The 41,185-nt window shown below is 63.1% G+C and carries 38 protein-coding genes; 22 read left to right on the top strand and 16 right to left on the bottom strand.

Annotated features, from left to right (window positions below):
* Positions 1–50: 50 nt before the first annotated feature.
* Positions 51–263 carry a hypothetical protein gene (locus CDA63_RS16490; RefSeq protein ID WP_088465559.1) on the bottom strand — a complete coding sequence of 71 codons (213 nt, stop codon included), beginning with the start codon at positions 261–263 and terminating at the stop codon, positions 51–53.
* A 144-nt stretch (positions 264–407) separates the two neighbouring features.
* Between CDA63_RS16490 and CDA63_RS16485 the strand changes: the two genes are divergently transcribed.
* The 3 genes from CDA63_RS16485 (at position 408) to CDA63_RS16470 (ending at position 4,400) form a co-directional block, all read left to right on the top strand.
* Entirely contained in the window at positions 408–860 is a 453-nt protein-coding gene (locus tag CDA63_RS16485; RefSeq protein WP_088465558.1) for a hypothetical protein, read from the top strand.
* 88 nt (positions 861–948) lie between these two features.
* The gene (locus tag CDA63_RS16480) at positions 949–2,082 is read left to right on the top strand and encodes an AMP-binding protein (protein ID WP_088465557.1); all 1,134 of its coding nucleotides are present in this window, start codon (positions 949–951) and stop codon (positions 2,080–2,082) included.
* A gap of 152 nt (positions 2,083–2,234) precedes the next feature.
* Positions 2,235–4,400 carry a dipeptidyl peptidase 3 gene (locus CDA63_RS16470; RefSeq protein ID WP_242434713.1) on the top strand — a complete coding sequence of 722 codons (2,166 nt, stop codon included), beginning with the start codon at positions 2,235–2,237 and terminating at the stop codon, positions 4,398–4,400.
* A 160-nt stretch (positions 4,401–4,560) separates the two neighbouring features.
* Here the strand turns inward: CDA63_RS16470 and CDA63_RS16465 are convergent, their stop codons facing one another.
* Positions 4,561–5,250, bottom strand: coding sequence for a hypothetical protein (locus tag CDA63_RS16465; protein WP_088465555.1), 690 nt, complete (start codon positions 5,248–5,250; stop codon positions 4,561–4,563).
* Between the two features lie 154 nt (positions 5,251–5,404).
* Here CDA63_RS16465 and CDA63_RS16460 point away from each other — a divergent pair, with 154 nt between their 5' ends.
* From CDA63_RS16460 to CDA63_RS16435, 6 genes are all read left to right on the top strand, one after another.
* The gene (locus CDA63_RS16460) at positions 5,405–5,947 is read left to right on the top strand and encodes an ABA4-like family protein (RefSeq protein WP_088465554.1); all 543 of its coding nucleotides are present in this window, start codon (positions 5,405–5,407) and stop codon (positions 5,945–5,947) included.
* Positions 5,917–6,678: a hypothetical protein gene (locus tag CDA63_RS16455; RefSeq protein WP_165768349.1), complete on the top strand. Its 762-nt coding sequence runs from the start codon at positions 5,917–5,919 to the stop codon at positions 6,676–6,678. The genes CDA63_RS16460 and CDA63_RS16455 overlap by 31 nt, the downstream gene beginning before the upstream one ends.
* A 237-nt stretch (positions 6,679–6,915) precedes the next feature.
* Positions 6,916–7,878 (top strand): alpha/beta fold hydrolase, encoded by a 963-nt coding sequence (locus tag CDA63_RS16450; RefSeq protein ID WP_088465552.1) that lies wholly within the window; start codon positions 6,916–6,918, stop codon positions 7,876–7,878.
* A gap of 39 nt (positions 7,879–7,917) precedes the next feature.
* Positions 7,918–8,940 (top strand): sensor histidine kinase, encoded by a 1,023-nt coding sequence (locus CDA63_RS16445; RefSeq protein WP_088465551.1) that lies wholly within the window; start codon positions 7,918–7,920, stop codon positions 8,938–8,940.
* Positions 8,941–8,991: 51 nt separating this feature from the next.
* The gene (locus tag CDA63_RS16440) at positions 8,992–9,783 is read left to right on the top strand and encodes a LytR/AlgR family response regulator transcription factor (RefSeq protein WP_088465550.1); all 792 of its coding nucleotides are present in this window, start codon (positions 8,992–8,994) and stop codon (positions 9,781–9,783) included.
* 12 nt (positions 9,784–9,795) lie between these two features.
* Positions 9,796–10,236: a hypothetical protein gene (locus tag CDA63_RS16435; protein ID WP_088465549.1), complete on the top strand. Its 441-nt coding sequence runs from the start codon at positions 9,796–9,798 to the stop codon at positions 10,234–10,236.
* Between the two features lie 16 nt (positions 10,237–10,252).
* Here the strand turns inward: CDA63_RS16435 and CDA63_RS16430 are convergent, their stop codons facing one another.
* The 6 genes from CDA63_RS16430 to CDA63_RS16405 all read right to left on the bottom strand — a co-directional run bounded on the left by CDA63_RS16430 (position 10,253) and on the right by CDA63_RS16405 (position 17,970).
* Positions 10,253–11,050 carry a LytR/AlgR family response regulator transcription factor gene (locus tag CDA63_RS16430; RefSeq protein WP_088465548.1) on the bottom strand — a complete coding sequence of 266 codons (798 nt, stop codon included), beginning with the start codon at positions 11,048–11,050 and terminating at the stop codon, positions 10,253–10,255.
* Between the two features lie 98 nt (positions 11,051–11,148).
* Entirely contained in the window at positions 11,149–12,267 is a 1,119-nt protein-coding gene (locus tag CDA63_RS16425; RefSeq protein WP_088465547.1) for a sensor histidine kinase, read from the bottom strand.
* 89 nt (positions 12,268–12,356) lie between these two features.
* Positions 12,357–13,064, bottom strand: coding sequence for a hypothetical protein (locus CDA63_RS16420; protein ID WP_088465546.1), 708 nt, complete (start codon positions 13,062–13,064; stop codon positions 12,357–12,359).
* Between the two features lie 155 nt (positions 13,065–13,219).
* The gene (locus tag CDA63_RS16415) at positions 13,220–15,421 is read right to left on the bottom strand and encodes a TonB-dependent receptor (protein WP_088465545.1); all 2,202 of its coding nucleotides are present in this window, start codon (positions 15,419–15,421) and stop codon (positions 13,220–13,222) included.
* 134 nt (positions 15,422–15,555) lie between these two features.
* Complete coding sequence (locus CDA63_RS16410; RefSeq protein ID WP_088465544.1) at positions 15,556–15,888, bottom strand: DUF5713 family protein; 333 nt, start codon at positions 15,886–15,888, stop codon at positions 15,556–15,558.
* A gap of 144 nt (positions 15,889–16,032) precedes the next feature.
* Entirely contained in the window at positions 16,033–17,970 is a 1,938-nt protein-coding gene (locus CDA63_RS16405) for a tetratricopeptide repeat-containing sensor histidine kinase (protein ID WP_206780466.1), read from the bottom strand.
* Positions 17,971–18,183: 213 nt separating this feature from the next.
* Between CDA63_RS16405 and CDA63_RS16400 the strand changes: the two genes are divergently transcribed.
* From CDA63_RS16400 to CDA63_RS16395, 3 genes are all read left to right on the top strand, one after another.
* Positions 18,184–18,636 (top strand): GNAT family N-acetyltransferase, encoded by a 453-nt coding sequence (locus CDA63_RS16400; RefSeq protein ID WP_088465542.1) that lies wholly within the window; start codon positions 18,184–18,186, stop codon positions 18,634–18,636.
* Between the two features lie 126 nt (positions 18,637–18,762).
* Positions 18,763–18,927 carry a hypothetical protein gene (locus CDA63_RS20580; protein ID WP_206780465.1) on the top strand — a complete coding sequence of 55 codons (165 nt, stop codon included), beginning with the start codon at positions 18,763–18,765 and terminating at the stop codon, positions 18,925–18,927.
* Between the two features lie 47 nt (positions 18,928–18,974).
* On the top strand, positions 18,975–20,639 hold the full coding sequence (locus CDA63_RS16395; protein WP_088465541.1) for a M28 family peptidase: 1,665 nt from the start codon (positions 18,975–18,977) through the stop codon (positions 20,637–20,639).
* Positions 20,640–20,728: 89 nt separating this feature from the next.
* Here CDA63_RS16395 and CDA63_RS16390 read toward each other — a convergent pair whose 3' ends face one another.
* Positions 20,729–23,182 carry a S9 family peptidase gene (locus tag CDA63_RS16390; RefSeq protein WP_088465540.1) on the bottom strand — a complete coding sequence of 818 codons (2,454 nt, stop codon included), beginning with the start codon at positions 23,180–23,182 and terminating at the stop codon, positions 20,729–20,731.
* A 489-nt stretch (positions 23,183–23,671) separates the two neighbouring features.
* Here CDA63_RS16390 and CDA63_RS16385 point away from each other — a divergent pair, with 489 nt between their 5' ends.
* Complete coding sequence (locus tag CDA63_RS16385) at positions 23,672–24,274, top strand: hypothetical protein (RefSeq protein WP_088465539.1); 603 nt, start codon at positions 23,672–23,674, stop codon at positions 24,272–24,274.
* Positions 24,275–24,352: 78 nt separating this feature from the next.
* Here CDA63_RS16385 and CDA63_RS16380 read toward each other — a convergent pair whose 3' ends face one another.
* Both CDA63_RS16380 and CDA63_RS20940 read right to left on the bottom strand, forming a co-directional pair.
* Positions 24,353–25,894: a glycosyltransferase family 39 protein gene (locus CDA63_RS16380; RefSeq protein ID WP_165768348.1), complete on the bottom strand. Its 1,542-nt coding sequence runs from the start codon at positions 25,892–25,894 to the stop codon at positions 24,353–24,355.
* Positions 25,895–25,926: 32 nt separating this feature from the next.
* Positions 25,927–26,172 (bottom strand): hypothetical protein, encoded by a 246-nt coding sequence (locus tag CDA63_RS20940; RefSeq protein WP_165768347.1) that lies wholly within the window; start codon positions 26,170–26,172, stop codon positions 25,927–25,929.
* Between the two features lie 218 nt (positions 26,173–26,390).
* Here CDA63_RS20940 and CDA63_RS16375 point away from each other — a divergent pair, with 218 nt between their 5' ends.
* Positions 26,391–27,740, top strand: coding sequence for a YfcC family protein (locus CDA63_RS16375; protein ID WP_088465537.1), 1,350 nt, complete (start codon positions 26,391–26,393; stop codon positions 27,738–27,740).
* A gap of 5 nt (positions 27,741–27,745) precedes the next feature.
* On the opposite strand, the gene CDA63_RS16370 is transcribed toward CDA63_RS16375, so the two are convergent.
* From CDA63_RS16370 to CDA63_RS16360, 3 genes are read right to left on the bottom strand one after another with little or no spacing between them, the layout of a single operon-like run.
* On the bottom strand, positions 27,746–28,411 hold the full coding sequence (locus CDA63_RS16370; RefSeq protein WP_088465536.1) for a WD40 repeat domain-containing protein: 666 nt from the start codon (positions 28,409–28,411) through the stop codon (positions 27,746–27,748).
* On the bottom strand, positions 28,296–29,237 hold the full coding sequence (locus tag CDA63_RS16365; protein WP_165768346.1) for a 2OG-Fe(II) oxygenase: 942 nt from the start codon (positions 29,235–29,237) through the stop codon (positions 28,296–28,298). The genes CDA63_RS16370 and CDA63_RS16365 overlap by 116 nt, the downstream gene beginning before the upstream one ends.
* A 42-nt stretch (positions 29,238–29,279) precedes the next feature.
* Positions 29,280–29,669 (bottom strand): DUF6960 family protein, encoded by a 390-nt coding sequence (locus CDA63_RS16360; RefSeq protein WP_126546904.1) that lies wholly within the window; start codon positions 29,667–29,669, stop codon positions 29,280–29,282.
* Positions 29,670–29,909: 240 nt separating this feature from the next.
* Between CDA63_RS16360 and CDA63_RS16355 the strand changes: the two genes are divergently transcribed.
* The 8 genes from CDA63_RS16355 to trpS all read left to right on the top strand — a co-directional run bounded on the left by CDA63_RS16355 (position 29,910) and on the right by trpS (position 38,805).
* Complete coding sequence (locus CDA63_RS16355; protein ID WP_242434712.1) at positions 29,910–31,730, top strand: alpha-amylase family glycosyl hydrolase; 1,821 nt, start codon at positions 29,910–29,912, stop codon at positions 31,728–31,730.
* A 168-nt stretch (positions 31,731–31,898) separates the two neighbouring features.
* Positions 31,899–33,743: a glycosyltransferase gene (locus CDA63_RS16350; protein WP_088465533.1), complete on the top strand. Its 1,845-nt coding sequence runs from the start codon at positions 31,899–31,901 to the stop codon at positions 33,741–33,743.
* Positions 33,744–33,895: 152 nt separating this feature from the next.
* Positions 33,896–34,726 (top strand): DUF4198 domain-containing protein, encoded by an 831-nt coding sequence (locus tag CDA63_RS16345; protein ID WP_088465532.1) that lies wholly within the window; start codon positions 33,896–33,898, stop codon positions 34,724–34,726.
* 102 nt (positions 34,727–34,828) lie between these two features.
* Positions 34,829–35,203: an STAS domain-containing protein gene (locus CDA63_RS16340; protein WP_019947928.1), complete on the top strand. Its 375-nt coding sequence runs from the start codon at positions 34,829–34,831 to the stop codon at positions 35,201–35,203.
* Positions 35,204–35,299: 96 nt separating this feature from the next.
* A complete protein-coding gene (locus CDA63_RS16335) occupies positions 35,300–36,217 on the top strand; it encodes a ribonuclease Z (RefSeq protein WP_088465531.1) in 918 nt (305 codons plus the stop codon).
* Between the two features lie 171 nt (positions 36,218–36,388).
* The gene (locus CDA63_RS16330) at positions 36,389–37,141 is read left to right on the top strand and encodes a queuosine precursor transporter (protein ID WP_088465530.1); all 753 of its coding nucleotides are present in this window, start codon (positions 36,389–36,391) and stop codon (positions 37,139–37,141) included.
* Positions 37,142–37,169: 28 nt separating this feature from the next.
* The gene (locus CDA63_RS16325; RefSeq protein WP_088465529.1) at positions 37,170–37,817 is read left to right on the top strand and encodes a hypothetical protein; all 648 of its coding nucleotides are present in this window, start codon (positions 37,170–37,172) and stop codon (positions 37,815–37,817) included.
* A gap of 10 nt (positions 37,818–37,827) precedes the next feature.
* On the top strand, positions 37,828–38,805 hold the full coding sequence (gene trpS / locus CDA63_RS16320; protein WP_088465528.1) for a tryptophan--tRNA ligase: 978 nt from the start codon (positions 37,828–37,830) through the stop codon (positions 38,803–38,805).
* A gap of 65 nt (positions 38,806–38,870) precedes the next feature.
* Here trpS and CDA63_RS16315 read toward each other — a convergent pair whose 3' ends face one another.
* The gene (locus CDA63_RS16315) at positions 38,871–39,722 is read right to left on the bottom strand and encodes a hypothetical protein (protein ID WP_242434711.1); all 852 of its coding nucleotides are present in this window, start codon (positions 39,720–39,722) and stop codon (positions 38,871–38,873) included.
* A gap of 146 nt (positions 39,723–39,868) precedes the next feature.
* Complete coding sequence (locus CDA63_RS16310) at positions 39,869–40,993, bottom strand: CaiB/BaiF CoA transferase family protein (protein WP_242434710.1); 1,125 nt, start codon at positions 40,991–40,993, stop codon at positions 39,869–39,871.
* Positions 40,994–41,185: the final 192 nt, after the last annotated feature.

Here is a 41,185-nt window from a genome sequence, read left to right as displayed (position 1 = left end):
CACACGCGTTTAAAGGGCAAGGCGCGCCGGCAGGCACGCTTCAGCAGTTCTTAAAAGATGGACCCCAGGCCCCGGCAGGCTTCGCACCAGCCGTAGAAGTCGCGCATCCGTTGGTCGTGGCGCGCTTGCTTACGGCGCTGGCGGGCGGCACGGATGGCCTCAGCCGTCAGGTGCAGGCCCGCCAAGTGGTGGCGGACGGTGAGGTAGCGGCGGAACACGAAGGTGCGGGCCAGTACGAACGGACTAACGGTGGGAGCAGACATGGTGCGGTGGGGTTGGTGAGCAACATAAGATACGGATTAAGCCACTGAATATCAAGCAAAAATGGTTTTATCTGGTCTGCGAATGACTATTAGCGGCTGGAGTGGTTAACTAAAAAAGTCGCTCCTACCCTGCCCCACCGGCCCATGAACAACCCCGATTTTCATCGTGCTATTGGCCGTATCCGGCGGCGGCACTGGCTGCACTACGTCGTGCAAACCCTGTTGATGGCCGGGCTGGTGCTGGCCACTACCCAGGCACTGGTGGCATTGCGGCCGGCTCGTGGGGCAGCCCTGCAATCGGGGCCGCTAATGGGGCTGCTGGCCGGACTGGCCTTGCTGGTGGGGCTGGGGCTGCTCGTGTTGGCCCGGCGCATGGTACCCAACCTGCGCCGGCTGGCCGCGGAAAACCTGCGTATCTACCAAGGCCGGGTGCTACTGCACGACAGCATGCTACTACTTTCCGGGCTACCGCTGCTGCTGGCCTACGGCGTGGCGGGTAGCGGGCTGGCACTGGTGGCTTATGCGGGGCTGATTCCGCTGCTGGGCTGGCTGACGGCACCTTCGGCCCCGGCCTACCAGCGCTGGCTGCTGAGTTGAATCTGCTGCTGAGCTATTGGCTGATAGCCATTAGCTGGCAGCTTTCGTTCGGAGAGACTTCCCGTACCCACTTTCCCAATTTGTGTTTATGAGTTCTGCTTCTTCTACCAATTTACTGCCCGATTCGCTACTGCTCAACGGCCGCGAATTCCGCTACGCCGACATTCAGCAGTATCCCGCCACCGCGCCCGCCGACCTCAACGGCTACGAGGCGCGGGTGCTCGATTTTGTGCGCCAGTGGCTGAACGGGGCGCAGGAGTTCATGCTGCCCACATCCGGCTCCACGGGGCCGCCCCAGCTGGTCGAGTTCCGGCGGGCTCAGCTCGAAGCCTCGGCCCGCCGCACCGGCAACTACTTCGATCTGGGGCCCGGCGAGCGGCTGCTCGTGTGCCTGAACTGCGAGTACATCGGCGGGCTGATGATGCTCGTGCGCGGGCTGGAGCGCCGCATGCACCTGACCATCGTGGAGCCCCAGGCCAACCCGCTGGCGCTGGTGCCCCCCACCGCCCTGTTCGACTTTGCGGCCTTCGTGCCCTTGCAGATGCAGGCCATGCTGGCCGCCGGACACGCCCCACGCCTCAACCAGTTGCGGGCCATGTTGGTGGGTGGCGCCCCGGTAGACTACCGCTTGGCCGAGCAGATCGGGGCCCTGACGGTCCCTGTGTACCTGACCTACGGCATGACTGAAACCGCTTCCCACATTGCCCTGCGCCGCCTCAATGGTCCCGATGCCGGACCGGCCTACCGGGTATTGCCCGGCATTGCGGTGGGCCAGGATGCGCGCGGCTGCCTCACGGTGCGCGCCGATGTTACCAATGAGGAGCTTATCACGACCAACGACCACATTAGCCTGGCACCCGACGGCCAGACGTTCGAGTGGCTGGGACGGGTCGATTTCATCATCAATAGCGGGGGCGTGAAAGTGCCGGCCGAAAAAGTGGAGCAGGTGTTGGAAGTGGCCCTAGTGGAGCTCGACCTGAACCGCCGCGCCTTCGTGGCTGGCCTCCCCGATGAGCGCCTGGGCCAGCGCGTAACGGCCCTGCTGGAAGGCCCGCCCCTGCCCGCTACGCAGTTGCAGCAACTGCGCAAACTCCTGACCCAGCGCCTCGGCCAGTACGAGGTGCCCCGCGAGTTCGTCTTCGTGCCCGAGTTCCAAACCACCGCCTCTGGCAAGCTCGACCGGGGCGCCACGTTGCGCATGAGTGAGGCGGTGGATGAGTGACTCGGTGAATGAGTGCAAAACGGGTCATGCTGAGCATGTGGCGCATCAAGCCAGGGTGCGTAGCATTACTTGCTCTGCTATCCGTTCACTCATTCGCCGCCTTCCCTAAATTATCCGTTGTTTTGTACAAATAGCCTTTTTGACTTTTGTACATGACTTCTACCCGTTTTTCGACGGCGGTGCTGGTGTTGCTTGCGCAACTCGGCAGCGGCTGCGCCAGCACTTCTTCTAATACCACCCCACCCACGGCTGCCGTCAGCACGGCTACGGCCGAGGCCGTGAGCCAGTTGGGCACGGCCAGCATGACTGCCCCAGTCACGGCCAAAAACGACCCAACTTTTAAGGTGGTGATGGAGCAGTTTGCCGATATCCGGATGCTGCGCTACCAGGTGCCGGGCTTCGAGGAGCTGGAGCCGCGCCAGAAGGAACTGCTGTACTATTTGTACGAGGCTGCTTTGAGCGGGCGCGACATCATCTACGACCAGAACTACAAGCACAACCTGCGCGTGCGCCGCACCCTGGAAGCCGTGTGGGCCGCCAACGAGGCCCGCCGCACCGCCACCACCAACAGCGACGAAATCGACCAGGCCGAAAAGCTCGTGACGTACGCCAAGCGGGTGTGGTTCAGCAACGGCATCCACCACCACTACAGCACCCGCAAGTTCTTGCCCGAGTTTACACCGGCCTACTTCAAGGAGCTGATATTCGCCACCGACTCGAAGCTGCTACCCCTGGAAAAGGGCGAGTCGGTAACCAAGTTTCTGGCCACGATGACGCCCATTATCTTCGACCCGAACGTGGCCCCGAAGCGGGTGAACCAAGAGGCTGGCCAGGATTTGGTAAAAACCTCGGCCACCAACTTCTACGAGGGTGTTTCGCAGGCGGAAGTAGAGGCGTTCTACAAGAAGAAAATTGATACTAAGGACCAAACGCCCATTTCCTATGGCCTGAACTCGAAGCTGGTGAAAGACCGCCAGAACCGGGTAACGGAGCAGGTCTGGCGCGTGGGCGGCATGTACGGCGCGGCCCTGAGCAAGGTGGTTTTCTGGCTGCAAAAAGCTGCCGCCGTCGCCGATACGCCCGAGCAGAAAGCCGCCCTCGACCAACTGGTGGCCTACTACCAGACCGGCGACCTGAAGAAGTGGGATGACTACAACATTGCCTGGGTGCACGACACGAAGTCGCGCACCGACGTGGTGAACGGCTTTATTGAGGTCTACGGCGACCCGCTGGGCTACCGGGCCAGCTACGAGTCGGTGGTGTCGTTCAAGGACCTAGAGGCTACCAAGCGCATCAAGGCCATCGGCGACGAGGCCCAGTGGTTCGAGGACAATTCGCCCATCAAGCCTGAGCACCGCAAGAAAAACGTGGTGGGCATTACGGCCAAAGTGATTACGGTGGTGGTGGAAAGCGGCGACGCGGCCCCGAGCACGCCCATCGGCATCAACCTGCCCAATGCCACCTGGATCAGGAAGGAGCACGGCTCGAAATCGGTGAACCTGGGCAACATCGTGGATGCCTACGGGGCCGCCGACGCGGGCGGGATGCTCGATGAGTTTGCCTTCGACGCGGCCGAGCGCCAGCGCTCGGCCCGCTACTCGGGTCTGGCCGGCAAGCTCCATACCGACATGCACGAGGTAATCGGGCACGCTTCGGGCCAGATCAATAAAGGCGTAGGTACGCCCAAGGAGACGTTGAAAAGCTACGCCTCGGCCCTCGAAGAAGCCCGCGCCGACCTCGTGGCCCTGTACTACCTGCCCGACGCCAAGCTGGCCCAACTGGGCGTGGCGCCCTCGCCCGACGTAGCCAAGGCCGAGTACGACAGCTATATCCGCAACGGCCTTATGACCCAACTCGTGCGCCTTTCGCTGGGCGAGTCGGTGGAGGAAGCCCACATGCGCAACCGCCAGATGGTGGCCCGGTGGGTGTTCGAAAAAGGCAAACAGGATAACGTGGTGGAGCGCGTCACCCGCGACGGCAAAACCTACTTCCACATCACCGACTACGACAAGCTGCGGGGCCTGTTCGGGCAGTTGCTCCGCGAACTACAGCGCATCACGAGTGAGGGCGACTACGCGGCCGGCAAGGCCCTGATTGAAACCTACGGCGTAAAAGTAGACCCCGTGCTGCACAAGGAGGTGCTGGCCCGCTACCAGAAGCTGGGCATCGCGCCCTATGCCGGCTTCATTCAGCCCCGCCTGGTGCCGGTAATGGTGGAAGGCAAAATCACGGACGTGAAGCTGGAGCACCCCTCCGATTTCACCCAACAGATGCTCGACTACGGCCGCCAGTACAACCTGCTACCGAACAGCAATTAGGGGCTGAGAGAACGTCATTCAGCGCATGTGGCGCATGGAGCCAGGAACGAAGAATCTCGCGTGCCACAGTAGCTCCCGATAACAGGATTACTGTGCACGCGAGATTCTTCGTCCCTGGGCTGAATGACGGTTGGCTAAAGCTCTAGTTGTTGCCTCATCCCTACTTCAGCCCATCCTGCGAGAACAGGCGCTGCCGGCCGCGTACTACTTTGTATAGGTCGCCCAGAAAAAGCTTGACCCGGGCGAAAAAAATGTAGCCGCTGATCTGGTCTTCGGGCTGCTCGCCGGAGGCGAACACCTGCCGGTAGCCGGTGCCGGCTCCCAGCCCCACCCAGCGGAAAATCCGGTAGTGCGCGGCCACCGAGGGCTCAACCAGGTAGAGAATCCGGGAGTTGGTGCGTGCTACGCCCCCATCGGGAAACAAATATTTGGTGTAGTAGCCGCCAATACCCAGTTGCAGGGGCGTGCTGAGCTCCCAGCGCGGGTTGCCGATGAAAACGTACTCGCCATAAATCACCCCGTAGCGGAACCGCACCTCGTCGCGGGTGCCGGGCGGGGTGCCGGGCGGCTGGGTTGTGCGGGTGGGCACGCCCCCCGAGAGCCGGTAGAACCCCAAGCCCGCGCGCCAGCGTCCGCGCCATTCGATGCCGCCTTTGAAGCCGTTGGTACCTACTACTTTACCGTTGAGGATGGAGAAGCGCTGATCGAGCTGAAATACGGGCCGACGGTGAGAATGGCGCACGAACGATGTATCGAACGGCACCACGGGCGCGGCAGCGGCGGCCGGGCCGGCGGCCAGTCCGCCAACGACTAACAAAGGCACTATAAGCACGGAGCGGGAAGTTTCCACTGGTTAAAGGTACGGGCGAGGCGGAAAGTAGTTGATGCCTCGCCCTAGCGGTTGGGCCGGTTTACCCACCGAATTCGACGGTTCGACCGGAATAGGAGCAGTTGGGAAGACTTTTAGCGGCAAATTGCTGCCTTTCAACCAAGCTCGGCGGTATATGTTCTTTTCTCCCGATAGTCTGTTTACGGTGGCCAACTCGGTGGCGCTGCTGGGCTGGGCGCTGCTGGTGCTGGCCCCCCGCTGGCGCGGCACCCGGTTGGTGGTACTGAACGGGGCGCTGCCGCTGGTGCTGGCCACTGCCTACGTGCTGCTTATTGGCAGCCACTACCTCGGGGCCCATGCCTCGGAAGGTGGCTTCGGCTCGCTGGCGGCGGTAGCGGCCATCTTCAGCAACCCGTGGGCTTTGCTAACCGGTTGGGTGCATTACCTGTGCTTCGATTTGTGCCTGGGCATTTGGGAGAGCCGCGATGCGCGGCGGCGTGGGGTGCCGCACTGGCTGCTGGTACCCTGTTTGGTGCTCACGTTCCTGCTGGGGCCCACGGGCCTGCTGCTTTATGCGGTAGTTCGTCGGCTGGCCGGGCATAGCGCGCCGTTGCCCCCCCACCAGTCCGGCATAAGGCTCTTCCCGAAACCGCACCCCGCTGCCTCCCCTTCTAACCCACTACCGCCATGTTATCATCGGCCATTTCTTCTTCGTTGAACACTACGGCCACCTCGTCGCGCTCCGGCACCGTGGTGGACTGGCTGCGCGAACTGCACCGCCGCAACCCGGTACTGAGCCTGACGGGCTGGGGGCACGTAGCCCTGCTGCTGGTAGCGCTGGTGCTGCTGCCGCTAGATACCCGCCTGGTAACTGGAGCTCCCGTCTGGCTCAAACCCCTCAAATTTGCGGTTTCTGGCACGTTTTACCTCTGGACGCTGGGCTGGCTGCTGGCCAGTTTGCCCGTCGGGGCCCAGCGGGCAGTGCGCCTGATAAGCTGGGGCGTGGCCCTAAGCATGGCAGTCGAAATTGGGTGCATCTTCGTGCAGGCCGCCCGGGGCACTACCTCACACTACAACCAAACCAGCCTCTTCGACGGCGTCATATTCGGGCTGATGGGCTTTTTCATCCTGCTGAACACGCTGCTTACGGCGGGGGCCCTGTACCTGGTGTGGCGGCACCGCCCCCAGGGCCCGGCCGGCTACGTGTGGGGCGTGCGGCTGGGGCTGCTGTTGTTTCTGGTGGGCTCGGTGCTGGGCGGCGTCATGATTCGGCTGGGCCAGCACACCGTGGGCGCCCCGACGGCGGGGCGGGCCTGCCGGGCCTGGGCTGGAGCACCCGGGCCGGCGACCTGCGGGTTGCCCACTTTCTGGGCCTGCACTCGTTGCAGGCGCTGCCCTTGCTGGGCTGGTGGTTTAGCCGCTGGCAGCCCCGCCGCGCCGTGCTCCTGACGTGGCTGAGCGCGCTGCTCTACGCAGGGTTGGTGGCGGGCTTGTTTGGGCTGGCCCTGGGTGGCATAGCGCTGTGGCGGGCCTGAGCAGCCGGCCCGCGTTTCGGTCTGCCCCCGGCCGACGCCGGTTCACCCCGCAGTCCGAACGGTTCACCCGGTTTTGGCTGGTTGGCGAAGCAGGTTTTGCGGAAGTTTGAGTCGTTAGTAACCGCTTTCCACTCCCCTTCTTCCTGTCATTATGAGCTCCTCCCGCTACCTTTTCTTTGCCGGCCCGGTGCGCGGCCTACTGGTATTGCTGCTCCTGCTGAGCTTTTCTCTGGCAGCCCGCGCCAGCCAGCTAGCCGGCGGCCAGCACGATTTCACTACATCCGACAGCGTGCGGCTTTACGTGCGGGTAGCGGGCCAGGGCCAGCCCTGCCTGTTCGTGCACGGCGGCCCCGGCACGGGCAGCCAGGCGGTGGAAGTGCTGGCCGGCGCGGCCCTGGAGCAGGACTTGCAGCTGTTGTACCTCGACCAGCGCGGCAGCGGCCGCTCGGGCAGTGCTGCCAACCATAACTACTCGCTGGAGCGCCAGGTGCAGGATATGGAGGAGCTGCGCCAGCACCTGCAACTGGACCAATGGACGCTGATGAGCCACTCCTTCGGGGGCATTCTGGCCACGGCCTACGCCCAGAAGTACCCCACCCGCGTACGGGCGCTTATTCTGGTCAACAGCATCCTGAACCTGCCCGCTGCCATGGAGGCCACCACCGCCCACGGCTACACCCTGCTGCCCACCGCCACCCGCCCGCCCCTCGATGCCGCCGCGCCCCTGCCCCAGCGCTACTTTATGGTCACGGGAATGCTTCAGCAGCAGCGCCTCTATAATCAGCTCCAGTACGCCTCCGACACGTCGGCGGCGCGGGTGAGCCGGGCGTTGCGGGGCCAGCTCCAGAACCATGATTTCGCGGCTACCATGTTCCAGAATCCCGGTACTTACCTGTTCGACTACACGCCCGCCACGGCCGCCCTCACGATGCCCGTGTTAGTGCTCACCGGCCAGCAGGATTACCTCACCGGCCCCGATCATTACCGCGCCTTCCGTTTCCCTCACCAAACGACGGTAGTATTGCCCGGCCGCCACACCCCATTCGTGGACAACCTGCCCGAAATGAGCACCGCCATCCACGGCTTCGTGCGCCGGCTACCCCGCGTGCGCTAACGATGTGGGCAGCCCACTACAAATGCTACTTTTAGCTGTATGAACGACCGTCGGTTTTTGTTGGTGGGCATCCCGGTGCTAGCCTTGCTGGCCCTGCTGCCCCGGGGGCTGCTGGCCATCCGTTCGGCGCCGGTCTTTTTCCTGAATTGGGGGATTTCGCTCGTGTTTACCACCGCGTTCTGGCTTTCGGGCCGGGCGTTGTGGTTCGCGTTGTTTCGGCGGTTTCCGGGCGTTGGGCAGACCCGGCGGCGGCTCTGGTGGCTGGCCGTTATCAACACTGCTACCACCGCGCTGGTTACGCTGGTTATTCTCGAACTGTCGGCCCGGGCGCAGCAAATGCATTTTTCGGGCACCGACTACCTGCGCGAGTTTGGCCTGAACATGGTGCCCACGGTGGTCGTGCAACTGATTTATGAGAGCTGGAATTTCTTTCGGCAGTGGGAAGCCAACGTGCGCCGGGCCGAGCAGCTACAAAGCGCCGGGGTCCAGAGCCAGCTTGAAGCCCTGCAAAGCCAGCTCGACCCGCACTTCCTGTTCAACTCGCTCAACACCCTCTCGGCCCTCATCGAGCCCGAGAACGAAGCCGCCCAGGACTTCGTGGAGCAACTGGCCGACGTGTACCGCTACGTGCTGCTGGCCCGCGACCAACCCACGGTGCCCCTGCACGAGGAGCTGGCCTTCGTCGATACCTACCTGGCTCTGCACAAGGCCCGTTTCCGCGACAACCTGCACGTTAGCATAGAAGTCCCGACGGCCCTGCGCCAGCACCGGGTGGCCCCGCTGAGCGTGCAACTGTTGGTCGAAAATGCCCTCAAGCACAACGTAGCCTCCCGCGACCAACCCCTGCAACTCCATCTCACCGCTCACCCGGCCACCGGCTATCTCACCGTCGAGAACACGCTCCGCCCCCGCCCTGCCGGCCTCGCCCCAGCAGGCACCGGTACCGGCCTGCGCAACGTGCGCCACCGCTACGAGCTCCTGCGTGCCCCCCAACCCGTTATCGTAACTGCTGATAATGGTTGGTTTCGGGTGCAGCTGCCGTTGCTGGAAAGTGAGAAGTGAGAATGACGTTCTTTCTCACCTCTTACCATCTCACCATCTCACCTCTCCAAAATGACCGTACTGTTGCTCGAAGACGAGTACCCGGCCGCTGAGCGGCTGCAACGCATCCTGCGCCAGGCCGCGCCTGAGGCCCGGGTGCTGGCCGTGCTCGACACCGTGGCCGGGGCCCTGAACTGGCTCGATACCAACCCCGCCCCCGACCTGATTCTGTCCGATATTCAGTTGGCCGACGGGCTGAGCCTGGACGTGTTCGAGCAAACGGTGGTGCGCAGCCCGGTCATCTTCACTACTGCCTACGATGCCTACGCCATCCGCGCCTTTAAGGCCAACAGCGTCGATTACCTGCTCAAACCCGTGAAGCTAACCGAGCTCACGGCCGCCCTCACCAAGCTGCGCGAATGGCGCACGCCGGCTGCCGCCACCCCAACTATTGCCGCCGCCACCGACGACCCCGCCCGCCGTCTGGAGCGCCTGCTCGATGCGCTGCCCCGCCCCGACCGCCAGCATAAAACCCGGTTTTTAGTGCGCCACGGCGAGCAGCTGCTACCCCTGCCCGCTGCCCAGGCCGCCTGGTTTCAGAGCCGCCACGAAACCACCACCCTCACCACTCTCGACGGCCGCCGTTTCGTGGTCGACTACACGTTGGAGCAACTCGAAACCCTCCTCGACCCCACCCAGTTTTTTCGCCTCAACCGTCAGCTCATCGCCCAACTGCCCGCTGTGCAACGCCTCCACCCCCACTTCAACGGCAAGCTGCTGGTGGATTTGCAGCCCGCCCCCAGCGAAGAAGTATTGGTCAGTCGGGAGAAGGCAGGGGCAGTGAAAGGTTGGCTGGAAGGGTAATATCTTAGCTGGATGAAACGCCATATTTTCTCGTCTCAGTTAGTAGCTTTTGCGCTGTTGACTGCCTGTCAGTCCAGCCCTAACCAACCAGCCGTTTTAAAGGCTACCACGCCTGGTTTAACGTCGTTGTCTGGTACTTGGGTAGAGAATCGTGAAAGCGGTTTTATCTTAATCAAAATCAATCAGGACTCCACGGGCACCTATACAAGGTTCACCGACCGAGGGAAGGAGATGAGCCATAAAACACTGGTTGACAGATACTTTTTCTACGAGTCGCCCATCAGGGTTAAGTACAAACCAGATCAGGGATATGGCGCACGAGTGGCCATCCACACGCATCGTTTCCGCTTCGATTATGAATTGATTGGCGACACGCTCCGCGAGTATGACAAGATGGGGTATCAAGGGTCGCTGATAAAAATGAAACCCGAAGAAAAGCAGCCGTTCAACTAACTGCTCCTCCCCCGTCTTACCGATCCAGCCAAGCCTTGAACACCGACACTTTTTCCCGGCTCACGAGCACGGTATCGTTGTCGGGCGGGGCGGGTTTGAGGATGGTTTGCAGGCGGGAGTTGGTGTAGTGGATGATGTCGTGGATGGCGGTGGCGTGGGCCAGGTAGGCGCGGTTGAGGCGGAAGAATTCCAGCGGGTCGAGCAGGCCTTCGAGCTGTTCCAGGGTGTAGTCGACCACGAAGCGGCGGCCTTCGCGGGTGTGCAGGAGCGTGACTTTTTCGAGGCTGGCGAAGTAGGCAATTTGCTCCACCGGAATAGCCTTGAGGTGCTCGCCCACCCGCACCACAAACCGCGACTTGTACTCGCGGGCCGCGGGCTGGGCCTGTTGCAGCACCTGGGCCAACAGGGCCGCGTCGAACTGGGGCGCGGCGGCTTCGCGCTGTTTGGCCAGCTTTTGCAGGGCCGCCGTCAGCTCCTCGGGGTCGATGGGCTTGAGCAGGTAATCGATGCTGTTGACCTTGAAAGCGCGTAGCGCATACTTGTCGTAGGCCGTGGTGAAAATGACCGGCATCCGGATATCCAGGCGCTCAAACAGCTCGAAGCTCAGCCCATCGGCCAGGTGAATATCCAGAAACAGCACGTCGGGCGCGGGCTGGGTGGCGCGCAGCAGCGTCTCGGCCTCCGCTACCGATTCGGCCGTGCCCACGACCTCCACCGGCTGGTCCTGTTTCTTCAGCAGCCCCGCCAAACGCGTGGCAGCCAACGGCTCATCTTCCACAATCAGGGCACGAAGCGGGGTAACAGGTAACGGCATTTCTGAACAATAAAGTGGAAGATCAATAGCTGAGAGAAAGAGGAACGGTGTCATGCCTCGGCTGGCGTCCGTTTCCCGCCCACACTTTCATCGCGCACTTACTCCAGTTCCAGTACGGGCAGGGTTACGCTGAATTCGGTTGCCGTATCGGTGATGGTGAGGGGTTGGGTGGTGAGGAAGGCGTAGCGGGCGGTGAGGTTGCGCAGGCCCAGGCCCATGGACTCGCCCTCGGCCAGGCGGCGTGGGCGGCGCGAGTTGCGCACCGTGAGGCGGCGGGCCGGCACATCGAGGCTCACGCTGATACGCAGGGCATCGTGGCGGGAGGTGGCGTTGTGCTTGAGGGCATTTTCCACTAGCAGCTGCACGGCTAGGGGCGGCACCAGCAGAGTTTCCAGCGCGGCTGCGGGCGGCAGGTCCAGCGTTACCTGCACGCCTTCGCCGAGGCGGGTGCGCTGCAAGGCTACGTAGGCTTCCACGAAGCGCATTTCCTCAGCCAGCGTGACCACCTCCTGCTCTCGGCTGTCGAGCACGTAGCGGTACACCTGGCTGAGCTGGCGGATGAAGCCCACGGCCCGGACGGGGTCGTGCTCCTCGACTAGCGAGGTGAGGGCGTTGAGGGAATTGAACAGGAAGTGCGGGTCGAGCTGGCGGCGCAAGGAGTCGGCCTGAGCCAGAGCATTTTCCTTCTGGAGGCGCTCCGTTTTGATGGCCGCCTCGCGCCAGCCCGTCAGAAACGCCCGGCTGTGCAAAAACAACGACACCACCACCGTAATCAGCAGCGGTAGCACAAAGGGTTGCCAGGTAAGCGAGCTGAGCGGGCGGTGGTGGTAAAATACCCGGAAGCTGCCCGCCACGACCAGAATCACGAGCAGCGACATCACCAGCGAAAAGCTAAGCGTGATTAGAAACCGGCGGATGGGCTGGCGGGTCCAGTCGGCGCTGCGGTTGAGCCACTCGGCCGGGTAGCCGTTGGCCAGCCAGAGGCCGGTGGTATAGAAGAAGTTGTAGCCGTAAGTAACCAGAAAATCCTCGCTCCAAATTTGGCAATTCCCCCCGCAGAACGTCAGGGCCAACCCAAACGAAATAACCGTCATCAGCCCCAGGCCCGCCATAAACCGGCGGTGCGGGTAGTATTGCCCCAGGTTGGTTACGTCGGTCGAAGCCGAGGTAGCGCAGGCGGAAGCCGGGTACAGAGGGGGCGAATCGGAATCTGCCATGCGGAAGGGGCCCGAAGCGGGCTTCTAAGCGGAAGAGGGAAAGGTAGCTTTTCTGAAGCGGACGCAACCCGGGCACCCGCCCCGGCGCGCTACTTCGCGGCGGCCGTTTCGTAAGATTTCAGGCGGCCCTTGAGCTGCCATTCGCCCCAGTTGGGCGCCAGGCTGGAGGCCGGTTTGAAGGCAGCGAAGCGGGCCTGGGCTTCCTGGTAAAGCGGCTTGGCCACCTCGGCCCCACCCCCGAACATGGCGGGTGTGTAGTACACGTTGTTGGCCTGCACGAGGTAGGCGCGGGGGTTGGCGGGGTTCAGCGCCTTGGCTTTGGCCACGGCCTCGTTCACCATTCCCGAGTACTTCATGGAGCGCAGCATGGGCGAAATGCCCAGCCGGGCCTGGTAAATGTAAGCCTGCAGCACGAGCAGTTCCGACTCATCGGCTCCACCCAGCTTGCGGGCTTGAGCCAGGGCCGCTTCGGCCCGGTCGAGGGTCTGGTCCTTGGCGTCGCCGTCTTCCTTGCTTTGGAACACGTTGATGAGCAGGGCGTAGGCCTGGTAGTAGCGGGGCAGCCAGTCTTGGGGCTTCACGGAGGCAGCGCGCTCCATTTTAGCGGCACTGGCCCGCAGCACGGCCGGGTCGCCGGTGTTCATCAGCTCCGCAATGGCCCCGGTCATGAGGGCGGTGTACGAATCGGCTGGAGCGGCAACAGCAGCAGTGGCAGTAGCAGGCTGGGCGGCCAGGGTTTGGGCCGAAGCCGTGAACGTGGCGGCAGCCAGGGCGAGAGTGAGCAGGGTCGTTTTCATCAGAAGAAAGGGTTTATGGTGGTGGTTGATTCAAAGGTGCATCCCGCCCGCCGCCGCTGAAACTTGCCGTTACCCAAGTGTCGGATCAGGCGGATGAAGCGTCGAGTTTGATCCTTAGTTGTCAGTTTTCCGCGTCCAGTGGGGAGTTGGCAACTCTATTCCGGCCGCTCGTTCACGCTGGCGGGGTTTTTCTTGTTGATGGAGATGAACATGCCCAGAAATACCATGCGCGGGGCGGTAGGCGTAACGGCGACGCGGTTGTAGCGGCCGGTGGCCACGTCGGGGTGCTGGGCGTAGCGGTAGCCGAACACATTGGGGGAGGCCAGCACGTTGTTTACCGCCAGATGGATGATCGTGAACTGGCCGAACAAGTGGGTGAGGTAGCTGGCGTTCAGGCTCAGATCCTGATAGGTGGGCAGGCGGCCCTGGTTGTAGCCGGCTTCGGGCTGGTTGAGGTTGTGGTAACGGCGGGGGCTGCCGTAGCTGGCTGTGGCCCCGAACTGGGTGCGCAACGCCGGCACCCAATACTTGGCTACCACCGACACGCTGTGGCGGGCCGCGAAGGTGGGCACCGCCAAAACCGGGTCTTGGCGGTACTGGCGGCGGGTGTCCATAAAGCCATAGCTGAAGTAGTATTCGAGGTATTTGATGGTTTTCCGGTCGCGCCAAAGCACGTCGAAACCCCGGGCGTAGCCGGAGCCACCGTTGTTGTAGGCCAGGGGGTTGCGCGGCTGAAGTCCGTTGTAGCGGACGAGGTGGGCGTATCGTTTGTGGTAGGCTTCCACCTGCAGCAGCCGGCCGGCGTGGGTGTACTGGTAGGTAAGCACCGCATGGGTGGCCTGCTCGAAGCCTAAACGGCTTCCTGCCGTCAGCAACAGCGCATTGTCGGGCGTTTGGTAGAAGCGGCCGTAGGCGGCCGAGAGGGAGCTGTGGTCGGTGGTCTGGTAGGCCAACGCCAGCCGGGGCGCCGCGTTCCAGCGGCCCAGCAGGCCCGAGTACTCGGTGCGCCCCCCCACCCGGCCCGCCAACCGGTCGGAAAGCTGAAAATCGCTCTCCACGAAGCCAGTAAACCGCTGTTCATAAAACTCCGGCCGGTAGGTTAGCGGCGCGGCGGCGTTGGGCTGCACCGTCTGGCTTACCTGCTGCCCCAGCCCTTCCACCCCAATTTTAACGTTGAAACGAGCGGCGGCCGAATCGTTGATGAGCACCACCCGGCCCGTTAGGGCCTGCTCCAGCGTGCGCAGGCGCACCGAGTCGGGGCGCACCCGTTGGTCGTCGCGGCTCAGGGCCAGGCCGCTTTGCAGGCTCCAGCCCCGGCGTAGCGGGCTGCGAAAGGTGGTGTTAAGGTAGGCGTTGCCACTGCGCAAACCCACCGTTTGGCGCCCGGCCGGCTCGGGACTAGGCTGCCCGATTTGCAGGCGCTGGGCGTTCCAGGTACCGTACACTTTTAGCATCCCGGCCTGCCCGATACGGTGGTGCAGGGCCACCGACGAGCTGAGGCCCCGCGGCGCCTGGTCCCAGCGCACGTTCTGGGGCAACAGGCCGGTGTAGGGCGTTAGGTTCGTATAGTCGGTGGTGAGGGCCAGCGAAGTACGCTCCCAGCGCTTGGTGCGCGAGGCCCCCAGAAATACCGACGTAACCGAAATACCGGTCTGGGTTTCGGGGGCCAGGTCGGTGGAATTCAGCAGCAGCACGCCCGACAGCGCCTGCCCGTATAGGGCCGAGTAGCCGCCTGTGCTGAACACAGTGCCGTTGAACAGGCTGGGCGAAAACCGCCCCCGGGCCGGCACGGCTGCCACGGTGGCATTGTACGGGTTCTGCACGGGCAGCCCGTCGAGGTAGGTTTTGGTTTCTGAGGCTGCCCCGCCCCGCACGAACAGCATACCGTCCTCCCCCACGCGCGTCGTACCGGGCAACGTGTTGAAAGCAGCGGCCACATCGGCCAGCGCCCCGGCCGTCGTCTGGATGTCGCGGGTGGTGAGGGCGGCGCTGCGGTGCTCGTCGCTGGCTTCGAAGGCGCCGGCCGTAACGACCACCGAGCCCAGGGCGTGGGGCGTAGTCTTGAGCACGAAGCTGAGCGGCGCGACCGACGCGGGTAGCGTCAGGGGTCTTTCACTGGTTATAAACCCCAGCAGGCTCGCCTGCACCACGTAGCTACCAGCGGCGGCCGTGGTTTCAAACCCAAATTGGCCCACCGAATCGGTGCTGGCCCCATCGAAGGTGCCGCGCAGAAACACGTTCACGCCTGGCAACGGCAGCCCCGCCGCGTCGCGCACGGTACCGCGCAGGGTAGTGGTTTGGGCTTGAGCCGCCGCAATGGGCAGCAGAATCAGCAGCAGGCAGAGCAGGCGTCTCATGGCGGGGCGGTGAAGGAGTGCCCAAAAGTGCACTACTACCGCAGCCGCTGAAACTAGCCGTTACCGAAGCGTCGGATCAGGCGGATGAAGCGTCATTAAGTGGCCAGAAAACGAGAGTCATTCCATCGGCAATACTACCAATCCCGTTCTCTTATCGCTTCTTCAATATCAATATCAACGCTGAAAAAGCGTAGAATTTCCTCTACCGTTGCTGCAATAGATTCCCTGGCGCCTGTTTCTATTTCGCTGTCATTTTCCTCGAACTCTTCCTGCAGGTCATTGATTTTCGACGTCATCTGGTCAAGTACCACCTGAATCTCCGTTTCAGAAAATTTACCTTGCTCCAATAAGCCAACTACTTCTTCAATCGCGGCTTTAATTTTATCAACCAGAAATTCAGGGAAATAGTCGTCCTGATACATATCTGCCAGATACGGAAAATCCTTTGGAAGCTTTTGATGCTGCATAGTGTCGGGTGGTTGGATATGGTTGGTTTTTCAATATGCTGGTTTGTCGGTCGCAAACCAAAATGCCCGCAGTATAAGCTGTTCAGGGGTCACTTGGCCACCGAGCAGCCACCTCTATTTCCCCTATTCTGTTTCACTGAGGCCCTACCCTGCCGGTAGCATCAGCACGAACCGGGTGCCCGCGCCTTCCTCCGATTCTACTCGCAGCGTGCCGTAGTGGCCATTCACCACAATGTCGTGGGAGAGCGAGAGGCCCAGGCCGGTGCCCTCGCCGGTGGGTTTAGTGGTGAAGAAGGGCTCGAAGATGCGGGCGCGCACGGCCGCCGGAATGCCTGTGCCGTTGTCCTGCACCCACAGCTCGGCCCCGCCATTGGGCAACCGGCGACTCCCGATTTCCACGATGGGCACGTAGCCGGCGGGGGCCGTGAGCCGGCGCTGGCGCACGGCGTATAAGGCATTGGTGCAAAGGTTGAGCAGCACCCGGCCCAGGTCGGCGGCTACTACGGGCAGCGGGGGCAGGTCGGGGGCCAGCGCCTGGTTCAGGGTGGCCGTAAAATCCGGGAACTGCTGGCGCACACCTTCGTAGGCCAAGTTTAGATTATTGTGGAACAGCGCGTTGAGGTCGGTTGGCTCGCGGACGGCCGGGCCGGTGCGGGCGTGTTCGAGCATGCCCTTGATAATGGCCGTAGCCCGCTGCCCATGCTGGCTGATTTCGCGCAGATTCTCCTTCAATCCCTCAAACAGGTCGTGCTCCAGCCGCTCGTCGCGGGCTAGCTGCTGGGCCCCGCTGATTTCGTTGATCAGGTTGGTGCTCACGGCCGCGAACTGCTTCACGAAGCCGAGCGGGTTTTGCAGCTCGTGGGCCACCCCAGCCGTCATTTCGCCCAGGAAGGCCATTTTTTCGCGCTGCACCAGCATCAGTTGGGCCTCCTTGAGTTCGGCCAGGGAAGCTTGCAGGGCGGCGTTGGTGCGCTGCTGCTGCCGGTTGTGGCGCACGAGCAGGGCCAGCACCAGCAGCAGCCCGCCCACGCCCGCCAGCAGCCCGTAGGTTTGGTAGCGGACTTTAAGGGCCTGTTGGGCGGCGGCGGCCTGCTGGGCCCGCAAGCGCTCCTGATAGTCTACGTTTTGCAGGCGCATTACCTTCTCCTGCCCAAACAAGGTGTCTTTCATGGCCACCAGCAGCGTTTGATAGTGGAACGCGCTGTCGGACTGGCCCCGCTGCGCAAACTCGTGCGTTAGAATCAGGCTGCCGTTGAGCACGCCCCGCAAAAAGCCGTTTTGCCGGGCCGCCTGCACTCCCAGCCGGGCGTAGTAAATAGCCGAATCGGGCTGGCCGAGCTGCTGGTGCAGGGCGGCCAGCCCCAGATACGAGAAGTTGAGGCTGCGCAAATGCCCCCGCCGCCGCGATTCGGCCAGACTGCGACGGTAGTAGGCACGGGCCTGCGCCACCTGCCCGCGTCGGCGGGCCACGTTGCCCAGGCCGTAAAGAATGTAGTTGGTGAACGAGCCCTGCTGCTGAGCCAGGGCGTAGGCCTGGTCCTGGTAGTAAGCCGCCGAATCTACCTCGCCGTACAGGTCGTAGGCCAGCCCGATGTTGCTGAGCTCCACCACCTCGCGCCGCCGGTCGTGGATGCGGCGGTCGAGGCGCAGGGCCTGGAAATAGTAAGCCAGCCCCAGTTTCCGCTCGCGCAGATACACGTAGATGATGCCAATACTGCGCAGGTTTTGGGCCTGCAAGCCTGAATCGTTAATTTTTTCGGCCAAGCGCAACGACTCCTGAAACAGCTGCAACGCCCGGCTCAGGTTGCTCTCGCGCAATGCGGCCCCCAGGCGGTTGAGGGCCGCCCCCTCGCCCCGGCGGTTACCGGTGCGCCGGGCCAGGGCCAGGCTGCGGCGGGCATACACGGCGGCCGAGTCGGTGTCGGAAGCCCAGAACTGGTCGCTGAGCAGGTATAGCAAGTCGACTCGGCTGCTGTCGGTGCGGGTTTGGCGCAGGAGCTGTTGCAGGCTATCGACGGAGGACCGGTGGGGCGACGGCTGAGCAGCGGCCGATACCACGCCTAGCAGCCATACTCCCCACAACAAAACAAAACGGCAGCCGAAGGCCATACAAAAAGCGCTGGTTCATCCTCCGCCACTCAGCTTGGCCGGAGTTCCCCCCAGCCTCCGCTAGCGCAGACTCGACACGAATATCCATTAAAATAGCGGAACCTAATATTGTGCCTGCCCCCGATTGGGTGGGGCCGGCGCCCGCAGGCAGTTGGGCAGCTGCCCGCCCCGCGCTACCTTTGCCCCATGCCCCTAACCTGGACCCTCAAGCCCTTCGCCGACCTGACCACCACCGAGCTGTACGCCCTGCTGCAGCTGCGCTCCGAAGTATTCGTGGTGGAGCAAACCTGTCCGTTTCAGGACATCGACGGACTCGACCAAACCGCCTGGCACCTGCTGGGCCACGCGCCAGAAGGTGGCGAACTGGCCGCCTACGCCCGCCTGTTCGGACCCGGCGTGGCCTACGCCGAGGCCAGCATCGGGCGGGTGGTGAGCAGCCCCCGCTACCGGCGCACCGGCCAGGGCCGGGAGCTGCTGCGCGAGGCCATTGGCGGCATCGAGCAGCTGTTTGGTGTCCAACCCATCCAGATAGGAGCCCAGCTGTATTTGCAGGCGTTCTACGAGAGCTTCGGCTTCCGGCAAGTGGGCGAAGGCTACCTCGAAGACGACATTGCGCACATTCACATGGTCCGGGCTTAAGGCAGGTAGTCGTCTTCGCCTAACCTGCCCCGGAAGCCCGAGAAAGCGCCCGGGCAACTGTATATTCGCCAGCATTGGCCTATGCCAGACCGCGCCGCTTCCGTTTTGTCTTACCCGCCCTGCCTCATGCCGGCCGCTGCTTTTCCGGTTGATTACCACCAGCTGTTTAGCGCGCGGCCCGACAACCGCCTGCCCATCGGGCCCAATGCCGACGCCATCATTCTCGGCAACATTGCCGCTCACGCCCCCCGCACCGAAACGCTGCCTCAGAACCTGGAGCAGGCCGTGTAAGGCTGCCGGTTGGCGCATGAAACCAGTCTGTGCTTATTGCTGATGCCATGAAATTTCTTCCCCTGCTCCTGCTGCTTCCGGCCCTCGGGCTGCTTTCCCTGGCCCCCCTGCCCCCCCCGGCTCCCACCGCGCCCGCCGTGCCCAAACCCGTGCGCCGGGCCCTAGAGCAGGTGCAGCCCGAAGCCCTCCGGGCTCATATTGCCTACCTGGCCGACGACCGGCTGCTGGGCCGCAAGCCCGGCACGCCCGGCTACCAGCTGGCAGTAGACTATGTGGTGGCCCAATTGAAAGAAAGAGGCGCAGAGCCGGCCGGCGAAAACGGCGGCTTCACCCAACGCGTGCGCCTGCGCCGGGCCACCGTGCAGCCGGGCGCGGACGTGGTCTACCAGCCCCCAACGGGCCGAGCTAGTCTGCCACTCGATGCGGTAGGCCTCTACCCCCACCCCGAGCAGCCGGCCGCCCAACTGCCCGCCGCCGGCCTCGTTTTCGCCGGCTACGGCATCACGGCCCCTCAGCAAAACTACGATGACTACCAGGGCCTAGATGCCCGGGGCAAAGTGGTAGTGGTGCTGCGCGGCGCGCCCCGCACGTTCCCGAGCACCGTGGCCGCCGCCAGCCAAGACCAGACCCTGCTCGTGCGTACGGCCGCCGCCCACGGGGCGGTGGGTGTGCTTTTCGCCACCCTGCGCCCTGCCCCCGCCGGCGTGCCCCGGCCGCTTTCAACTACCAGTGTGGTTGGCCCCGATGGCCGGGTGGCGGCCGCCCGGGGCTTCGTGAGCGGACCGGGTGGCGTGGCTCTCACGGGCACGCTCTCGGCGGCCGGTCTGCAGGCCCTGCTGCGCAACGCCGCCACCGATACGGGCCAGGTGATGGCGCGCCTGCGCCAAGGCACGCCCGCGCCGGTGGCGCTGCCCGGCACGCTGGCCGCCCGCTGGCAGTCGGCTTACCAGGATTTCGACTCCTACAATGTGGTGGGCAAAATCACCGGCTCCGATGCCAAGCTGCGCGAGGAGTACGTGGTGCATTCGGCCCACCTCGACCACCTGGGCGTGGGCGCGCCCGTGCGCGGCGACTCCATTTACAACGGGGCCCACGACAACGCTTCGGGCGTGGCCACGGTGCTTGAAATTGCCGGCATCTATTCGCGCCTCAAACACAAACCCCGCCGCAGCATTCTGTTCGTGCTGCAAACCGGCGAGGAGCTGGGCCTGTTGGGTTCGGCCTACTTCGCCGCCCGGCCCACCGTGCCCGCCGCCCAGCTGGTGGCCGACGTGAATACCGATATGCCGACCATCATCGCCCCACTGCTGTCCATTGTGCCACTGGGAGCCCAGCACTCCACGCTGGCCGGGCCGGTGGCGCAGGCGGCGGCCTACCTGAAGCTGACGGTGGAGGACGACCCCGAACCCGAGCAGAACCGCTTTATCCGCTCCGACCAGTACAGTTTCGTGGCCCAGGGCATTCCGGCCCTGCACATCAAGTACGGCAACCGCACGCCCGACGGCCGCAACAACCTCAACCAGCAGGTGCAGCAGTGGCGGGCCCTCACCTACCACAAGCCCCAGGACGACATGAACGGCACCTTCGATTTCGCGGCCGGCCGCACCTACGTGCAGCTCAACTTCCTGGTCGGGTACCTCGTGGCCCAGGCCCCCGAGCGCCCCCACTGGAACCCCAACGACTATTTCGGCCGGCAGTTCGGGGGGCAGTAGTAGTGAACGGATTTCAGCCACCGATCCACCCCTACGCCAAACGGCCTCGCCCACATGGTGGACGAGCGTTTTGGGTCAACTAGACTACGTTATTTCGTACCGGTGCCGGCCTGGCCGACGGACTTTTCAGTACCCGCGGCCGGGGGGTTCTTCACGAACTTATCCAGCCAGCTGTTCATCTCCCAGAGCATGTGCAAGAGCGACTCCTTGGCCGTGTAGCCGTGGCTCTCGTAGGGCAGCAGCACCAAGCGGGTGCTGGCGCCGAAGCTTTTGAGGGCCGTGTAGTAACGTTCCGACTGCATCGGGAAGGTGCCGGTGTTGTTGTCGGCCTCGCCGTGAACGAGCAGCAGCGGGGTCTTCATTTTGTCGGCTTGCTGGAAGGGCGACATGGTGTTGTACACCTCCGGGGCCTGCCAGTAAGTGCGCTGCTCGTTCTGGAAGCCGAAGGGCGTGAGGGTGCGGTTGTAGGCGCCGCTGCGGGCAATGCCGGCCCGGAACAGGTTGCTGTGCGAGAGCAAGTTGGCCGTCATGAAAGCCCCATAGGAGTGGCCGCCCACCGCCACGCGGTTGGCATCGACCACCCCCCGGCGTACGCCCTCGTCGATGGCCGCCTGGGCGCTGGAAACGAGCTGGGTTACGTAGGTGTCGTTGGGCTCTTTGTCGCCCTCGCCCACTATCGGGATGCTGGCGTTGTCGAGGATGGCGTAGCCCATCGTGACGAAAGCCGCCGCGCCCCAGTAGCTGATGCGGTTGAACTGGTAGGGCGAGCCGTTGACCTGGCCGGCGGCGGCGGCACTCTTGAACTCGGCCGGGTAGGCCCACAGGAAGGTAGGCAGGGGGCCATCCGATTTCTTGTAGCCGGCGGGCAGGTAGAGCATGGCCGTCAGCTCCACGCCGTCGGCCCGTTTGTAGCGGAGTTGCTCCTTCTGGATGCCCTTGAGCTGGGGGTACGGGTGGGGGAAATCGGTGACGCGCTGGGGGGCGATGCGCCGCAGCAAGTTGCGCACGTAGTAGTTCGGGTTTTCGTCGGGCTGCTCCTGGGTGGTAAGGAGCACCCGGTTTTTGGCGTCGAGCACGGCTACGGGCCGCTCGAACTGCGGGGCCTGGGAGCGCCAGATTTCCTTGCTCTTACGGGTGTTCAGGTTGAGCACGCTCACGAAAGGCCGGTCGCCACTGGCGGAAGCGCCCGTGCCGTTGAGCATCAGCAATTCGCCCTTGGGCAGTAAGTTGAGCACCTCGCGGCCGTACTGGTTGCGGCGGGTGTCGGGCTGGCCGGGGTCGGAGTAGCGGTCCTCAAACGAGCGGTCGAACAAGATGCTGGCCTGCCCCGTGCGCGGGTTCACGAGCTTGGTTAGCGTCTGGCGCGACTGCCACCACCGTTCGGTAGCCAGCGCCACGTTGTCGTCGCCCCACTCGAAGCCCCGGAAGCGGTACCGGGCCGCGTAGATTTCCTTGGGAGCTCCGGCAAACGGGGCATCGAGGGCGAACACCTTGTCGCGGATGTCGGCCTTTTGCTTCGGGTCACCGCCGTCCTGGGCTTCGGTGTAGAAAACCGTGGCCGGCACGTCGGTGCGCCAGGCGTAATCGCGCGGACCGGTGGGGGCGCCGTCGGGGCTATAGGGCACGTTTTCCTGGGCGGGCGTGTCGGCCAGCTTTTTCACCAGGGCCCCATCGAGGCTGAACACTTCCGTGCGAAGCGGGAAGCGGTACACCGGCACGAGGTAGGAAAACGGCGCGTGTACCGTTTCAGTCAGCACGAAGCGGCCATCGGGCGAGGGCTGGGCACCCGTAATGATGCCCGGCTGGCCAATGGCCCGCACCTCCCCATCAAGCCCCATGCGCATAACCTGCGCGGTGGCGTAATAAGTAAACTGCGCTTCGTCGGAGGGGTTTTTAAGCAAATCCTGGTACGTGGGCGCCTGGCCCGAACGGCCCAGGTTCTGCTGCACCGTGGGCCCCGCCGGCACCCGGCTGACCGCCGGAGCCGCCCCGCGCCCGGCCGGCACGGCCCGCACAACAAAGCCCTGCCCATTGGAAAGCCAGGCGTAGGGCGTACCCAGCACGGCGTTCAGGGCCACGCTGCTCACGCGCCGGGCTGCGGCCGTGGCCACATCGGCCACGTACAGCTCGATGCGGCCGTCGGTAGTGTTGGTAAAGGCAATCTTGGTTTCATCGGGCGACCATTGCACGTAGCTGAGCTGGGCTTCGGCGGGCAGGCCCGTGATGGGCCGTTCGGCCCCGGAGGGCAGCTTTTTCAGCTTCAGGCCGGTCAGGTACTGGGCCCGGCTGGGCCCGTTGGAAGCGGGGTTGAGCCGCACGCCCGCCAGCCGCAGCTCGGGCTGCGAGAGCTCGGCGATGGTGGGGTTGGCGGCCCGCTCCAGAATCAGCAGGTACTCGCCTTTCGAATCCACGCTCACGCCCGGTGTGGGCGCCACCGTCACGAGGTCGGCCAGGGCTTTGGGGGGCGTCTGGTAGGTAGCGGCATCCTGCGCCATGGCAGCAGGCGCACTGAGCAGCAGTAGCCCAAGCAGGAGTTTTTTCATGACGGCCTTGTTTTTAAGGGTGAGGTCCTAAAGTTTACTCAAAATATCCAGAAAGAAAACGCCGCATGAGGGCGCGGGCACCCGGGAACCGAAGCTGCGGAAGTTAGCCAATATTAGGGCAGCGACATCGTATTCTGCGGCGCGTTGCTGCTAACGCGGCTTCTGGAGCATCGAACCTCCACCGACGCGACGCGAAACAGGAGGCCGCTGCTTTCTTCAGGTAGCCTGAAAAGCGGGGCAGATAGCTTTGCTGAGCGGCTTACCAACCGGTATTCCGTACCCCACGCTGCCTAAAACTGCCCCGACGTGGCCAGCCCGCGTTAGTCCGGCGCTAGCGGCCCCGATGCTGCTTTAAAGCCCGGTAGCTACTACAGCCCGTTGGTTTTTCGGGTAAAAAACCCGAATATTAACCACTCAATATCTCCCGGCTGTTCCTGCCTCATCCGGCCCTTACGCTAATCCGGGCACCGGGTCCTGTTTTTCGGCATTATGGTTATCTACGGCTACAATTCGTCGCACCTGCGCACCGAGCCCGCGCAAGGCCACTGCCCGGCCTGCGCCACCCCCGATGCCCTGCGCACGAGCGTGTTTGGGCGGTACGTGCACCTGTACTGGCTGCCGCTGCTGCCCATCGGCAAAACCGGGGCCTCGGAATGCCAGCACTGCCACTTCGTTATCCGGCCCAAAGAGATGGAACCCGCCCTGCGCCAGTCGTTTCGGGAGCTGAAACAGCGGAGCCGGGTGCCGGGCTGGCACTTCGCGGGGCTGCTGCTGGCGCTGCTGGGCCTGGGCTGGAACCTGGTGGCCCAGGGCAACGAAGTCCGCGCCAATCAGTCGTTCATCAGCCTGCCCCACAAAGGCGACCTTTACCATGTGCGCACCGACAACGGCCACTACTCGCTCTGGAAAGTGCAGGACGTGGCCGGCAACGCCGTGAAACTGCTGGCCAACAACTACGAAACCGACAGCCCAGCCCAGGTAGCCGAACTCAACCGGCCCGAAAACTTTGCCCCCGACCCGCTCGAACTCACCCGCTACGACCTCAACATCATGCTCGAAAAAGAGGAAATCGTGGACGTGGTGCGGAAGTGAGAAGATATTTGGGGCAGACTTTGACAGAGGGGTACAGCGGCTGAATTTTTTACCTTTTTGGTGGCGACGGCCGCCGCCTCAGAATTGCCCCCACGCGGCTAGCTGGCGGCGGTGCTCCTGCTGGGCATAATTGCGCAGGATGACATCAGGGTGCGTGCCGAGCAGAATGACGGTGCCCCGCTCGCGGGCGTAGGGGTTGCGGACTTCACCCACCCGCCGCAACGAGCGGAAATGGTGGGCCAAATCGGCTTTGGGTGCATCATCCACGAACAGAATATGTTCCCATCCGCCGGCCGGCGGCGCGGGCTGCCAGAACAGGTAGCTGCCGTTGAAGCTGTTGGCCAGCGGCAGGGTCCGGTGGCGGTTGTAGTAGTTAATGGCCCCGGCCTGGCCGTAGTTGGCCGTCAGGATGAGGGTGCGGGCGCGGGCCGCAGCGGGCAGGGCCTCGTAGGCGGCCCGGGTTTTATCGGCCAGCTCGCGCCAGCCCAGCATGTCGGCGTAGTCCTGGGGCAAGGGGTGGTCGCGGCCATCTTCCCAGCGCAGCACGCCCAGCTTCTGGTAGCGTTGGCCGAGGGCCAGCATACTGGTAGGCGGCTCAATGGTGAACAGCAGCGGCAATATGCGGATGCTAAGCGCCACGGGCAGCACCAATAGCACCGGCCGTAGCACCCGCCCCAGGCGCGGGCGGCTGCTTAGCCATTGCTCCCACCACGCGGCCCCGGCGGCCAACAGAATGGGGTAGTAAGCCAGGGCGTAATAGTCTTTGCCATGCAGCAGGGTCAGCAGCAGCAGTGCGCCTACGTACACCAACCCCACCGCCCGGTAGGGCCGCCACGCCGGACGCAGCAGCAACGCCAGCAGCCCGGCCACCCACACCCACAGGCTACCCAGGTTCATCACCAGCTGGCTTTTCCAGAATCCGGCCACCGTTACGTTCACCAGCTGGCTGTCGTGGAGCAGCCGCATGTGGTGACGAAACGGCAGCCCGTGCCCGACCTGCCAGCTCAGGTTGGGCAGCCACAGCAGCAGCGCCAGCCCCGCGCCCAGCCAGAACGCCCGCGTGGCCAGCACCTGCCGTAGGGGCGTAAGCAGCAGTGCCCCCACCAGCGCCGCCCCGAAAAACAGGGCCGAATACTTGTTCAGCAACGCCAGCCCCAGCAGCACCCCGGTGGCGTAGAGCCAGCGCGGGGCGGGCTCCTGCACGTAGCGAATCAGCCAGTAGCACATGGCCGTGAAAGCCAGCACCTCGAACGAGTTGGGCTGAAACAGGAAGTTGAGCCGGGCATACGCGCCCAGCAGGAAGCTCAGGCCGGCCAGCGCCACGGCCCAGGGGCCGCCGCCCAGCCGCTGCACGGCCCGCCCCACCACGTATATCGTAAGGCTGCCCCAGAGCAGGGGCCAGAATTTCACCCAGAACCAGCTGCCGCCGAGCGCCAGCGTAACCCAGCTTTGCAGGGCCGTGAGGGGCGGCACTTCGAGGTAGCCCCAGGCCAGGTGGCGGCCGTAATCGAGGTACAGATACTCGTCGCGGTGCAGTTCGTAGGCCCGGCTGGCCAGCAGGTAGCCAGATGCAAACTTGACCGAAGCCAGCAGGACGGGAAGCACGCGGGATTCTTTCACCCGCTCAATATAGTTGGTTGCTGATATAAAAGCTACCAGTCCCGAGGCAGCCGGATGGAGTCGAGATAATCGTGCAGGCCGGCGGGGTGCCGGAACAGGTGGATGAAAAGCAGGTGCTCGTTGCCCGACTCGCGCCATTCCTCGGCGTAGAAGTCGCCCACCGCGAACAGCTGCAGCCGGAAGCTGTCTTCGCGCCGCTCGGCCAGCAGCCGCCCGTGCTGGTGCAGGTGCTCGGTCTGGCGGTACATATTCAGCAGTTTGAAATCGGCGTACTTCATGGGCAAGGCAAAGGTACGGGGGCTGGAGGAGAGGTGATGGGGTGAGAGAGTAAAGAGGCGCAGAAGAACGGGTCATGCTGAGCGAAGGCGCAGCCGCAGTCGAAGCATCTCTACCGCAGTAGTAATTCTGTCGACTGCAACGAAGCGGTAGAGATGCTTCGACTCCGCTACGCTACGCTCAGCATGACCCGTTCTTCTGCACCTCTTACCTTCGCCCCATGAAGACGATTCGCTTTCCGCACCCGCTGGTGCTTCTGGTGGGGTTCATTTTGCTGGCGTGCCTGCTGAGCTACGTGCTGCCGGCCGGCGTATTCGAGCGCCACCCCGATGCCGCCACCGGCCGCGACGTGGTGGTGGCCGGCTCCTACCACCGCGTGCCCGCCACGCCCGTTAGCCCCTTGCAGGCCATCGTGGACATCCCCAAAGGCCTGATTGATGCGGCGGCCGTGATTTTCCTGGTGTTCCTAGCCGGCGGGGCCTTCACGGTGGTTGACCTGACGGGCGCTTTGCGCCGGGGCGTCGACTGGCTGCTGGAGCGGTTCCGGGGGCGCGAAGCCGTCGTAATTCCGATCATTTCGGTGCTCTTTGCCACGATGGGGGCGCTGGAAAATATGCAGGAGGAAATCGTGCCCCTGGTGCCAGTGCTGCTGATTCTGATGCGCCGCATCGGCTACCCTACGGTTACGGCGGCGGCGGTCAGCATCGGGTCGGCGGCGGTGGGCGCGGCGTTCAGTCCGCTCAATCCGTTTCAGGTGGGCATTGCCCAGAAACTGGCCCAGCTGCCGCTGCTTTCGGGTGGCGGCTTCCGGCTGGTGTTCCTGGTGCTGGCCCTGGTTATCTGGATCGGCGGCACCATGCGCTACGCCCAGCGCCACCGCGTAACGCCCGAAACCAGCGAGGTGGCCGACCCCAACGGTACGCTCGTAGCCGGGCGCAACCACGGGCTGGTGCTGGCGCTGCTGCTGGGTGCCTTCGCCTTTTTCGCCTATGGGGTACTCAAGCTAGGCTGGGATTTCGAGCAGATGGCGGCCCTGTTTTTCGCGCTCGGCGTGGTAGCCGGCCTCGTGGGCGGCCTGGGCCTCACGGGCACGGCCGAGGGTTTCATTGCCGGCTTCCGCGACATTGCCTTTTCGGCGTTGCTCATCGGGTTTGCCCGCGCCATTTTCGTAGTCCTGGAGCAGGGCCAGATTGTCGATACCATCGTCAATGCCCTCTCGGCACCGCTGGCGGGACTGCCAGCCTGGGTGGCGGCCCTGGGCATGATGGGCGTGCACACGGCGTTGCACCTGCCGGTTCCCTCGGTCAGCGGCCAGGCCGTGCTCACGATGCCCCTGCTCGTGCCCCTCTCCGACCTCATCGGCCTCTCGCGCCAGGTCACGGTGCTGGCCTACCAGTACGGGGCGGGCCTGTGCGAACTTATCACGCCCACCAACGGCGCCCTGATGGCCATCGTGGCCGCCTGCGGTGTGCGGTTTGATGAGTGGTGGCGCTTTGTGCTCCCGCTCTACCTGCTGCTGCTGGCCCTAGGCGCGGCGGCCATTGTAACGGGAATTGTGGTAGGGGTATAAACCACCTATCCAGCCAACGGCCAGACTTTCAGCGCACCATCATAGGAGGCGCTGATGAGCTGCCGCCGCGCCGACAGCCACGCCACCGACTGCACAAAATCAGCGTGCGTCATTTCCTGTTCACAGTGCCCCGCGGCCAGGTTCCAGATTTTCACCTTGTTATCCTCGCCCCCACTAGCTAACTGGCCATCGGCCACCCAGGCCAACGTGCGCACGATACCCCGATGCGCCAACACGCTGTAAGCCAGCCGCCAGCCCTGCCCGTCCGGGCTGCGCTGCCACACCTGCAGCTCCCCCGCCTGATTGCCGCAAATAAGCCGGTTCTGGGCTGAATCGAACAGCAGCGCGTGCACCGGCGGCAGGCCAGTGGCGATAGTTCCGGTACACGTTCCTAGCCGCCAGTTCCAGCGTTTCAGCGTGCCGTCCTCGGAGGCGGAAACCAGCTCGTCATCGGCTAGCGGCAGCACCTGCCAGACCCAATCAGTATGCCCGGTCAGCGTATGTTGTACTACGCCCGTCAGGTCACTTACTTTTATTAGCCCATCGGCGGCACTGCTACAGAACAGCGTATCGGAGAGGCGGGCAACGCAGAGAATGGTAGCGGCGTGGGGTTGCAGGATGGCGGCCAGCTGAAACTGCCCGTACTCCCCCTGCCACACCCTGATGGTCATATCCCGGCGCCGACAGCAGGGTAGTTGCGTTGAGCTGACACAAACTCAGGATGGAGTTTTGGTGCCCGTGCAGCTGTTGCAGGCAAGCACCTGCCCCATCCCAGACCTTGATAACGGTGTCCCGGCCCGCACTCACCACGCCTTCCCCAAAGGGCAACACCTGCCAAATATACCCCAGGTGCCCGGTGGCAAAAGTTGCCAAAGAAGCGGCGGCCGGTGGCGGTAGTTCTCTTTCGTAGAGAATCTCGCTGCGCAGAACGAATTTCTCGCCCTCCTCCAACTCCTCGCCTTCGTGCCAGATGCGGTGGTCGAATACCAGTAAGTCGCCCTGCGCGGGGGTATAGGCCGCCCAGATGGCTGCGTCGTCTTTGGAGCGGTAAAACAGCGTGCGCCCCCCGCTGAACTCGGCCGCATCGTTCAGGTAAATCATGAACGTGAGCCGCGACTGCACCGTGGCCGACTGGTGATAAACCCCATCCAGGTGGCGATGGAAATACTGTCCGGCCGAGTACCGGCAGAAGCGCAGGCGGGTATTGAGCTGCCGCAGATTCCAGGGCGGCCCGCCAGGCTCATCAGCCGGGAGCTGCGGCGGGAGCACCGCCGCAATGGTCTGTAACAGCTGCCCCGCCAGCGCCTCGCTATCGACTACCAGCCGGTCGTTGTTGCGGTAATAGGTGGGGTAATGGGTGTGGGCACTCCGAAAATCGGCTTTTACCTGTGCCGTCAGCAACTGCGCACAGGCCGCGCCCGAAAACGCCCCGGGAACAATAAAGCATACCAGCTCACTGCCGGGTAGCAAGTGCCGGCACTGCGGTTGCGCGGCCATAGCGGCGGAGAGGAAACTGCTTGCTTCCAGGCCCATCTATGGTTACACGAACTGCAACTCCTCGACCTCGAACACGCGCTGGACCTTGCTCTTTTTCTCGACCAGCTGAAACTGGTACGTGTCGGCCCGCTCGTCGAAAAACACGTCGGAGATGAGACCTTGGTGGGTGGGTGGGGCGGTGGTTTTCACGGTGTCGCCGAAGCTGAAGGAGGGCTTTTGGTAGAGCTCCTTGAACAGCTCGGGGCTGACGAAGAACTGCTGCTCGTCGTAGCGCAGAATGATCCATTCTTCCGTTTCGTCAATCTTTTCGAACACCTTGCCCAACGGTTCCAGCCACTCGAAGGAGCGGCGGTTGGCGGGGTGGATGTAGGAGTAGCCGTAGTCGGGCGTCCAGCCGTAGAGGCCGAACACCACTGGTTTGGGGCGGGGCACGGGCAAGCGGGGTTAGGGCGTGAAAGAAACCCGATAACCGCCAACAGGCCGCGCAGGTTCGGCGCAAAGCTACGCGGCCGGCGGCCGGCGTAGCGGCAGTTACAATCGTGGCCCACGCCGCCACCATGCAGTAGTTTCATAAACAAGCAGTTACCGGCCCCGATAACCTTGGCTTCATCTGGGTAGTATTAGAAGCAGTGAGTGGCCGGGGTCCGGCCGTTGCTCTCTGCTCTTTATTCAATGCCAACAACTGCTACTTCCACTCCCGCCGCCCCCGCCTTGCAGGGCGGCATGGGAGCCCGCCCCCACGCCGGCGGCACAACGTTTCGCGTCTGGGCCCCGGCCGCCACGGCCGTGGCCCTGGTGGGCCCGTTCAACGACTGGAACGCCACCACCCACCCGCTCCGCCTCGAAACTGAGGGCTACTGGGCCGCCGATTTCGCCGACCTCGGGCCTGGTGCCGAGTACAAGTTCCACCTCACTACCCCGCACGGCGAACTCACCAAAAACGACCCCTACGCCCGCGAAGTCACGAATTCGGCCGGCAACTCCCTCGTTTTCGACCCCGATTTCGATTGGGAAGACGACCAGTTTCAGATGCCGGCCTGGAACGAGCTGGTGGTGTACGAGCTGCACGTGGGCACCTTCTACCGGCCCGACCCCGAGCGGCCCGGCACGTTCTACGACGTAATTGAGAAGCTCGATTATCTGCGCGAGCTGGGCATCAACGCCATCGAGATTATGCCCGCCACCGAGTTTCCGGGCAGCCTGAGCTGGGGCTACAACCCCGCCCACCCCTTCGCCATCGAAACCGACTACGGCGGGCCCACGGGTTTCATGGAGTTCATTAAGCAGGCCCACCGCCGCGGCATAGCCGTGATTCTGGATGTGGTGTACAACCACTTCGGGCCCGGCGACCTGGATTTGTGGCAGTTTGATGGCTGGCAGGAAGACGGCGGCGGCGGCATCTACTTCTACAACGACTGGCGGGCCGAGACGCCCTGGGGCCACAACCGCCCCGATTACGGCCGCGAAGCCGTGCGCCGCTATATCTGCGACAACGCCCTGATGTGGCTCGAAGACTACCGCGTGGATGGGTTGCGCTGTGACGCTATTGCCCATATCCGCAACGTGAACGGCACCACCGACCCCGACCACGACCTACCCGACGGCTGGAGCCTGATGAAGTGGATCAATGAGGAGGTACGGGCCAAAATGCCCTGGAAAATCATGATTGCCGAGGACTTGCTGGGCAACGAGTACATAACCCGCACCCCTGAGGAAGGCGGCCAGGGTTTTTCTACGCAGTGGGATGCCCGCTTCGTGTACCCCATCCGCGACGCCCTGACGACCCCCGACGACGCCGACCGCAGCATGGCGGCCGTGGCCGAGGCCGTGGGCTACTGCTACAACCACGAAGCCTTCCAGCGAGTGGTGTACACCGAAAGCCACGACGAAGTGGCCAACGGCAAAGCCCGGGTGCCCGAGGAAATCATGCCGGGCGAAGCGGCGTCGTGGTTTCCGAAGAAACGCTCGACCCTCGGCGCGGCGCTAGTACTCACGGTGCCCGGCATCCCGATGATTTTCCAGGGCCAACCCATGCTCGCCGACGGCTCCTTCTCCGACGACCTGCCCCTCGACTGGGCCCGGGGCGATGAGCACGCCGGCCTCGTGCGCCTCTACCGCGACCTGATTGCGCTCCGGCGCAACTTTGCAGGCCACACCCGTGGCCTGCTGGGCCAGCACGTGGAGGTGCATCACATCAACGAAGAAGACAAAGTGCTGGCCTTCATCCGCCGCGACCAGGGCGGCCCCGGCGACACCACGGTGGTGCTGTGCAATTTTGCCGACCGGGCCCACGAAAACTACCGCCTCGGCCTGCCCCGCCAGGGTCGCTGGCGGGTGCGCTTTAACTCCGACTGGGCCGGTTACGACCAGGAGTTCGGCAACTACGAAAGCGTGGATTGCCAAGCCGAAACCGGCATTTACGACGACCAGCCCTTCCACGGCACCTTCGGCCTGGCCCCGTATTCAGTCCTCATTATTTCGCAGGAAGCGTAGTTTGAGCTGCAAGCTATCAGCCCCAAGCCCCAAGCCGCGAACTGATGTTCGAACGTCGGCTTGCGGCTTGGGGCTGATAGCTTGCAGCTCCTAGTTTGCCACTCAGAAGAAAGCTTGTAGCTTGCAACTGAGCGCCTGTAGCTCCATTTCTGATATTTCCTGCCCTTTATGCCCCACTCCGTACCCGCTGCCCCCGCTCCTGCCGTTGCCCCCGATGCCCTACTCGTGGAAGTCGCCTGGGAAGTCTGCAATCAGGTAGGCGGCATTTACACCGTTATCCGCAGCAAAGTGCCCGCCACCATGCAGGATTGGGGCGACCGGTACTGCTTGCTGGGGCCTTACTTCGCCCAGCAGGCCCAGAGCGAGTTCGAGCCCTACACCGAAGAGCAGTTGGCCGAGTGCACCGACCCGTTTGCCGGGGCCGTGCGCGCCATGCGGGCCCAGGGCTACGAGGTGCAGTTGGGCATCTGGCTCATCACCGGCCGGCCCCGGGTCGTGCTCATCGACCCGTTCCAGCTGTATCCGCGCCTCGATGAGCTCAAGTCCAACCTCTGGGAGCACCACCATATTCCGGTGCCTGCCGCCGACGATTTGCTGCATCAGGTGGTGGCCTTCGGGGAGCTGACGAAGACCTTTTTGGCTATTCTGGCGGCCGAAGTAGTGCCGCCCCAGCGCCTGGTGGCCCACTTCCACGAGTGGATGACCGGCGTGGCCATTCCGGCCCTGCGCCGCGAGCAGGTACCGGCTCACCTCGTGTTCACGACCCACGCCACCCTGCTTGGCCGCTACCTGGCCATGAACGACCCCAATTTCTACGACCACCTCATGCAGGTGGAGTGGCAGGCCGAGGCCCGGCACTTTAACATCGAGCCGGCCGTGACGATGGAGCGCGCCGCCGCCCACGGCGCCCACGTGTTCACGACGGTGAGTGAGCTGACGGTGCGCGAGTGCATTTACCTGCTCGACCGGATTCCGGACGCCGTATTGCCCAACGGCCTCAACATTGAGCGGTTCGTGGCCCTGCACGAGTTCCAAAACCTGCACCAGCAGTACAAAACCAAGATTCACGAGTTCGTGATGGCGCACTTCTTCCAGAGCTACTCGTTTGAGCTCGACAAGACACTGTACCTGTTCACGAGCGGGCGCTACGAGTACCACAACAAGGGCTTCGACCTGACCCTGGAAGCCCTGGCCCGGCTCAACTACCGCTTGCAGCAAAGCGGGCTGGAAATCAACGTGGTCATGTTTTTTATCACCAAGCGGCCCTTCCACAGCATCAATCCGCAGGTGTTGCAGAGCCGGGCGGTGCTGGAAGAAGTGCGCGAAACCTGCGAGGCCATTGAGCGGCAGGTGGGCGAGCGGCTCTTCTACGCCGCCGCCGCTTCCGACGATAACCGTCTGCCCGACCTGAGCACCATGGTGGACGATTACTGGCGCCTGCGCTACCGCCGTACCCTGCAAAGCTGGAAAACCAAGGCCCTGCCCCCCGTCATCACCCACAACCTGATCGACGACCAGGACGACGATATCCTGAATTTTCTGCGCCGCTCAAACCTGGTGAACAACCAGCACGACCGGGTGAAAATCGTGTACCACCCCGATTTCGTGTCGCCCGCCTCGCCCCTGTTCGGCATGGAGTATGGGCAATTTGTGCGCGGCTGCCACCTCGGCATTTTCCCAAGCTACTACGAGCCCTGGGGCTATACGCCGCTCGAATGCGTGGCCCGCGGCGTGCCCGCCATCACGAGCGACCTCTCGGGCTTCGGCGACTACGTGATGCAACACGTGCCCAAGCACGAAGATCAGGGTATTTTCGTGGTTGAGCGCCAGGAAAAGAGCTTCGAAGAAGCCGCCGAACAGCTCACCGACATGCTCTGGGAGTTTGTGCAGCTCAACCGCCGCGAGCGAATCATGCAGCGCAACAACGTGGAAAGCTCGGCCGAAATGTTCGACTGGAAAAACCTGCGCGTGTACTACGACCACGCTTACCAGTTGGCGCTGGAGCGGGGCTGAGCAGTGAGAAAAGGTATGCGGGCGCTTGGCGGCGAGTCGTACCGCTGCAGCGGTACGACTTGCCGCCGATAGACGGACTTGCAGTCGGCGCAGCCGGCCATCCGGAACTGTACTGCCCGCCCAATAATGCCCACCGCAACGCCCGCCACCCCATGAAACGTGCCCTGCTGTTCCTGCTGCTGCTGGCCACCACTACGGTGCTGGCCCGCGAGTTCTGGCTGGCCCCGGTGCGGTTCTGGGTAGAGCCTGGCGCGGCCGTGCACCTGCAGCGGCTGGTGGGCGACAACTTCGCGGGCACTGCCTGGCCCGGCCGGAACGCCCGCCTCACTGCGTTCCGCCACTACGCCCCCGGCCAGCCGCCCACCGACTTGCTGACGGACGCCGCTCCGGCCACCGATACCATCCAAAGCACCGTAGCATTGCGCCAGCCCGGCACCCATTTAGTGACGCTGGAAACCGGCAACGTGCTGGCCACGCTGCCCGGCGCGCAGTTCACGGCTTACCTGCGCGAAGAGGGCTTCAACTACGCGCTGGCCCAACGCGAGCAACGGGGCCAGACGAACGAGCCCGGCCGCGAAACCTACCGGCGCTGCGCCAAAACGCTGGTGCAGGCGGGTCATTATTCGGCCGCCGACACGGCCCGCACCTGGGGCCGGCCGGTGGGTTTGGCCCTGGAGTTGGTGCCCGAGCAAAACCCTTACGGGTTGAGCCCGGGGGCTGCCCTCACGGTGCGGGTGCTGGTAACTGGGCGGCCCGTGGCGGGGCAGTTGGTGCGGTTGTGGCAACATGGGAGCCGGGGGCCAGCGCTACTCACCAAGCTCTACAGTAACCAAAATGGCCGCGTGCTGTTACATTTGCCCACGCCCGGCGAATACCTGATAAGTGCCGTGCGCCTGGAAGCCGCTTCGGCTACCACCGAAGCCGACTGGCAGAGTACTTGGAGCACGCTAACTTTCGGGTTAGCTGACCGAAACCGGCTGTAGCGAATCCTAGCAGGCCTTTTCTGGTTCTTCATTCGGGTTTCACGCCCGAATGCTTTTTTTGTTACCTTCGCAACTCCCATAAACACCGAACCGACCTGCGGTATGAAGTACTCCATCGATAAAAAAGAAACCTACACGATAATCACGATTGACGAAAAAAAGCTCGACACTACCGTCGCGCCCGATCTGAAATCGGAATTCGTGAAGCTCAACGCCGAGGGTATCAACAACTTGATTCTGGACCTGAGCAATGTAAAGTACACCGACTCGTCGGGCCTGAGCTCCATTCTGATTGCCAACCGCCTCTGCAACTCCACCGGCGGCCTACTGGTGATGACTGGTTTACAGGACCACGTGATGAAGCTCATCACCATCAGCAAGCTCGAATCGGTACTTCACATCCTGCCTACCGTTGAAGAAGGCATTGACCGGATTTTCCTCCACGCCATCGAGCGCGACCTCACCAGCAAAGAATAATTTCTTTAGCCTCAAGCTAAAAGTTGCAAGCCGCAAGCTGACGTTCAGACCTCAGTTTGCGGCTTGCAGCTTATAGCTTGAGGCTTACCGCTTTTTATGGAGTTTGAGCTGAAAATTCTGGGCAGTGCTTCGGCCACCCCGTTTCTCGACCGCCACCACACGGCCCAGGTGCTAACCGTGAACGGCACGCCCTACCTCATCGACTGCGGCGAGGGTACCCAACGGCGGCTATTAGACCAGAAGCTGCGGCCCCAGCGGCTCCAGACCATTTTTATCAGCCACCTGCACGGCGACCATTTCTTCGGGCTTTTCGGGTTGCTGGGCACCATGAACCTGACCGGCCGCACCGAGCCGCTGCGCCTGTTCGGGCCCGCCGGCCTCGACGAGGTCCTGACCACCCAGATGCGCCACTCCCATTCCCAGCTCAACTTTGCCCTGGAGTTTACGGCCGTCGATACCACGGCCCACCAGCTGATTTTTGAGGACAAGAACCTGACGGTGCATTCGTTGCCCATGCGCCACCGGGTGCCCTGTTGCGGCTACCTGTTCCGCGAAAAGCCCAAGCGCCGCCGCCTGCTCGCCGACCAGCTGCCCGACGGCCTTGTGCCCGCCCAACTCACAGCCCTCACCCAGGGCGAAGACCTGCTGGATGAAGCGGGCCAGGTGCTCGTGCGCAACGCCGCCGTTACGGCCGAGCCCAAACGGGCCCGCAGCTACGCCTTCTGCTCCGACACGCTCTACACCGAAACGCTGGCTAACCTGGTGCAGGGTGTGGATTTGCTCTACCATGAGGCCACGTTCCTGGACGACATGCGCGAGCGGGCCGCCGTTACCCACCACAGCACGGCCCGTCAGGCCGGTTTGCTGGCCCGCCGGGCCGAGGTGCAGCAACTGCTCATCGGCCACTTCTCCAGCCGCTACCGCGACTTGCAGCCCCTGCTGACCGAAGCCCAGGCCCAGTTTCCGTGGACCAGCCTGGCTGTGGAAGGCCTCACGTTCTCGGTAGCGGAATAGGGTTTGCGGTACACGCGCAGCACCTATGCAGAACGGCTGTAGCGCGAAGCTCCAGCTTCGCGCATCGTTTAACGAAATCGTTTAGAAGTCAGCAGCAATACGCGAAGCTGGAGCTTCGCGCTACAAGTTCGTGGCTCCTTCTGCCGGGCCTCATTCCCCTCTCCCCTCCTTATGCCCGCCAATACTTTCGCCCATAAAAAGCAGCAGCTCTACCTCGTGCTCAGCGGCATTTTCGTGGTCAATGCGCTGTTGGCCGAAATTATTGGGGTGAAGATTTTCTCGGTGCAGGCCTTGCTTGGGTTGCCCGGTAACCTCACGGCGGGCGTCATCATCTGGCCCGTGGTGTTTATCACCACCGACATCATCAATGAGTACTTTGGGCGGGCGGGCGTGCTGAAAGTGAGCTTCCTGACGGTGGGCCTGATTCTGTACGCCTTCCTCGTGATTCTGGCCACCACCCGCCTACCGCCGGCGCAGTTTTGGCTCGACGTCAATAGCCAGGACGACCAAGGCCGGCCATTTAACATTGAGTTCGCCTACCAGAGCATCTTCCGGCAGGGCCTGGGCATTATTATCGGCTCGGTTACGGCCTTTATTATCGGGCAGGTGCTCGATGCCAGCGTGTTTCAGTGGTTTCGGCGCGTGGCGGGCGGGCGCTACATCTGGCTGCGGGCCACCGGCTCCACCCTCATTTCCCAACTCGTCGATTCGGTGGTGGTGCTGTTCGTGGCCTTCTACGTGTTCGGCAACTGGACGCTGGAGCAGGTACTGAGCGTGGCCAACACCAATTACTGGTATAAATTCGCGGCGGCTATTCTGCTCACGCCCCTGCTCTACCTCGCCCACTACCTCATCGACCGGTATTTAGGCAAGGAGGAATCCGAGGTGTTGCAGGAGCAGGCTGACGCCGACGCCGCCGTTTAACTAGCCCCCTTATTCTGTAGTTCTTATTATGCGCCTTCTACTGCTATTTCCCCTACTCCTACTTTCCCAGCTTGGGTTTGCGCAGTTTAGCTCTTTTGAAGCAGGGTACTACGTGCTGGTAGACAACCACAGTACGCGGTATCCTGCCGAAATCAAGCTCCGCGACGAAAACACGCTGCTTGTCCGGGGCGAAAACACCAAGAAAGAAAAGCTGGACCTTCAGGATGTCCTTTTCTTTCAGGTGGCCAACCGCAGATTTGTTCCTGTGGGCGGCTTTTTCATCAGTAAAGGCTTGGGCGGTACCGAAGTAGCCCGTGGGTTCGCCCAGCTACTCGATAGTGGCCAAGTGAAGCTCTACGAGTATAAATACTACCTGACTAATCCGCCAGTTGGCAACACGATGAGCGTCGGCAGCTCGTACTGGCAAACGCTCTACTTGCTCCAGCGCCCCAACGATGAAGAGCCCACGCCCGTAGAGGCGAACCGGCTGAGCGGGGCTGGCAAGTACTTTCGGCAAACCCTGGCTCCCTTCATCAGCTCCCGCCCCGACTTGCAGAAGCTGCTCGCCGACCGCAAGATTACGCTCGACAATCTCGTTCCGTTCATTCGGGCCCTGAACAGTGGCCAGCCCTTTACTGGCTCATTGCCCCAGCCGCCCACCCGCGAACCGTACTAAACACCCCACCATGTCCCGCATCCTTACCGGTATCCAAAGCACCGGCCGGCCCCATTTGGGCAACCTGCTCGGCGCGATTCTGCCCGCCATCGAGTTGTCGAAAAGTCCGCAGAACCAGTCGCTGCTCTTCATTGCCGACCTGCACTCGCTCACGACCGTGCGCGACGCCGAGCTGCTACGCCAGAATACCTACGCCGTGGCCGCTTCCTGGCTGGCCTGCGGGTTTGATACCGACAAAAACCTGTTCTACCGGCAGTCCGATGTGCCCCAGGTGACGGAGCTGGCCTGGTACCTGTCGTGTTTCACGCCGTTCCCGATGCTAGCCAACGCGCACAGCTTCAAGGACAAGAGCGACCGGCTTTCCGACGTGAATGCGGGCCTGTTCACCTACCCCGTCCTCATGGCCGCCGACATCCTGCTCTACGACGCCGACTCGGTGCCCGTGGGTAAAGACCAGGTGCAACACCTCGAAATCACGCGCGACATTGCCAGCGCCTTCAACAGCCGCTACGGCGAGACTTTCGTGCTGCCCAAGCCCCGCGTCGATGAGCAGGTGATGCTCGTGCCCGGCGTCGATGGCCAGAAGATGAGTAAGAGCTACGGCAACACCATCGATATTTTCGTCGACGACAAGGCCCTGCTCAAAACCATCAAAACAATCGTTTCGGACAGCACGCCCCTCGAAGCGCCCAAAAACCCCGATACCGATACCACCTTCAAGCTGTTCTCGCTGGTAGCCGAGCCTGCTCAGGTGGCAGAAATGCGCCAGCACTACCTGAACGGAGGCTACGGTTATGGCCACGCCAAGCAGGCCCTGTTCGAGGCCATCCGTACCCGGTTCGCCCTGGAGCGCGAGCAATTCGCCTTCTACATGCAGAACCTGCCGGAACTGGACCGCCAGCTGGCCGAAGGCGCCCGCAAAGCCCAGGCCTACGGCTCCGAAGTGCTCAATAAAGTCCGCGAGAAAGTGGGCTACCTGCGGCGGTAGCGGTAAATGGTAACGTCATTCTTCGCTGCGCTCTGAATGACGTTACCATTTACCGGATTCGGCCCTTACTCATTCATGCCGCGGACGAGTGCGGCATCTTGGCGCGAAAAGCTGAAGCCGACTTTGCTGCCGCGGCTGACCTGCTGGTTTTCGAGCTTCTGCTTGACGGTGATTTTCTGGATGTCGGTCATGGGCGGGGCCACCAAGTCATTATTGACAGCCGCAATCATGGCACTTTCCACGAACACGCGCAGCGCGTCTTCAGTCACGGGCGTGTCCGACATGTCGTTGTCGGGCAGTTCGAGCTGCTGCACGCCTTCAAGGAAATAGTGCTGGTCGATGTTGATGAGCAGCCGGCCCACTAGGTAGCCGGGGTCGTTGAGGCGCTGGTACTTGATGCTGTCGGCCATGAAGTTGTAGGCCATGATGTGACCAAAAAACCGCCGCCGGAAGTCCGATTCTACGTATTTGGTGGGCATGGGGCCGTAGTCGTCGGGAAACGTGACAATGTTGGAGTGTAGCACGAACACCAGCAAGTCGCCGCTGAAACGGATGTGGAACTCCATTTCGTTGATGGGCCGGTACTCAATCACGACCGACGAATCGACCGACGAAACCCGGCGACTCAGCTCCACCACCAACTCCTGCGACACCTGCCGCAGCATATCGAAGGTGAGCAGTGTCTGGCGGTAAATAGCCTGCTTGGCCGACGACTTTTGTTTGAGTCCTTCAAAAATCTGGTTGAGGCGGTCGGCGGGCGAAGCGGCCGGGTCGCCGGGGGCATTAGGCGCATCGCCGTCGGAGTTGGGCGTACCCGTCTGGTTGACATCAATCGATTTTACCCCTGTTGGGTGCACGTCGGTTTCGGAGTCGGGCGAAGGGCTGGTAATAGTAGTATGGGGCGTTTCGTCGTCCATAAAGAAGCATGGGGCTGGTGCGATTCGGGGAAGCGCGGGATAGGAAGAAGGTGGGTCCTTATCTACGCAAGGTAGCGGGCCAGAAGTTTTGTGAGTGGTGAGAAACGATACGGGTGCTGGAAAGAGCCAGCCAGTTCTTCACCAGCTCACTCCTTCACCTTGCCCAACGCGGGCGGACCGGCTAAGCTAGCTGCCACGGGCCAGGTAGTGCTGCGGAAAGCCACCGTACGCAGGCCGGAATGAGGAAACGTAGGTGTGGGCGGTAGCAGCATGGGCTGGGCAGCCGGCTGGGCCAGGGCCTCCCCTACCGAACGCACGGCGCCGGCCGGCACGGCCCGTTGCGCCAGCTCGTGCAGCAGCGCCGGGCCGTCGAGTTCGGCCAGGCGGACGCGCAATTGGTCTTCCAGTTCCTGGCGGTGGGCCACCCGGGCGGGGTTGGTGGCGTACCGGGCGTCGGTGGCCCAGGCGGGCCGGTCGAGCACGGCACAGAGCTGGCGGAACTGGCCATCGGAACCCACGGCCAGCAACAGGCTCGTACCATCGGCGGCTTGGTACACGGTGCCGTAGGGCACAATGCTGGGGTGGCCCGAGCCCAGCGGCCGGGGCTCCTGGCCCGTGACGAGGTAGCTGGCGGCCTGGTTGGCCAGTGAGGCCAGGGCGCTGTCGTGGAGCGAAACTTCGAGCAGGGCGCCGCGGCCGGTTCGCTCGCGCTGGTAGAGGGCCAGCAGCAGAGCCTCCTTGAGCTGGTGGGCCGTCAGGATGTCGAGTAGGGCTACCGGCATTTTCTGGGACGGCTGGCCGGGGCCGGCGGCATTGAGGTGCATGAAGCCGGTTTCGGCCTGGAGCACGGCATCGTAGCCGGCGCGGGCGCTGGCCGGACCGTAGCCCGTAATGGAGCCGTAGAGCAGGCGGGGGTTATGGGCCGCCAGCGTAGGGTAATCGGCCCCCAGCTTCTCGGCGTCGCCGGGTTTGTAGGAGGCCAGCACGATATCGGTTGTGGCAGCTAGCGCGTGCAGTTCGATTTGGCCGGCTTCGGTGGTGAGGTCGAGCACGCGGCTGGTTTTGCCCCAGTTGGCGCTGCTGAAATAGGCCGTAACAGGCGCGGCGGGGTCTTCGGCCGCGGTGCGCCAGGTGCGGGTCACGTCGCCGGATGGGGGCTCTATTTTGAGCACCTCAGCCCCGAGTTCGGCCAGAAACTGGCCCACCTGGGGGCCGGCCAGCACGGAGGCCAGTTCCAGCACCCGCAGGCCATGGAGGGGAAGTTCGGACATGAGCAGGGAGTAGTGAGGTGATGAGTAGTGAGTAGTGAGTAGTGAGTAGTGAGTAGTGAGAAAGAACGTCATTCTGAGCGAAGGCGGAGCCGGACAAAGCTGCCTGGCCCTTCGCCCACGACGTGATGTAGTGGAACGACTGGCCGGTGGCCCCGCCCAGCCTGGTGCTCGGGGCGGGGCGGTTCGACAACC

This window comes from Hymenobacter amundsenii (assembly GCF_002204745.1).
GTDB classification, from domain to species: Bacteria; Bacteroidota; Bacteroidia; order Cytophagales; family Hymenobacteraceae; genus Hymenobacter; species Hymenobacter amundsenii.
Note: the sequence above shows the minus strand (reverse complement) of the source record. Positions and strands in the feature narration are given on the sequence as shown.

Bases quoted from the DNA above. Each gene is read 5' to 3' on its own strand.
- CDA63_RS16490 (WP_088465559.1), bottom strand. From the start codon at position 263: ATGTCTGCTCCCACCGTTAGTCCGTTCGTACTGGCCCGCACCTTCGTG.
- CDA63_RS16485 (WP_088465558.1), top strand. From the start codon at position 408: ATGAACAACCCCGATTTTCATCGTGCTATTGGCCGTATCCGGCGGCGG.
- CDA63_RS16480 (WP_088465557.1), top strand. From the start codon at position 949: ATGAGTTCTGCTTCTTCTACCAATTTACTGCCCGATTCGCTACTGCTC.
- CDA63_RS16470 (WP_242434713.1), top strand. From the start codon at position 2,235: ATGACTTCTACCCGTTTTTCGACGGCGGTGCTGGTGTTGCTTGCGCAA.
- CDA63_RS16460 (WP_088465554.1), top strand. From the start codon at position 5,405: ATGTTCTTTTCTCCCGATAGTCTGTTTACGGTGGCCAACTCGGTGGCG.
- CDA63_RS16455 (WP_165768349.1), top strand. From the start codon at position 5,917: ATGTTATCATCGGCCATTTCTTCTTCGTTGAACACTACGGCCACCTCG.
- CDA63_RS16450 (WP_088465552.1), top strand. From the start codon at position 6,916: ATGAGCTCCTCCCGCTACCTTTTCTTTGCCGGCCCGGTGCGCGGCCTA.
- CDA63_RS16445 (WP_088465551.1), top strand. From the start codon at position 7,918: ATGAACGACCGTCGGTTTTTGTTGGTGGGCATCCCGGTGCTAGCCTTG.
- CDA63_RS16440 (WP_088465550.1), top strand. From the start codon at position 8,992: ATGACCGTACTGTTGCTCGAAGACGAGTACCCGGCCGCTGAGCGGCTG.
- CDA63_RS16435 (WP_088465549.1), top strand. From the start codon at position 9,796: ATGAAACGCCATATTTTCTCGTCTCAGTTAGTAGCTTTTGCGCTGTTG.
- CDA63_RS16430 (WP_088465548.1), bottom strand. From the start codon at position 11,050: ATGCCGTTACCTGTTACCCCGCTTCGTGCCCTGATTGTGGAAGATGAG.
- CDA63_RS16425 (WP_088465547.1), bottom strand. From the start codon at position 12,267: ATGGCAGATTCCGATTCGCCCCCTCTGTACCCGGCTTCCGCCTGCGCT.
- CDA63_RS16420 (WP_088465546.1), bottom strand. From the start codon at position 13,064: ATGAAAACGACCCTGCTCACTCTCGCCCTGGCTGCCGCCACGTTCACG.
- CDA63_RS16415 (WP_088465545.1), bottom strand. From the start codon at position 15,421: ATGAGACGCCTGCTCTGCCTGCTGCTGATTCTGCTGCCCATTGCGGCG.
- CDA63_RS16410 (WP_088465544.1), bottom strand. From the start codon at position 15,888: ATGCAGCATCAAAAGCTTCCAAAGGATTTTCCGTATCTGGCAGATATG.
- CDA63_RS16400 (WP_088465542.1), top strand. From the start codon at position 18,184: ATGCCCCTAACCTGGACCCTCAAGCCCTTCGCCGACCTGACCACCACC.
- CDA63_RS20580 (WP_206780465.1), top strand. From the start codon at position 18,763: ATGCCGGCCGCTGCTTTTCCGGTTGATTACCACCAGCTGTTTAGCGCG.
- CDA63_RS16395 (WP_088465541.1), top strand. From the start codon at position 18,975: ATGAAATTTCTTCCCCTGCTCCTGCTGCTTCCGGCCCTCGGGCTGCTT.
- CDA63_RS16390 (WP_088465540.1), bottom strand. From the start codon at position 23,182: ATGAAAAAACTCCTGCTTGGGCTACTGCTGCTCAGTGCGCCTGCTGCC.
- CDA63_RS16385 (WP_088465539.1), top strand. From the start codon at position 23,672: ATGGTTATCTACGGCTACAATTCGTCGCACCTGCGCACCGAGCCCGCG.
- CDA63_RS20940 (WP_165768347.1), bottom strand. From the start codon at position 26,172: ATGAAGTACGCCGATTTCAAACTGCTGAATATGTACCGCCAGACCGAG.
- CDA63_RS16375 (WP_088465537.1), top strand. From the start codon at position 26,391: ATGAAGACGATTCGCTTTCCGCACCCGCTGGTGCTTCTGGTGGGGTTC.
- CDA63_RS16370 (WP_088465536.1), bottom strand. From the start codon at position 28,411: ATGACCATCAGGGTGTGGCAGGGGGAGTACGGGCAGTTTCAGCTGGCC.
- CDA63_RS16365 (WP_165768346.1), bottom strand. From the start codon at position 29,237: ATGGCCGCGCAACCGCAGTGCCGGCACTTGCTACCCGGCAGTGAGCTG.
- CDA63_RS16355 (WP_242434712.1), top strand. From the start codon at position 29,910: ATGCCAACAACTGCTACTTCCACTCCCGCCGCCCCCGCCTTGCAGGGC.
- CDA63_RS16350 (WP_088465533.1), top strand. From the start codon at position 31,899: ATGCCCCACTCCGTACCCGCTGCCCCCGCTCCTGCCGTTGCCCCCGAT.
- CDA63_RS16345 (WP_088465532.1), top strand. From the start codon at position 33,896: ATGAAACGTGCCCTGCTGTTCCTGCTGCTGCTGGCCACCACTACGGTG.
- CDA63_RS16340 (WP_019947928.1), top strand. From the start codon at position 34,829: ATGAAGTACTCCATCGATAAAAAAGAAACCTACACGATAATCACGATT.
- CDA63_RS16335 (WP_088465531.1), top strand. From the start codon at position 35,300: ATGGAGTTTGAGCTGAAAATTCTGGGCAGTGCTTCGGCCACCCCGTTT.
- CDA63_RS16330 (WP_088465530.1), top strand. From the start codon at position 36,389: ATGCCCGCCAATACTTTCGCCCATAAAAAGCAGCAGCTCTACCTCGTG.
- CDA63_RS16325 (WP_088465529.1), top strand. From the start codon at position 37,170: ATGCGCCTTCTACTGCTATTTCCCCTACTCCTACTTTCCCAGCTTGGG.
- trpS (WP_088465528.1), top strand. From the start codon at position 37,828: ATGTCCCGCATCCTTACCGGTATCCAAAGCACCGGCCGGCCCCATTTG.
- CDA63_RS16315 (WP_242434711.1), bottom strand. From the start codon at position 39,722: ATGGACGACGAAACGCCCCATACTACTATTACCAGCCCTTCGCCCGAC.
- CDA63_RS16310 (WP_242434710.1), bottom strand. From the start codon at position 40,993: ATGTCCGAACTTCCCCTCCATGGCCTGCGGGTGCTGGAACTGGCCTCC.